At 64.2% G+C, this 57,671-nt stretch carries 40 protein-coding genes and 1 tRNA gene (1 of these 41 cut by a window edge); 15 read left to right on the top strand and 26 right to left on the bottom strand.

Going from position 1 to position 57,671, the window contains the following annotated elements; genetic code table 11:
• The first annotated feature begins 33 nt into the window (after window positions 1-33).
• The 8 genes from amaB (at window position 34) to ABQU90_RS05505 (ending at window position 8,308) form a co-directional block, all read left to right on the top strand.
• Window positions 34-1,566: an L-piperidine-6-carboxylate dehydrogenase gene (gene amaB / locus ABQU90_RS05540; protein WP_323523419.1), complete on the top strand. Its 1,533-nt coding sequence runs from the start codon at window positions 34-36 to the stop codon at window positions 1,564-1,566.
• Between the two features lie 330 nt (window positions 1,567-1,896).
• The gene (locus ABQU90_RS05535) at window positions 1,897-2,181 is read left to right on the top strand and encodes a DUF4190 domain-containing protein (protein ID WP_055854845.1); all 285 of its coding nucleotides are present in this window, start codon (window positions 1,897-1,899) and stop codon (window positions 2,179-2,181) included.
• A gap of 2 nt (window positions 2,182-2,183) precedes the next feature.
• A complete protein-coding gene (locus ABQU90_RS05530; protein ID WP_055854842.1) occupies window positions 2,184-2,951 on the top strand; it encodes a class I SAM-dependent methyltransferase in 768 nt (255 codons plus the stop codon).
• A 4-nt stretch (window positions 2,952-2,955) separates the two neighbouring features.
• Window positions 2,956-4,011, top strand: coding sequence for a quinone-dependent dihydroorotate dehydrogenase (locus tag ABQU90_RS05525; RefSeq protein WP_115553608.1), 1,056 nt, complete (start codon window positions 2,956-2,958; stop codon window positions 4,009-4,011).
• Window positions 4,008-5,060, top strand: a complete 1,053-nt coding sequence (gene murB, locus ABQU90_RS05520; RefSeq protein ID WP_323523418.1) for a UDP-N-acetylmuramate dehydrogenase — start codon at window positions 4,008-4,010, stop codon at window positions 5,058-5,060. The genes ABQU90_RS05525 and murB overlap by 4 nt, the downstream gene beginning before the upstream one ends.
• Entirely contained in the window at window positions 5,054-5,965 is a 912-nt protein-coding gene (locus ABQU90_RS05515; RefSeq protein ID WP_055854833.1) for a DMT family transporter, read from the top strand. The genes murB and ABQU90_RS05515 overlap by 7 nt, the downstream gene beginning before the upstream one ends.
• A gap of 198 nt (window positions 5,966-6,163) precedes the next feature.
• Window positions 6,164-6,841, top strand: coding sequence for an aspartate/glutamate racemase family protein (locus ABQU90_RS05510; protein WP_323523438.1), 678 nt, complete (start codon window positions 6,164-6,166; stop codon window positions 6,839-6,841).
• Window positions 6,842-7,003: 162 nt separating this feature from the next.
• Complete coding sequence (locus ABQU90_RS05505) at window positions 7,004-8,308, top strand: MFS transporter (RefSeq protein ID WP_407078744.1); 1,305 nt, start codon at window positions 7,004-7,006, stop codon at window positions 8,306-8,308.
• Between the two features lie 133 nt (window positions 8,309-8,441).
• Here the strand turns inward: ABQU90_RS05505 and ABQU90_RS05500 are convergent, their stop codons facing one another.
• Window positions 8,442-9,140 carry a phosphatase PAP2 family protein gene (locus tag ABQU90_RS05500; protein WP_323523417.1) on the bottom strand — a complete coding sequence of 233 codons (699 nt, stop codon included), beginning with the start codon at window positions 9,138-9,140 and terminating at the stop codon, window positions 8,442-8,444.
• The gene (gene ispG / locus ABQU90_RS05495; RefSeq protein WP_055854823.1) at window positions 9,121-10,386 is read right to left on the bottom strand and encodes a flavodoxin-dependent (E)-4-hydroxy-3-methylbut-2-enyl-diphosphate synthase; all 1,266 of its coding nucleotides are present in this window, start codon (window positions 10,384-10,386) and stop codon (window positions 9,121-9,123) included. Before ispG ends, ABQU90_RS05500 begins: the two co-directional genes overlap by 20 nt.
• A 120-nt stretch (window positions 10,387-10,506) precedes the next feature.
• Here ispG and ABQU90_RS05490 point away from each other — a divergent pair, with 120 nt between their 5' ends.
• Window positions 10,507-11,733 carry an ATP-binding protein gene (locus ABQU90_RS05490; protein WP_115511910.1) on the top strand — a complete coding sequence of 409 codons (1,227 nt, stop codon included), beginning with the start codon at window positions 10,507-10,509 and terminating at the stop codon, window positions 11,731-11,733.
• Window positions 11,730-12,296 carry a response regulator transcription factor gene (locus ABQU90_RS05485; RefSeq protein ID WP_055854817.1) on the top strand — a complete coding sequence of 189 codons (567 nt, stop codon included), beginning with the start codon at window positions 11,730-11,732 and terminating at the stop codon, window positions 12,294-12,296. Before ABQU90_RS05490 ends, ABQU90_RS05485 begins: the two co-directional genes overlap by 4 nt.
• A gap of 53 nt (window positions 12,297-12,349) precedes the next feature.
• Here the strand turns inward: ABQU90_RS05485 and ABQU90_RS05480 are convergent, their stop codons facing one another.
• Window positions 12,350-13,342, bottom strand: coding sequence for a glycoside hydrolase family 5 protein (locus ABQU90_RS05480; RefSeq protein ID WP_323523416.1), 993 nt, complete (start codon window positions 13,340-13,342; stop codon window positions 12,350-12,352).
• Between the two features lie 426 nt (window positions 13,343-13,768).
• On the opposite strand from ABQU90_RS05480, the gene ABQU90_RS05475 reads away from it, so the two are divergent.
• On the top strand, window positions 13,769-15,622 hold the full coding sequence (locus tag ABQU90_RS05475) for a putative bifunctional diguanylate cyclase/phosphodiesterase (RefSeq protein ID WP_323523415.1): 1,854 nt from the start codon (window positions 13,769-13,771) through the stop codon (window positions 15,620-15,622).
• 205 nt (window positions 15,623-15,827) lie between these two features.
• Here the strand turns inward: ABQU90_RS05475 and ABQU90_RS05470 are convergent, their stop codons facing one another.
• Window positions 15,828-17,390 carry a sodium/sugar symporter gene (locus ABQU90_RS05470; protein WP_055854870.1) on the bottom strand — a complete coding sequence of 521 codons (1,563 nt, stop codon included), beginning with the start codon at window positions 17,388-17,390 and terminating at the stop codon, window positions 15,828-15,830.
• 259 nt (window positions 17,391-17,649) lie between these two features.
• Window positions 17,650-20,262 carry a glycoside hydrolase family 3 protein gene (locus tag ABQU90_RS05465; RefSeq protein ID WP_323523414.1) on the bottom strand — a complete coding sequence of 871 codons (2,613 nt, stop codon included), beginning with the start codon at window positions 20,260-20,262 and terminating at the stop codon, window positions 17,650-17,652.
• Between the two features lie 435 nt (window positions 20,263-20,697).
• On the opposite strand from ABQU90_RS05465, the gene ABQU90_RS05460 reads away from it, so the two are divergent.
• Entirely contained in the window at window positions 20,698-22,653 is a 1,956-nt protein-coding gene (locus ABQU90_RS05460; RefSeq protein WP_323523413.1) for a PhoX family protein, read from the top strand.
• 1,057 nt (window positions 22,654-23,710) lie between these two features.
• Here the strand turns inward: ABQU90_RS05460 and ABQU90_RS05455 are convergent.
• From ABQU90_RS05455 to pcnB, 8 genes are all read right to left on the bottom strand, one after another.
• Entirely contained in the window at window positions 23,711-24,337 is a 627-nt protein-coding gene (locus tag ABQU90_RS05455) for an ATPase (protein WP_323523412.1), read from the bottom strand.
• A 3-nt stretch (window positions 24,338-24,340) separates the two neighbouring features.
• Complete coding sequence (locus ABQU90_RS05450) at window positions 24,341-24,685, bottom strand: type II toxin-antitoxin system prevent-host-death family antitoxin (RefSeq protein WP_323523411.1); 345 nt, start codon at window positions 24,683-24,685, stop codon at window positions 24,341-24,343.
• A 293-nt stretch (window positions 24,686-24,978) separates the two neighbouring features.
• Window positions 24,979-26,493 carry a glucose-6-phosphate isomerase gene (gene pgi, locus ABQU90_RS05445; RefSeq protein ID WP_323523409.1) on the bottom strand — a complete coding sequence of 505 codons (1,515 nt, stop codon included), beginning with the start codon at window positions 26,491-26,493 and terminating at the stop codon, window positions 24,979-24,981.
• On the bottom strand, window positions 26,490-26,870 hold the full coding sequence (gene panD / locus ABQU90_RS05440; protein ID WP_055854797.1) for an aspartate 1-decarboxylase: 381 nt from the start codon (window positions 26,868-26,870) through the stop codon (window positions 26,490-26,492). Before panD ends, pgi begins: the two co-directional genes overlap by 4 nt.
• Window positions 26,871-27,060: 190 nt before the next feature.
• Window positions 27,061-27,903 carry a pantoate--beta-alanine ligase gene (panC, locus tag ABQU90_RS05435; protein WP_323519117.1) on the bottom strand — a complete coding sequence of 281 codons (843 nt, stop codon included), beginning with the start codon at window positions 27,901-27,903 and terminating at the stop codon, window positions 27,061-27,063.
• Entirely contained in the window at window positions 27,900-28,715 is an 816-nt protein-coding gene (gene panB, locus ABQU90_RS05430) for a 3-methyl-2-oxobutanoate hydroxymethyltransferase (RefSeq protein ID WP_323523408.1), read from the bottom strand. Before panB ends, panC begins: the two co-directional genes overlap by 4 nt.
• A 35-nt stretch (window positions 28,716-28,750) precedes the next feature.
• A complete protein-coding gene (gene folK / locus ABQU90_RS05425) occupies window positions 28,751-29,236 on the bottom strand; it encodes a 2-amino-4-hydroxy-6-hydroxymethyldihydropteridine diphosphokinase (RefSeq protein WP_323523407.1) in 486 nt (161 codons plus the stop codon).
• 3 nt (window positions 29,237-29,239) lie between these two features.
• Complete coding sequence (gene pcnB, locus ABQU90_RS05420; RefSeq protein WP_115511921.1) at window positions 29,240-30,607, bottom strand: polynucleotide adenylyltransferase PcnB; 1,368 nt, start codon at window positions 30,605-30,607, stop codon at window positions 29,240-29,242.
• Between the two features lie 49 nt (window positions 30,608-30,656).
• On the opposite strand from pcnB, the gene ABQU90_RS05415 reads away from it, so the two are divergent.
• Window positions 30,657-30,731: transfer RNA gene (locus ABQU90_RS05415), tRNA-Glu, on the top strand.
• A 440-nt stretch (window positions 30,732-31,171) separates the two neighbouring features.
• On the opposite strand, the gene folE2 is transcribed toward ABQU90_RS05415, so the two are convergent.
• Window positions 31,172-32,095 (bottom strand): GTP cyclohydrolase FolE2, encoded by a 924-nt coding sequence (folE2, locus tag ABQU90_RS05410; RefSeq protein WP_323523406.1) that lies wholly within the window; start codon window positions 32,093-32,095, stop codon window positions 31,172-31,174.
• 36 nt (window positions 32,096-32,131) lie between these two features.
• Entirely contained in the window at window positions 32,132-33,283 is a 1,152-nt protein-coding gene (locus ABQU90_RS05405; RefSeq protein ID WP_323523405.1) for an N-acetylmuramoyl-L-alanine amidase, read from the bottom strand.
• Between the two features lie 231 nt (window positions 33,284-33,514).
• On the opposite strand from ABQU90_RS05405, the gene ABQU90_RS05400 reads away from it, so the two are divergent.
• Together ABQU90_RS05400 and ABQU90_RS05395 are read left to right on the top strand one after the other, a co-directional pair.
• Window positions 33,515-33,736: a hypothetical protein gene (locus ABQU90_RS05400; protein ID WP_055854778.1), complete on the top strand. Its 222-nt coding sequence runs from the start codon at window positions 33,515-33,517 to the stop codon at window positions 33,734-33,736.
• Between the two features lie 178 nt (window positions 33,737-33,914).
• Window positions 33,915-34,406, top strand: a complete 492-nt coding sequence (locus ABQU90_RS05395; protein ID WP_161963040.1) for a hypothetical protein — start codon at window positions 33,915-33,917, stop codon at window positions 34,404-34,406.
• Here ABQU90_RS05395 and ABQU90_RS05390 read toward each other — a convergent pair.
• The 11 genes from ABQU90_RS05390 to ABQU90_RS05340 form a co-directional block, all read right to left on the bottom strand.
• Window positions 34,351-35,898, bottom strand: coding sequence for an MASE1 domain-containing protein (locus ABQU90_RS05390; protein WP_323523404.1), 1,548 nt, complete (start codon window positions 35,896-35,898; stop codon window positions 34,351-34,353). The genes ABQU90_RS05395 and ABQU90_RS05390 overlap by 56 nt on opposite strands.
• A 267-nt stretch (window positions 35,899-36,165) precedes the next feature.
• Window positions 36,166-37,593: a sugar porter family MFS transporter gene (locus ABQU90_RS05385; RefSeq protein ID WP_055854773.1), complete on the bottom strand. Its 1,428-nt coding sequence runs from the start codon at window positions 37,591-37,593 to the stop codon at window positions 36,166-36,168.
• A gap of 85 nt (window positions 37,594-37,678) precedes the next feature.
• Complete coding sequence (gene xylA, locus ABQU90_RS05380) at window positions 37,679-39,016, bottom strand: xylose isomerase (protein WP_323523403.1); 1,338 nt, start codon at window positions 39,014-39,016, stop codon at window positions 37,679-37,681.
• A gap of 36 nt (window positions 39,017-39,052) precedes the next feature.
• Entirely contained in the window at window positions 39,053-40,546 is a 1,494-nt protein-coding gene (xylB, locus tag ABQU90_RS05375) for a xylulokinase (protein WP_323523402.1), read from the bottom strand.
• On the bottom strand, window positions 40,543-42,873 hold the full coding sequence (locus tag ABQU90_RS05370) for a glycoside hydrolase family 95 protein (protein WP_323523436.1): 2,331 nt from the start codon (window positions 42,871-42,873) through the stop codon (window positions 40,543-40,545). Before ABQU90_RS05370 ends, xylB begins: the two co-directional genes overlap by 4 nt.
• Window positions 42,874-43,006: 133 nt before the next feature.
• Window positions 43,007-45,910 (bottom strand): TIM-barrel domain-containing protein, encoded by a 2,904-nt coding sequence (locus tag ABQU90_RS05365; RefSeq protein WP_323523401.1) that lies wholly within the window; start codon window positions 45,908-45,910, stop codon window positions 43,007-43,009.
• A 59-nt stretch (window positions 45,911-45,969) separates the two neighbouring features.
• A complete protein-coding gene (gene galD, locus ABQU90_RS05360; RefSeq protein ID WP_407078743.1) occupies window positions 45,970-47,712 on the bottom strand; it encodes a GH35 family beta-galactosidase GalD in 1,743 nt (580 codons plus the stop codon).
• Between the two features lie 11 nt (window positions 47,713-47,723).
• Window positions 47,724-49,640 (bottom strand): sialate O-acetylesterase, encoded by a 1,917-nt coding sequence (locus ABQU90_RS05355; protein WP_323523400.1) that lies wholly within the window; start codon window positions 49,638-49,640, stop codon window positions 47,724-47,726.
• A gap of 106 nt (window positions 49,641-49,746) precedes the next feature.
• Window positions 49,747-52,005 (bottom strand): sialidase family protein, encoded by a 2,259-nt coding sequence (locus ABQU90_RS05350; RefSeq protein WP_323523399.1) that lies wholly within the window; start codon window positions 52,003-52,005, stop codon window positions 49,747-49,749.
• A 111-nt stretch (window positions 52,006-52,116) separates the two neighbouring features.
• Window positions 52,117-54,837, bottom strand: coding sequence for a TonB-dependent receptor (locus ABQU90_RS05345; RefSeq protein WP_323523397.1), 2,721 nt, complete (start codon window positions 54,835-54,837; stop codon window positions 52,117-52,119).
• 334 nt (window positions 54,838-55,171) lie between these two features.
• On the bottom strand, window positions 55,172-57,671 hold the 3' portion of the coding sequence (locus tag ABQU90_RS05340; RefSeq protein WP_323523396.1) for a TonB-dependent receptor. It continues 434 nt past the right edge of the window; only the last 2,500 of its 2,934 coding nucleotides appear in the window; its start codon lies off the right edge, out of view; the stop codon is at window positions 55,172-55,174.

Below are 57,671 nucleotides of genomic sequence, written 5' to 3'. Positions count from 1 at the left end.
GCCGCGCGACCGCCACTGTTTCCAGGAGATTCCATGTCCGCTGACCTGCTCAAGGCGCTCGACCTCGCTGCGTCCAATTCCGGCACTTACCTCGGCGAGGCGACCTGGTCGCAGGCCACCGGCGCCGGCGTGCTGCAGCCGCTCAATCCGACCACCAACGTGGTCATCGCCGATGTGCAGGCGACCACGCCGGACGACTACGAGCTGATCGTGGCGCGCGCGCAGGCGGCCTTCAAGGTGTGGCGCACCACCCCGGCGCCGCGTCGCGGTGAGGCAGTGCGGTTGTGTGGCGAGGCGCTGCGCAAGCACAAGGATGCACTCGGTTCGCTGGTGGCCTTGGAAATGGGCAAGAGCAAACCCGAAGGCGATGGCGAAGTGCAGGAGATGATCGACATCGCCGACTTTGCCGTGGGCCAGAGCCGCATGCTCTACGGCTACACCATGCATTCGGAGCGTCCCGGTCACCGCATGTATGAGCAGTACCAGCCGCTGGGGCTGGTGGGCATCATCAGCGCGTTCAACTTCCCGGTGGCGGTGTGGGCGTGGAATGCGTTTTTGGCGGCGATTTGCGGCGATATCTGCATCTGGAAGCCGTCCAACAAGACCCCGCTGACCGCGATCGCCACGATGAAGATCTGCAATGCGGCATTGAAAGACGCCGGCTTTCCGGACATCTTCTTCCTGATCAACGATGCCGGCACTTCCTTGTCGGAAAAGCTGGTCGAAGACACCCGCATCCCGCTGATCAGCTTCACCGGCTCGACCCAGATCGGTCGTGTGGTGGCCGAGAAGGTTGCGCACCGCCTGGGCCGTTGCCTGCTGGAGCTGGGCGGCAACAACGCCATCATCCTGGACGACACCGCCGACCTGAAGCTGGCGATCCCCGGCATCGTATTCGGCGCGGTCGGCACCGCCGGGCAGCGCTGCACCACCACGCGCCGCTTGATCGTGCATGCGTCCATCTACGACAACGTGCTGGCGACGCTGGTCAAGGCGTACAAGCAGCTCGACAGCAAGATCGGCGACCCCACCGACCCGGCAAACCTGATGGGCCCACTCAACAGCCGCGGTGCGGTGGAGCAGTTCCTGGCCTCGATCGCCAAGGCCAAGGCGGCCGGCGGCACGGTGGAAGTGGGCGGCACCGCGATCGATCGCCCGGGCAACTTCGTGCTGCCGGCGATTGTCACCGGGCTGCAGAACAGCGACGCGGTGGTGCAGCACGAGACCTTCGCACCCATCCTGTACGTGATGAAGTACAGCACGCTGGATGAGGCGATCGACCTGCAGAACGGCGTGCCGCAGGGCCTGTCGTCGTCGATCTTTACCCAGGACCTGAAAGCGGCCGAGAAGTTCCTGTCTGCTGCGGGCAGCGATTGCGGCATTGCCAACGTCAACATCGGTACCTCCGGTGCGGAGATCGGCGGCGCGTTCGGTGGCGAGAAGGAAACCGGCGGCGGTCGCGAGTCCGGCTCGGATGCGTGGAAGGTCTACATGCGTCGCCAGACCAACACCATCAATTACTCCGACTCGCTGCCGCTGGCACAGGGCATCAAGTTCGATCTGTAATCGATGGCATCGCAGCGCGCCCGGCCATGGCCGGCGCGCTGTAGGTGTCGCATGGCCACCCTGCTACGGGCGGCCTGCAATCGCGATAGAGACAACGGCACGCGCCACCCCGCAGCGGTTCGCCAAGGGCCGATGACGTCTCGGCCGGGACCGGAGACCGTCGGTAACGCCTCCCTGCCCCACGCAATCAGACAGTTCAGGCCCCTCTCCCCGGCCACTGAGGGCCCGGCGATCGCGTTTCCGCCGCAGACGGCACGCCATTCGGGCGGCCGCTCTGGGATAATCGGGCCACGCCAGCCCTCTGCTGCCGCCAATCTCTAGGAGTTCATGATGAACGTTGTCGTTCGACAGACCAGTGCCATGGCGATCGTCAGCCTGGTCGCAGGCATTCTCGGCTGGACGCTGATCCCATTCCTCGGCAGCGTGTGCGCCATCATCACCGGCCACCTGGCGCGCGCAGAAATCCGCCGCAACCCGCAGGGGCTGGAAGGCGACGGCTTGGCGATCGGCGGGCTGATCCTCGGCTGGTTGGCAGCCGCCATGTGGCTGATCGGCATTGCGATCTTCGTGCTGTTCTTTGGCGGCATGGCCTGGCTTGCGGCCGCAAACAGTTGAGCATGGCCGCGCCCTCCTCGGCCCAGCGTTTCAACGACCGCGTGGCGGCCTATGTGCGCTACCGGCCCAGTTATCCGCCGCAGCTGCTGCGCTGGTTGCATGACGAACTTGGCATCACCCCAGCGACCGCGGTGGCCGATATCGGCGCCGGCACCGGCATTTCCAGCCGGCTGTTTCTGGAAGCCGGCTATGCGGTCACGGCAGTGGAGCCGAATCCAGCCATGCGTGAGGCCGCGCAGCAATGGCTGGCGGGTTTCCCCAAGTTTCAGGCCATCGATGGCACGGCCGAAGCCACCGGGCTGGCCGATGCCAGCATGGGTCTGGTGTCTGCCGCGCAGGCCTTTCATTGGTTCGACACCCAGGCCATCCGTGCCGAATGGGCGCGCGTGCTGCGGCCCGACGGGCTGGCGGTGATCTACTGGAACTCGCGCGAGCTGGATACCACCGCCTTCTTGCGCGGCTATGAGCAACTATTGCTGGACTACGGCACCGACTACTCGGCAGTGGCAGAGCGCTACCAGGACGATGCGACCATGCAGGCCTGGTTCGGTGATGGGTTCCGTGCGATGGCGCGCTTTCCCAATGTGCAGCGACTGGATTTCGACGCACTGCGCGGCCGCCTGTTGTCGTCTTCGTACGCGCCGCTCGCACACGACCCACGCCATGCGCCGATGCTCGCCGCGCTGCGTACGCTGTTCGACGCGCACGCACAAGACGGGCAGATCGACTTCCAATACCAGACCCGCGTGTTCGCAGGAAAATTGAACTGACCCCATGTATTCGCTTGCCCGCCCCCTGCTGTTCACCCTCGATGCCGAGCGCGCGCATGCGCTGGCGCTGCGCTCCATCGACATCGCCTACCGCACCGGCACCACGTCGCTGCTGGCCAAGCAACCGGTCCCGCTGCCGACGCCGGCATTCGGCCTGATGTTCCCCAACCCGGTCGGCCTTGGCGCCGGCCTGGACAAGAACGGCGAACACATCGATGCACTGCTGGCGCTGGGCTTCGGCTTTATCGAGATCGGCACGGTGACCCCGCGGCCACAGGAAGGCAATCCCAAGCCGCGCATGTTCCGGTTGCCGGAGTACCAGGCGGTGATCAACCGCATGGGCTTCAACAATCTGGGCGTGGATGCGCTGGTGGCCAATGTGCAGCGTGCGCGCCGACGCGGCGGGCTGCTCGGCATCAACATCGGCAAGAACAAGGACACGCCTAACGAGGACGCGACCAGCGACTACCGCTATTGCATGGAGCGCGTGTATCCGCTGGCCGACTACATCACCGTCAACATTTCCTCGCCCAATACCGCCGGCTTGCGCGAGCTGCAGGAAGAACAGGCGCTGCGTCGACTGATTTCCGATCTGCGCGAAACCCAGGAAGCCTTGGCTGCGCAACATGGCAAGCGCGTGCCGATGCTGGTGAAGGTGGCGCCGGATCTCAACGACCGCGACATCGATGCCGCCGCACGCGTGTTGGCCGACTTGGCCGTAGATGGCGTGATCGCTACCAACACCACGGTGACGCGCACCTTGATCGCCAATCATCCGCTGGCTGGCGAGGCCGGCGGCTTGTCCGGCGCGCCGTTGCTGGGGCAATCCACCCTGGTGCTACGACGCCTGCGCGCACGCCTGCCCGAGTCGATTCCTTTGATCGGTGTGGGTGGCATCAATTCTGGCGCCGATGCGTTGGCCAAGATGGCGGCCGGTGCGAGCCTGGTGCAGTGCTATAGCGGCCTGGTGTATCGCGGTCCGCCACTGATCGGCGAGTGCGTCGACGCCATCCGTCGTCGTCGCGAAGCGCCCAGCGGTGGCGCGGTCTCGCCGCTATGAGCGATGCAGTGCAGACCGGCTGGAGCTTGAGCGCGCATGCGCCGCTGCGTGCGCTCAACACATTTCATGTAGACGCGACGGCTCGCTGGTTGCTCAGCATCCACACGCCCGAGGCATTGCCGCAGGCGCTGGCCGCGCCGGAGATCGCCGAGCTTCCATTGCTGGTGCTTGGCAGCGGCAGCAATGTGCTGTTGGCCGGCGACCCGCAAGGTTACGTGCTGTGTTTCGAAAACCGCGAGATCGCCATCATCGCGCACCATGCCGACCACGCCATCGTGCGCGCCGGGGCCGGTGTGAACTGGCATGCGTTGGTGCTGTATTCGTTGCAGCAAGGCTTGTCGGGTCTGGAAAATCTGGCATTGATCCCCGGCACTGTCGGCGCCAGCCCGATCCAGAACATCGGTGCCTACGGCGCGCAGGTGGGCGACTTCATCCACGTGGTGGAGGCGTTCGATCGGCTTAGCCAGCAGTTTGTGCGGATGACCCCACCTGAGTGTGCATTCGCCTACCGCGACAGCGTGTTCAAGCAGCAGCCAGAGCGTTATCTGATTGTGGCGGTGGAATTCAATCTGCCGTTGCTGCATGAGCTACGCCTGGATTACGCCGGCATTCGCGAAGAATTGGCCAGCATGGGCGCCGAACTGGCAGGCGCCGCCGACGTGGCGCAGGCGGTCATCAACATCCGTCGACGCAAGCTGCCGGACCCCGATGTGCTGGGCAATGCCGGCAGTTTCTTCAAGAACCCATTGCTGCCCAGCGAACAGATCGCCGCGTTGCAGGCCACCTTCGCCGACATGCCGGTGTATCCCGGCGAGCAGCCAGGCCAGGGCAAGTTATCGGCCGCGTGGTTGATCGAGCAATGCGGCTGGAAGGGCCAGCGCGAAGGCGATGCCGGCGTGTCCCCCGACCACGCGTTGGTGCTGGTCAACTACGGCACTGCCAGCGGCGCGCAGTTGCTCGACTTTGCGCGGCGCATCGCCGAATCGGTGCGCGAGCGTTACTCGGTGATCCTGGAACCGGAGCCGCGCATCATCGGAGCGCATTGGTGACTGCTGCATCGGCGCCCGTGCGCGCCGCCGTCTGGATGCTGATCAGCACACTCGCGTTCGGCCTGATGGCCATCACCATCCGGCTGGCATCGAAGAATATCGCCACTACCGAGATTGCATTCTTCCGCAATGCATTCGGGTTGCTGGCATTGCTGCCGTTGCTCATCGGCCCCGGCAAGACGCTGCCGCGTACACGCCAGCTGCCGCAGTATCTGGCACGCACGTTGATTGGCCTGGCCTCGATGCTGTGCGGGTTCTGGGCCATCGGACATCTACCGCTATCGCAGGCGATTTCGCTGTCCTATTCCACGCCCTTGTTCGTCACCGTGCTGGCGGTGGTGTGGCTGCACGAGCAGGTGCGCATGCGGCGCTGGCTGGCGGTGGCGGCCGGATTCATCGGTGTGCTGGTGATTTTGCGCCCGGGCTCATCCACCTTCAGTCCGGGGCTATTGATTGCATTGCTGGCGGCAGTGATCAGCGCCATCGTCGCGATCCAGATCAAGCAACTGTCGCGTAGCGACGACTCGGATACGGTGGTGTTCTACACCTATGTGTTCTGGGTGCCGATGTCGCTGATTCCGGCGCTATTTCAGTGGACCTTGCCGCACGGCATCGACTGGTTGTGGCTGGTGGCGACCGGCATCTTCGGCACTGTCGGGCAGTTGTTCTGGACGCGTGCGCTGAAGATGGGCGAAGTGTCCGCGCTGCAGCCGATCAGCTTCATGCAGCTACCGCTGGTGGCCTTGCTGGGCTGGTGGTTGTTTGGCGAGGCCATCGAGCGTCACACCTTGATTGGCGCGGCCATCATCATCGGTGCCAACGTCTACATCGCCCATCGCGAAGCGGTGCTGGCACGTCGTGCTGCCACGCATGCCCCGGTGGAGGGCGCAAAGCCGGGCGAGTGACGCGACAGCGATGGGCAGTACGCGCGCAGTGCGCTTGGTCTCACGCGTCATCATGTGCACCACACCCAAGGCAGTGACGTCGCGGCACACGAGCAGGTCCCGGCGGCCATCTGGCATTGCTGTCACGCGACTGAGGTCGTATGCGACCATGCAGGCGAACACGGTTGCGCCAGGACACTGCACGTGAAAACCATCGGGATGATCGGCGGCATGAGCTGGGAGTCCACCCTGCCCTACTACCGACATATCAATCAGGCCATTCGCCGCGAACGTGGCGGGCTGCATTCGGCCCGATTGTTGCTGTACAGCGTCGACTTCCACGACATCGAACGCCTGCAGCACGCCGGCGACTGGGAAGGCGCAGGACGCGAGATGGCGGCTGCCGCGCGTTCACTGCATGCTGGCGGCGCAGACTTCATCGTGCTGTGCACCAACACCATGCACTGCGTTGCCGATGCGATCACCACCGCAACGCCACTGCCGTTGTTGCACATCGCCGATGCCACCGCCGATGCCTTGCTCGCGGCAGGCATCACCCAGGTCGGCCTGCTCGGCACGCGCTTCACCATGGAACAACCGTTCTATCGTCAGCGTCTGGAAGCACGTGGGCTGACAGTGTCGACACCGCCTGCCGATGCACGTGCGGAACTGCATCGGGTGATTTACGAGGAGCTGTGCCAGGGCGTGATTAATGCCGGGTCGCGCACGTATTTTCGTCAGGTCATGGCCGACCTCGACCGGCAAGGCGCGCAAGCGATCGTGCTTGGCTGCACCGAGATTTCATTGCTGGTGGATGCCGACGATGCAGCGCGGCCGCTGTTCGATACCACCGTGCTGCATGCCGAAGCAGCGGCGTTGGCAAGTCTGCGCGCTTGATGCGTTACCACGGGCGCAGGCACCACGCGTTTACCGAAACTCGCATACGTGCCATCCACTACAAGCATGCAAGCTGGACTCTCTTGCCGCGCTAGCATTGCTACCTGCACTTGTACTGCTGCCCACACGCATGCGCCATCACCCGCTACAGGATGTCACGCCTTGAAGACCCAGCCATCCACAGGCATTGCACCGAAGCCGCACCTGAAACGCGGCGACTACAAAACGCTGGCCTTGTCTGCGCTGGGCGGCGCGCTGGAACTGTACGACTTCATCATCTTCATCTTTTTTGCCGCGGTGCTGGGCGAACTGTTCTTCCCTCCCGGCATCCCGGAGTGGATGCGCCAGTTGCAGACCTTCGGCATCTTTGCCGCCGGTTACCTGGTGCGTCCGCTCGGCGGCATGGTGATGGCCCATTTCGGCGACTTGCTCGGTCGCAAACGCATGTTCGGCCTGAGCCTGCTGCTGATGGCGCTGCCAACGCTGTGCATCGGCCTGTTGCCGACCTACGCGCAGATCGGCATCGCTGCGCCGCTGCTGCTGTTGGGCGCGCGCCTTTTGCAGGGCGCCGCGATCGGCGGTGAAGTGCCCAGCGCCTGGGTGTTCGTCGCCGAGCATGTCCCCGCGCACCGCACCGGACTCGCCTGCGGCACCCTGACCGCCGGCCTGGCCGGTGGCGTGTTGCTCGGCTCGCTGGGCGCCGGCGCCCTCAACCGCCACTTCAGCCCTGCCGAGATCGCCGACTATGCCTGGCGGCTGCCGTTCCTGGCGGGCGGCGTATTCGGGCTGGTATCGGTCTACTTGCGGCGCTGGCTGCACGAGACGCCGGTGTTCGCAGAACTGGTGGCCATGCGCGCGCTGGCACGCGAAACCCCGCTCAAGCTGGTGCTGCGCGATCATCGGCCTGGTGTGCTGCTGTCGTTGGCATTGACCTGGATGGTGGCAGGCGGCGTACTGGTGGTGTCGTTGATGACACCCGGCCTGTTGCAGAGCAGTTACCACTACCCGGCGGCAGTGGCGCTGCAGGCCAATAGTCTGGCGATCGTGCTGCAGGCTGCGGGGTCTGTGGTGGCCGGTGCGTTGGCCGACCGTTACGGCAATGGGCGCGTCCTGCTCATCGGCAGCGTCCTGCTGGGCGTTTCGGCATGGTTGTTCTACCGCCTGGCCGGCGATCCACAGCTGGTGTTTCCGTTGTATGCGCTGCTGGGCGCCGCACTGGGCGTGCTTGGGGTGATCCCGCGCATCATGGTCGGGGTGTTCCCGCCGGAAGTGCGCCTGTCCGGCGTGTCGTTCGCCTACAACCTGGGCTATGCCGTGTTTGGTGGGCTGACACCGCTGCTGGTGGTGATGCTGGCCAAGCAACATCCCATGGGACCGGGCTATTACATGGTGTTACTGGCAGTGATCGGTACGACGGTTGGATTGCTGCTATCGCGACGGGAACGTGCCGGCCATCCGTCTGCGTAGAACGGCATCTGACAGAACGAGCAATCGTTGACCGGGGCGGCCAGCGCGGAGCAACCGAATACAACGTGCACATGCCGCACCGAACATCAGCCGCGCATGCCTGCCCATTGCGCAGTCGCCTGGTTACCCTGGCTTAGCCCGACACGACCGGACGACGCCAATGCGGCCGCCGTGCGCCGCGGAACATCACCAGATACAGCCCCACCACCCATACCAGTGCGGCCGACCAGCCGCCGAGGATGTCGGAGGGGTAATGCACGCCTAGATAGATGCGCGAAATGCCCACCAACGCGGCGAACAGACTGGCGGCGATGGTCACCGGCCAACGCCAGCGCGTGCGCCATGCCAGCGCGATGACCACTGCGGCGAGCGTCATCGAGCCCATTGCGTGGCCACTGGGAAAGCTGAACGTGCTTTCCGGCGCGATCGACTCCCACAAACTGGGCCGATCGCGTTGGAAGAACTGCTTGGCGCCCATGTTCAACAACGCCGAACCAGCAAATCCCAGCGCCGCAAAGGTGCCCTCGCGCCAGCGCCGTAGCGCCAACAACACAAGCACGATCGCGATATCGATCGGGATCACGCCGTACTGGTAGCCCACCTTGGAAATCACGCCGAAAAACGCATCCAGCCCGGGCGTTGCGATGCTACGCATGCTCCACAGCAAGGGTTCGTCGAAATAGAAGTTTTCCAGCTCATGCACTTCATCGGCCAGGTCCACGAACAGACCCAGCGGCAGCAGGACCCCGGCAAACAACAGCGCCATGCGCCATGCATTGTTGCGCAGCCAGACGCTGAAACCGGCCGGCGATTCAGCCGGCGCGGCGGACATACGTGCGTTCGACGTACTGATCGATCAGATCGATGAATTCATACGCGATATTTTCACCACGCAAGGTGACGCTTTTTTCGCCATCGATAAACACCGGCGCCGACGGCGCTTCGCCCGTGCCCGGCAACGAGATGCCGATATTGGCGTGGCGCGATTCGCCCGGGCCGTTGACCACGCAGCCCATCACCGCCAGGGTCATGTTCTCGGCGCCGGGGTTGGAAATCTTCCACTCCGGCATCTTGGCGCGTACATGGTTCTGCACCACGCCGGCCAGCTCCTGGAAGAACTCGGAGGTGGTACGGCCGCAACCCGGGCACGCAGTGACCATCGGAGTGAAGGCGCGTTGGCCGGTGGTCTGCAGCAGCTCCTGTGCGACCACCACTTCCTGGGTGCGCGACTGGCCCGGCTCCGGCGTCAGCGAAATGCGGATGGTGTCGCCGATGCCTTCCTGCAGCAGCACGCTCAACGCCGCGGCCGAGGCCACGATGCCCTTGCTGCCGATGCCTGCCTCGGTCAGGCCCAGGTGCAGCGCAAAATCGCAGCGCGTCGCCATGTCCCGATACACCGCGATCAGTTCCTGCACGCCAGACACCTTGGCCGACAAGATAATGCGCTCGCGCGACAAGCCCAGCTCCACCGCACGCTCGGCCGAATCCACCGCAGACCGGATCAGCGCCTCACGCAATACGCGGCTGGCGTCCCACGGCGTGTCGCGCTTGGAATTTTCGTCCATCAGCTGCGCGGCCAGCGACTGGTCCAGCGAGCCCCAGTTGGCGCCGATGCGCACTGGCTTGTCGTATTTGATTGCGAATTCGATCAGCTGCGCGAATTGCAGATCCTTCTTCTTGCCGAACCCGACGTTGCCCGGATTGATGCGGTACTTGGCCAACGCTTCGGCACAGGCCGGCTCGGCAGCGAGCAGCTGGTGGCCGTTGTAATGGAAGTCGCCGATCAGCGGCACTTCGATCCCCATCATGCGCAGCTTGTCGACGATGCGCGGGATGGCGGCGGCGGACTCGGCGTTGTTGACGGTCAGACGCACCATCTCCGAGCCGGCGCGCCACAGTTCGGACACCTGTTTGACGCTACCGGCGATGTCGGCGGTATCGGTGTTGGTCATCGACTGGACGACCACCGGGTGGCCGCCGCCCACGATCACGCTGCCGATCTTGACGGCCTGGGTGATGCGGCGCGGCCAGGCGGTGGCGTCGGCGGGAGGGGTTGGGCGGGTCACGGCGTCATACATGGCGCTATTTTAGCCTGTCCGCCGTCCGCTCACAGCTGAAGCGTCGTGCGGGCCGCCATCCCGGCCGATGCGACGGTTTGTCGCAGGCCATCACGTCCCTGAGCGCATAGCATTGCCGAGATGAACAGCTCCGACGCTTCCTTCCTGCGGACCCTGTGCAGCCTGCGCTGGCTCGCCACCGCCGGCCAGGCCGCCACCATCCTGGTCGCCTCCGGCCTGATGGGCTTGCACCTGCCGCAACAACCGCTGTGGGCCGGCGTCGCCGCGCTGGCGGTGTTCAACCTGTATGCGCAGCTGCGCGTGGCGCATCGCGGCGCGGTGAGCCCGGCCACCGAGTTCGGCCACATCCTGGTCGATGTGACGGTGCTGACCTGGATGGTGGGCTGGAGCGGCGGCATCGCCAACCCGTTCGGCTCGCTGTTCCTGGTGCTGATCGCGCTGGCCGCGCTGGCCTTGCCGCTGAGCTGGGCGATGGCCGTGGCGGCGTCGTGCGTGGCCGGCTATGTGATCAGCGCCGCGTTCGGCCTGCCGTTGCCTTACGGCAGCTTCGACCCGCTCAGCCTGCACATGTGGGGCATGGCGGCCAACTTCCTGCTGTCCACGGTGGTGGTGCTGGCCTTCGCCACCCGGCTGGCGTTGTCGATGCGCGAGCGCGAGCGCGAAATCTCCACCCTGCGCGAGCGCTTCGCCCGTAATGAGGGCATCGTCGCGCTGGCCACGCATGCGGCGTCGGTGGCGCACGAACTCAACACGCCGCTGGCCACGATGACCCTGCTGGTCGACGACATTGCCGACCAATGCGATCAGAACGAACTGCGCGAAGATCTGGACACCTTGCGCGAGCTGTTGGTGCAATGCCACGAGCGCGTATTGGCGCTGGCCGCGCCGGCCGACAACGGCCATTTGAGCCGCGAAGTGGCAGTGAAGGATGTGCTGGAGCAGTGGCGGCTGGTGCGCCCTACCATCGAACTGCGTCGCAACGACGACGCACCGATGCGGCTGATGCTGCAGCCCGGCGTCAGCCATCTGCTGATGGTGCTGCTCAACAACGCTGCCGATGCCGGCGAACGCGCCGGGCGCCCGCAGATCGATCTAACCTTGCGGGTGGAACATGACCATCTCAGTGGCGAAGTCCGCGATTACGGGCCCGGCTTCGACACCGCGCAAGCCATGTTGCCGGGTACCTTGTTCAATAGTGGCAAGCACGATGGCATGGGTGTCGGTCTGGCGCTGTCGCACGCCACCGTCGAGCGTCTGCAGGGCGAGTTGTGGATGCTGCCCGCCGAAGGCAGCGGCGCCCGCGTCGGTTTCCGCCTGCCGCTTTCCGAACACGAGGCTTTGGCATGACAAGCACTCCGATCCGCACCGGTCTGTTGATCGACGACGACACCTTGTACCTGCGCACCTTGCAACGCAGCCTGGCGCGACGCGGCGTGGAAACCCTGACCGCCACCGATGCGGCAAGCGCGCTATCGATCGCGCGTAGCGCCTTGCCCGATTTCGCGCTGGTCGATCTCAAGCTCGGCCACGATTCCGGCCTGAGCCTGATCCAGCCGCTGCGCGAGATCCGCGCCGACATGCGCATCCTGCTGGTGACCGGCTACGCCAGCATTGCCACCGCAGTGGAAGCGATCAAACTCGGTGCCGACGACTACCTGCCCAAGCCGGCCAATATCCCCACCATCATGCGAGCGCTGGGCGAAGAAGACGACGACCTGCCCGAGCCGAACGAAGAAGAAACCGCGCAGGAAATGATGACCCCGCTCAGCCGCCTGCAGTGGGAACACATCCAGCAGGCGCTGCACGAAACCGGCGGCAACGTCTCCGCTGCCGCACGCTTGCTGGGCATGCATCGGCGCTCGCTGCAGCGCAAGCTGACCAAGCGGCCCAGCCCGGGACCATTACGCTGACCGGGCGCTGATGGCGCCCGGTCAAAGCGCACCCAGTCGCCGCGACCGGTGAGTCAGCGCTGCCTCGCGCCGAACACGCTGGCCCTGCGCGACGTTGCACGGATGCCGTCGGGGCCTTGAATGAGCGTGCGACCCCAGCTGCTAAGCCGCGTCGGGTCCCAGCCCAGCACGATATCCAGCGATTGCGTGCTGCTGTCGTTGCCCGACCACGACCAACCCATGTAGCCGACGTTGTACTCGCGCGCACGGCGCATGATCGCGGCTTCATCGACTTGCGCGCCGCGATGGTCGGCGCCGAATTCACCGACCACCAAGGCCAGTCCATTGCTGCGAAACGCACGCAGATAGCTGTCCACGGTCGCATCGTTAGCGAACACTTCGTACATGTGCACGCTGAAGACCAGATTGCGGCGGCTGTCGAGCGCCAGCAACGCCGCAGCGTTGTCGCGCATGTAGAACTGCCAGTCCTGGCCCCAGTTGGGGGCATCCACCATCAACGCGTGGGTGAGGCCGGCATTGCGCAGCGTGGCGATCGCACGCGCATGGCCGGTGACCCATTCGCTGGCACTGAGGCGGTTGCCGAACGGTTCGTTGCCGATATTGAGGATGACGTAGTTCTCCTGCCCCACCAGCGCGCCACGCACGCTGGTCCAGTAGTTGGCGGCATCGGCCAGGGTGCCTGCCGCGCCGTCTTCGCCGTAGCCGGTGGTGTCGTGCACTTCCAGGACGGCAATCAGGCCCAGTGCCTTGCAGCGCGCGATGATGCGCGCCACCTCCGCCTCCGGCGTGCGGTTCCAGCGGTGGCCGCTGCTGAGCACCACGCGCACGCTGTTGGCACCGGTGGCGGCAATCTGCGCCAGCGCAGCATCGGTGCGATCGGCAAACCAGGCATGCGGCAGGTTGATGCCACGCAGGACCAGCGTGTTGCCGTTGGTCTCTCGCAACTGTGTACCGGACACGGACAGGCCGGCGTGCGCGGCCGAGGCTAGCGCAAGACCGGCGACCAGCAGCACTAGGCGCTGCGCCAGACGATTGAAGATCTTCATGATCGGCTCCAGGAGTGGGTAGCGCGGGCACGCCGACACGCACTCGCATGCCCGGCCCACGTGCGCCCAACCGTGCCGGTGGCCAGCGGGCGCGATCTGCGGCTGGTTCACAGATCCGAAAAAATTGCGGGATGCAGACCGAGCGCGCAGACCAGGCACCAGCCCGCTGGTAACGTTAACTTCCGTGTGTTCAAGCACGTTGCGGTGTCGGCATGACGACGCGCCCAGCCTGACAGCGCAACGCACAGGTGACACGCGGCAGTGCGCACTCGCGTGCTGCAGCGCGAAAACCGGATCTGCCGCGTGAGCAGCAACAACACCGCGCGCGCTCCATCCGCCGCGCTGCAACATGCCGTTGCGCTGCTGGCAGCTGAATAAGCCAGCACGGTCACGTCAAGTGGATACGGCCGAGGCCGATAGAGCCACATGCAATCCGTGCCCACCTCCGATACTGAAGCGACCTCCATGTCCGACGAAGCCACCCGTCTGGCCGTTCTACGCGGCCTGTGCCTGCTGGATTCGCCGCCGGACCCGATGTTCGAAACCATTGCCGCGATGGCGGCGCGCAGCCTGGGCGCGGAGATCGCGCTGGTGTCGCTGGTGGACGAACATCGCCAGTGGTTCAAGGCGCGTGTCGGTCTGGACGCACCGGAAACTCCGCGCGACCAGGCGTTTTGCGCGCATGCGATCCGCTCGGACGAGGTGATGGTGGTACCGGATGCGCAGCTGGATCCGCGTTTCTGCGACAACCCGCTGGTGCTGGGCCCGCCCTTCATCCGCTTCTACGCAGGCGCGCCGTTGCGGCTGCGCGATGGTCACCGCATCGGCACCCTGTGCGTGATCGGCACCAGCCCGCGCGAAGGTCTGGATGCGGACGCCTTGACGCATCTGCAGGACTTGCGCGATCTGGCCGTGCTGCGGGTGGAAAATCTACGCAGCACCACCTATCGCGACGGGCCGACCGGGCTGCCGAATCGTTCGCGCTTTGGCGAAGATCTGGATGCCTGGCTGTTGCAGCGCGATACCGCATCGACCACGACTGCGGTGGCGGTGGACATCTGCGGCAGCGACTATTTCCGCGACATGGTCAAGGCGCTGGGCTGGGACTACGCCGACGGGTATGTCGCGCTGGCGCAGCGCCGCCTGGCCGCGTATCTGCCTGCCACCACGGTGCTGTACCGGCTGGACCCGACCACCTTCGGCTTCCTCACCCAGGCCGAAACCCAACGCCTGTCCAGCCTGTGCAACAAGGTGTCCAAGGCGTTTGCCGAGCCGCTGGATCACCAGGGAATCCCGCATACCGCGGTAGCCTCGATCGGCGCGGTGTCGTTGCAGACCAGCTACGGCGCGGCCGACACCATCCGCTCGCTGACCACCGCGGTGGACGTGTCGCGCGAACGCTGCTTGGCGTGGAGCATGTACGAGCGCAAGCACGATGTGGCACAGCGCAACACCTTTCGCCTGCTTGCCGCCCTGCCCGCCGCGCTGGACAGCGCCAGCCAGCTGCGCCTGCATTACCAGCCGCGCGTGGACTTGAACGATCACCGCTGCGTGGCGGTGGAAGCGCTGCTGCGCTGGCAGCACCCGATGATCGGCCCGGTGATGCCATCGGACTTCATACCGATGGCCGAAAAGACCGCGCTGATCAACCGCATCACCGCCTGGGTCATCGATAACGGCATCGCCCAGGCCGCGCGCTGGCAGCAGCAGGGCCTGGACTTCAACCTGGCCTTGAATGTGTCGGCGGCCGATCTGGACCGTCCTGGCTTTGCCGGCATGCTGCGACGCGGGCTGGAACGTCACAAGCTCGACCCGCGCCGGCTGGAAATCGAATTCACCGAAAGCGCGATGATCCGCCACCCCGACCATCTGGCCGAACAGCTGGCCGATGTGGCCGCGTTGGGCGTGCACATCGCCATTGACGATTTCGGCACCGGCTACAGCAATTTCAGCTATCTCAAGCAGCTGCCGGCCAGCTCGCTGAAGATCGATCAATCCTTCATCCGCTCGCTGCCGGACAACCGCACCGACCGCACCTTGGTGCCGGCGATGATCCAGCTCGGCCACAGCCTGGGCCAGCGCGTGGTGGCCGAAGGCATCGAGTCGGCCGAGGCGTATGCGCAGTTGCGCGCCTGGGGCTGCGACGAAGGCCAGGGTTACTGGATCGCCAAGCCGATGCCGGCCGCCGCCCTGGAAACCTGGCTGCAGACGCCGTGGCACGCGCAATTCAACGCGCCGGCAACGTTACTTGCAGCAAGCCTGGCCGCGGCGCGGGTGTAAGCAAGCGCAGCTGATGCCTGCACCATCGCGCGCTGCCGCTACGCAGCCGCTCGCCCTGCAAGCAACGTGACTGTCATTGGTTGCTACCCCGGCGACGAACGCTATAACGCAACGCGGCGCGACACCGAAGTGTCGCGCCGCGTTGTTTTTCAGTCCTGGAGCAGCCGACAGACGATGCGTCGGCAACTCCATACAACTCTCTGACTTACCAGAACACCGTGTACAGCACGATCAGGATCGCGATCACGCCGGCTGCGCCGATCTTGAAGCCCAGCGTGGTGCCGTAGGCCACATCGTCGGTACGGATCAGGTCGCGCGCCTGCGTGGGCGCGGTCATCAGCGACACCACCACCGCCAGCACCAGTGCGGCCAGGAACACCACGCCAATACGGTCCATGAACGGCAGTTCCGGCCAGGCGAATTTCAGCGCGAACGACAGCACCACCGAGCCGATCGCTGCGGTCAACGCGCCGGCTTCGTTGGCGCGCTTCCAGAACAGGCCGAGCATGAAGATCACCACCACGCCCGGCGTAAAGAAGCCGGTGAATTCCTGGATGAACTGAAAGCCCTGATCGAAGTTGCCCAGCAATGGACGCGCGGTGAGGATGCCGATCAGCACCGACACTGCGGCCACGATCCGGCCCACGCGTACCAGCTGCTTCTGCTCGGTCTGCGGGCGGAACTTGGCGTAGAAATCCAGGGTGAAGATGGTCGCCACCGAATTGATCTTCGATGCCAGCGACGCCACGATCGCTGCAACCAACGCCGCAAACACCAGACCCAGGATGCCGGTCGGCAGCAACTGCATCATGGTCGGATAGGCCTGATCGGGCTTGGCCAGATCCGGCGCCAGCACCACCGCGGCAATGCCCGGCACCACGATCACCAACGGCATCAACAGCTTCAAAAACGCCGCAAACACCATGCCCTTCTGCGCTTCGCCGATGTTCTTGGCGGCCAGCGCGCGCTGGATGATGTACTGGTTGAAGCCCCAGTAGCTGATGTTCATCACCCACAGCCCGCCGAGCAGCACGCTCAGGCCCGGCAGATCCTTGTAGAACGGGTTGTCCTTGGTCAGGATCATGTGGAAGTGCTCGGGGTGCGCGGCCCACAACTGCTTGAAGCCAGCCAGCACGCCGGCGCCATCGCCGATCCGCGCCAGCGTCAGCCCGGCCACCAGCAGCCCGCCCAGCACCAGCAGGGTGACCTGCACGATATCGGTCAGGGCAACCGCCTTCAGCCCGCCATACAGCTGATAGACCAGCGCAAACACGCCGATCAGCGTCAGCGCCAGGGTCTGGTCCATGCCGGTGACCTGGCTGACGGCGATCGAGCCCAGCCACAGGATCGAGGTCAGGTTGACGAACACGTACAGCAGCAGCCAGAACACCGCCATCAGCGTGCGTATCCACTTGCCGTAACGCTGCTCCAGGAACTGCGGCATGGTGTAGATGCCGTTGCGCAGGAAGATCGGCAGGAAGAACTTGCCGACGATCAGCAGCGTCAACGCCGCCATCCATTCGTAGGACGCAATCGCCAAGCCGATCGCATAGCCGGAGCCGGCCATGCCGATGATCTGTTCGGCAGAAATATTCGCAGCAATCAGCGAGGCGCCGATCGCCCACCACGGCAACGACTTGCTGGCCAGGAAGTAATCCTCGGCGCTCTTGCTGTGGCCTGCCTTCTCGCGCGACACCCACTGCGCGAGCACGAAGATGCCGGTCAGGTAGACCAGCACAATCACGATATCCAACGTCGCCAAACCCACTGCACTCTCCTGTCTGGCTCTGGGGTATGCGCCGACGATCAGGCAGGGCTGCAGAATGCCGCCGCCGCGCACCAGGTGCGCAATGGCAGCGCGGCGAACCGCGTCTGCAGGCCATCCCGGCCGATCGACAACACCGCCCCCGCGGCGGCTGATGGCACCACCGCGATCGGTGGCCGCTTTGAGACGTCGCCGGAAGCGGCGACGCACCTGTTTCGCTTGACCTGCACCGTGCCCGGAAGCGTGCCTCCGGGCATGGGGATTACTTGACCGCGCAGTCCACCGCGACGTCGGCTTCGTTGAGCGCGCCCAGCGCGATCTTCGACACCGCCAGATCCAGTGCCGCACCGCTTTCGATGCTGGCGACCTGGGTCAGTTTGGTGACGTCGGCACCTGCCTTGGCAAAGCACTTGAGCGGGATTCCGACCACCTTCCACTGGCCTTGCGGCAGTGCGGCCAGGGTCTTCTGCGCATCGACGCGACCGCCGCACTTGTCGCCACAGCCCACGCCCAGCCACACCGGCGCGGTCACTGCGCTGTCTCGGCGCATGGTCAGCTGCAGCTGCACATCGCCGTTGCTCTCACGCGAGACATCCACCGGCTTGCCGGACACCAGCAGCACGCTGGCGGTCTTGGCACCGGACCACACCAGACGCCGCGCATCTTCCTGCGCCTTGTGGTCGACCGCGCTCATCTTCAGGCTGCCATCGGACAGGCCCACCGGCAGCGTGGTCGCCGGCATGTTGGCCTGGCCCGCGTTGGACAGCTGCATCGCAATGCCGAGCGCCGGCTTGCCGCGCACGAAGTACACCCCGCCCACCGACTGCTCGCCGGACACGCCGGAGTCTTCCGGCAGTGCGGCCAGGTCGCCCTTGTCGGCATAGGTCAGGCCGAAACCGAACTTGAACTGCGGGTCGTAATCCTTCTGGCCCACGTTGTTGGCGAACTGCACTGCGGTCTTGGGCCAGGAGAAGCTCAGCTTGCCCTTGAAGTCGTTCTGCACGCTGCCATCGGCCTTGCGCAGCACCACGTCAGCCAGGCCTTCGCCTTCCGAACCCGGTAGCCACGCAGCGACGAACGCATCGGCCACGTTGATGTACTGGTTCATCCACAGCGGACGGCCGCTCAGGAACACCGCCACCACCGGAATGCCGTCGGCCTTGAACTTCTTCAGCAAGGCCAGCTCGCTGTCGTCGCCCGGCTTGTACAGCAACGTGGCGATGTCGCCCTGGAATTCGGCGTACGGATTCTCGCCGAACACCACCACCGCCACATCCGGCTTGGTCTTGTAGGCGCCATCCACGGCCAGCTCGGCGGTGCCGCCGGCGGCCTTGATCTGCTTGTCCAGACCTTCCCAGATGGTGTTGCCGTTGGGGTAGTCGCTGCGCTTGGTGCCGGTGCCCTGCCAGTTCAGCGTCCAACCACCGGACTGCTTGCCCATGTCGTTGGCGCCATCGCCGACCACCAGCACACGCTTTTTCGGATCCAGCGGCAGGATGCCGGCCTGGTTCTTCAGCAGCACCAGCGACTCGCGCACCGCCTGACGGGCGATGGCGCGATGTTCCGGCGCGCCCAGCAATTCGTACTTGCCGCCGAGCGGGCGCTTGGACGGCTTGCCGGCTTCGAACAGGCCCAGGCGCAGCTTGACGCGCAGGATGCGGCGCACCGCATCGTCCAGGCGCTCGGCCGAAATCTGGCCGGACTTCACTGCCGCCAGTTCGGTTTCGTAGATGCCCTTCCAGCTGTCGGCAGCCATCGCCATGTCGACACCGGCAATGAACGAGGCCGGGCAGTTGTCGTTGGTGCAGCCCTTGACCTGGCCCTGGCCGTTCCAGTCGCCAACCACGAAGCCACCGAAGTTCATGCGGCCCTTCAGCACGTCGGTCAGCATGACCTTGTTGCCGTGCATCTTTTCGCCGTTGAAGCTGTTGAACGAGGCCATCACCGTCTGCGCGCCGGCCGCAATCGCCGGCGGGTAACCGGCGGCGTGGATGTCGCGCATGGTGGCTTCGGACACCTTGGTGTCGCCCTGATCCTTGCCATCGGTGGTGCCGCCGTCGCCGACGAAGTGCTTCACCGACGAAATCACGTGGCTGCCGTCCAGAAACTGCGGAGTGCCCGGAATGCCCTGCACGCCTTCGGCCATCTTGCCGGCGAAGCTGGCCACCACATCCGGCGACTCGGAATAGCCTTCGTAACTGCGGCCCCAGCGGTCGTCCTGCGGTACTGCGACGGTGGGCGCGAAGGTCCACTCCATGCCGGTGACGCGGGTTTCGGCAGCGGTGACTTCGCCAATCTTCTTGATCAGCTCCGGGTTGCGCGTGGCCCCTAAGCCGATGTTGTGCGGGAACAGCGTGGCGCCGACGATGTTGCTCTGGCCGTGCACCGCATCGATCCCGAAGATGATCGGAATCGCGTTGCCGCCCTTGGAGGTGTCCATCGACGCCTCATAAAAGGCGTCGGCCAGCTTTAGCCACTCGGCCGGGCTGGCGTTGTACTTGCCGCCGGGATCGGAGTTGCCGCCGGCCAGCACCGAGCCGAGGCGGTACTTGCGCACATCGTCCGGGGTCAGGCTGGCGATGTCGCCCTGAATGGTCTGGGCGACCTTCTCTTCCACGCTCATCTTGGCCATCACGTCGGTGACGCGCTGCTCCAGCGCCGCATCCTGCGCGAACGGCCACTTCGGCGACGGCCACTGGTCCGGATGGATGGTGGTAGACGCTTCGGCAGGCGCTGCGGCCGGCGCGGTCTTGCTGGCCTCGGCGGTGGAATCCTTGCCTTGGCAGGCGGCCAGCATCAGCACCGCCGCAGCGGTAGCCAGAGAGAGGGCGCGGCGCGCGACGGGCGCGGCGGTACGGCGAAGCAGCATGTCCAAGATCCGGGTCTCCAGGGTGGTTCTCCCACGGCGATGCGTTACGCCGCAGGCCATTAGGCGGCGTACGCTTGCGTGATTCCCCTACCCTGTCAACAACGCTCTCCCGTATGCCGAATGACGGCCAACTTATTGGCCGGGGCTATAGCCTTGGAATACCGACAGCACCTGTCAAACCACGGAAAATCGCCAAATCCGGCGCGCCGCTTGGCCTTGGCCCATCTCGCACTTTGCTGCATCGCACCACCAGACTCAGCCCGCACTGCGCAGGCGCCACGCCTCTCAGCGGAATGGTCGCGCCCGCTTTGCGCGCGGCATCCGAACCGACGCCAACGGGTGAGCTCGCCGTCAAACAACTGTCATATCCCGGGCCTAGCGTGACCCGCTTGCCGATGCGCCACCGGCCATCGTTGATCGTTGTCTTTGCCTGGAGTTCCGATGTCTGCCTCCCCCGACCCCTCCCGTCGCCGCCTCATGCAACTGCTGGCGGCCGTTCCCCTGTTGCCGCTCGGCAGCGCCAGCGCCGCCGCGCTCCAGCAACTTGGCGGAGCCGCCATGGCCGCGCGTGGTTTGCGGCCATCGGAAAACCCCACCCGTCTGGTCTCGGCCACCTTCGATGGCATGCCTGCGCCCAGCCTGGCCAACCCGGCCGCGATGGCCACCACCACGGTGGGCTCGGCACTGACCGTGGCCCGCAGCGACGGCAGCACCCAGCGCTATGCATTGGCCTACCACCCGTTCTTCATCACCGGCGATCAAGTGCCCGACGGCAAGGGCGGCACCGTGCTGGCCGGCGGCTATTACGACATCCAGCATCGCCCCATCATCGACCGCTCCAAGCCCGGCGCCGAGCGCCCGTTTTTTTCCGACTGCCCGGACGGCTCGTCGCTGCTGACCCTGCCCAATGCCAAGGTGACCGGAGTCAAGGGCAATCACGTGTTTGCGGTGGTGCAGTTCGAATACACCACCCGCGACCAGGCCGGCAACGACACCAATCGCCATCTGCCTGCGCCGATCGCGGTGCTGACGCTGGACCAGGACCCAGCCACCGGCAAGCTGTCGCTGGTGAAGTACCACAACGTCGACACTGCGCCGGTGCACGGGCTATGGACTACCTGCGGCGCCAGCCTGTCGCCGTGGAATACCCACCTGTCCAGCGAAGAGTACGAACCCGACGCCACCGCGCTGGCCGGCAATACCCAGTTCCGCAGCTACAGCACGCATCTCTACGGCGACCCGACCAAGGCCAACCCGTATCACTACGGCCACCTGCCGGAGATCACCGTGCACCCGGATGGCACCGGGAGCGTGCGCAAGCACTACTGCCTGGGCCGCATCTCGCACGAACTGGTACAGGTGATGCCAGACCAACGCACCGTGCTGATGGGCGACGACGCCACCAACGGCGGGCTTTTCATGTTCATCGCCGACCGCAAGGCCGACCTGTCGGCTGGCACCTTGTATGTCGGCAAGTGGCACCAGACCTCGGGCATCGGCCCGGGTGCGGCCACACTGAGCTGGATCAAGTTGGGTCACGCTACCAGTGCCGAGATCCAGGCGATGGCCGACCGCCTCACCGCCGACGACATTCTCGACGTGCATCTGAGCGACCCAGGCGATGCCAGCTTCACCAAGATCCCGTTCAACGGCACCTTCAACTGGATCCGCATCAAGCCCGGCATGGAAAAGGCCGCCACGTATCTGGAAACCCACCGCTACGCGGCATTGGCCGGCGGCAGCCTGGGCTTTACCAAGCTCGAAGGCACCACCGTCAATGCAAAGGACAAGGTCGCCTACATGGCGATGTCCTACATCGTCACCAGCATGCTCAACGGCTCGGGCGACGTGAAAGTGCAAGGCCCGGAATCCGGCGCGGTGTACGCATTGAATCTACGCGGCGGGCAGCGCGACAGCCACGGTGCGACGATCCACAGCGACTGGGTGCCAATCGATATGGCCGCCCCGGCCGCGCTCACCGGCCATGACCTGGCCAGCGCCGATGCACTGGGCAATCTCGCCGACCCGGAACGCCTGGCCAACCCGGACAATCTCAAGTTTTCCGAAGCGCTGCGCACCTTGTTCATCGGCGAAGACAGCAGCCTGCACGTCAATAACTTCCTGTGGGCCTACAACGTGGACAGCGGCGCACTGACACGCGTGCTGTCGGTGCCGGCAGGCGCCGAATCCACCGGCCTGCATGCGGTCGACCAGATCCACGGCTGGACCTACGTGATGAGCAACTTCCAGCACCCCGGCGATTGGGAAACCCCGCTGCACGACACCGTCAAGGCCACCCTGGACCCGCTGGTGCGCGCCAATTACAAGAACCGCTTTGGCGCTGCAGTGGGGTATCTCACCGGCGACCCGGTGGCAGTGCAATTGAGCAAGGCGTAAGCGCAGGTTGTCGTCGCTCGCAGTGCTGGCAAAGCGCTGCGAGCGGCACCGTCTTTCTGTCGTTTCAACTGGGCGATGGACGACGGACGCTTGCGCGAGGGCGCGCTGGTGTACGGCTATCGCTGGTGTACGGCTATCTCATGCGGACAACTCAGTGCGTTGAATCCGATCCATCTGCATTTTTGTAATTCGGCAACCTGCATTTCTGCAATTCGGCAACGCGTTTGTTCTGCAACACCGATGCCTGCCGAGGCTCGGAGATCGGCGCCCGCCTGTGCAATCGCGGCCTGCCTGCGGCACAGATGTTGAGCGACTGACACAACGTAGCGAGCACTCGCCTAGTAATGAATGCAGTGGTGTTGCACGCTGCAGATCATTCGCTCTGTTTTTTGATCCATCCGACTGTCTCATTCCATCCAGACACAAGATGAAAAAGCAGCCACGGATCTAAGTGGTAGAGGCGTCTAGATACAGTCAAAAGCTGAGTGAGTCGAGGGCACGGTGCCCTCACCGCTCGCGAGACACGCCGTGAATCCGTCCGTGGAGGCTCGGTGGCGGCATCCATGCCGCCACACGGTCCCGCAAGCGGTGAGGACACCGCACCAGAAAATTAGTCGGTTGCTTCTTTAAAAGCTTATTGGTGGCTCGGCTTGCGTTGGAAAGCTAACCGAAACCACGGTGATCCAAACAACATACATCGCGCATTGCTTGCACCATGCGGACCGACATTCCCGACTGGTCCTTGCCCGCCCACCGTCGCGGGACCTTACGCGGCATGGATGCCGCGTAAGAGCCTCCAGGGACGGATTCACGGCGTGTCCCGCGATGGTGGGCGGGCAAGGGCCCTGCAGCCAGGCTGTAAATCATTCGCTCTGCATCTGATCTATCCGAAATATCTAATTCCATCCAGACACAAGATGCAAAAGCAGCAAAGGATTTGAGTCGTAAAGGCGTTTGGATACAGTCAGAAGCTGAGTGAGTCGGGCGCGCGGCGCCATAACCGCTCGCTGGACCGAGTGCACGCTTCAAGAACTACTCGCAGGACCGGATGCACGCTTCAAGACACGTGGCGCGTTTCCAGTGCTGCCATCACGATGGGCTTGGCCCATTCCGGTACCTGTGCCAGCTCTGCAGGCGTCTGCGGGTAATGCAGACCGCCCCGATCCAGTTCCAGTACCAGCAGCGGCTCGGCCTGCCCCGATGCATCGGCAGCGGCGCTGTTGTCGTAGACGTGCAGCACCGACAGATGCGGCAGCAAGGCGATCAGATTGGCGCGTGAGGCATCGAAGCGCTCGCGGATCTTGTGCTCGGCGATCGCATGGCCGCCGCCGGCAACCCGTGCTGCAACGCGTTCGATATGCAACTCCACCGTCGACAAGCCACAGAACCAGACTGCCACTGTGTGCCGTTCGCAGGCCTCGCGCAGCAAGCGCGGGATGGTGGTTGCGCCCAATGTTGTTTCGAAGGCGTAATCGCTGCCGTCGGCCATTGCCTGGCGCAGCCGTCGCACACCTTCCTGCCAAGCCTGGGCATTGGCCTCTTCCAGCGTCCAGCCCTGCTCCACCAGTTGCCGGGTGAAGGCATCCGGGTTGAACCAGGTGGCGCCGTCTTCCTGCAGCAAGGTGCCCAGCAGCGAACTCTTGCCGGCGCCGTTGACGCCGGCCAGTACCAGAATATGTCCCATCGATCAGAGCGACGGACCCAAGGGAATCTTGCGGCCACGGCGTGCGGGCTTGGCGATCACCTGTCCCAGCACCGCGCCATCGGTGACCGCGGCAAGATGCGCGTCGAATCTGGCCTGCAAGGCCTGCAGCGACTGCGCGCGCGTGGCCGCATCGGCAAGCGCGCTGGCCTGCCGCACCAGATGCCGGTATTCCTCCGCATCCACCACCACCGCTTCGGGGTGATTGTGATTGGTGATGACCACCGCGCCGTGGGTGCGCACCTTGCGCATCAGGCTGGGCCAGCCCTTGATCTTGATGTCGGCCGCTGGCGCTTTTTCGAGCTCGGGCAAGTCCTGATGACGGGACATGGGGCAGTCCTGCGATATGAGTGACCCCAAGCTACGCCAAAATACCCATTTTGGGAAATTTGTCCATTTTGGACTATTCCATGCCAAACCCTACACGAGAGCGGCTAAAAACCGTAGTGGACAGTCATCAGGTGGGTACAAACGGCGCACTCAGCACTAAGACATACGAGTAAATACGCTGCACCCAGCAGCGGCCGCGCCCACCTGGCGGCGAGCGCCGTCGTCTTGTTAGCCGCCCAAACTGAAACGGGGCCCGTAGGCCCCGTCGTTTGACGCTACAGCTGCGCAGTCGCTCAGCCGCGCAACTTGCTCAGCAGCTCGCGCGTCACCGGGTCGGCGACGTCGGCCGACTCGCCCTTCAGTGCCGGCAGCAACTGGCTAGCCAGCTGCTTGCCCAGCTCCACACCGAACTGGTCGAACGCGTTGATGCCCCACATCACCGATTGCACGTAGACGCTGTGCTCGTACATCGAGATCAATGCGCCCAGCGCCTGCGGAGTGAGCGCATCGAGCAGGATCACCGTGCTCGGACGGCCTCCCGGATAGCTACGGTGCGGGTCGCTGCTGTCCTGACCATTGGCCAACGCCTCGGTCTGCGCCAACACATTGGCCATCAGGGCCACGTGGTTCTCGGCATACGGGTCGTCGTTGTGCACGGTGCCGATGAAATCGGCCGGCACCACGCTGGTGCCCTGATGCAGCGCCTGGAAAAAGCTGTGCTGCACATCGGTGCCCGCGCCGCCCCACCACACCGCCACGGTGTCGCTGTCTACCGCCGAGCCATCGAGCTTGACGCGCTTGCCCAGGCTCTCCATCACCAGCTGTTGCAGATACGCCGGCAGCAGGGCCAGGCGCTGGTCGTAGGTCATCACCGCATGCGTGGCGGTGCCGAGCAGATTGCGGTTCCACACTGCAGTCAGGCCGTGCAGCACCGCGACGTTTTCTTCCAGCGGCGTGTTGAGCGCATGCGCATCGAACTGCGCGGCGCCTTCGAGCAGCTGTTCGAAACGTTCGAAGCCAATCGCCAGCGCAATCGGGAAACCGACCGCCGACCACAACGAATAGCGCCCGCCAACCCAATCCCACATCGGCAGCACGCGGCTCGGTGCGATGTCGAATGCCTTGGCCGCACGCTCGGGGTTGGCGCTCACTGCAAACAGGCGCTCACTGCCGCCCAACCAGGCATGCAGGATGCCGCCGTTGAGCAGGGTTTCCTGGGTGCCGAAGGTCTTGGAAATCAGGATGCCGGCGGTGCGTGCCGGGTCCAGCGTGGCCAGCGTGCGCTGCATGGCGGCGCCATCGACGTTGGACACGAAATGCACGCGGAAGCGTGCACCGGTCACCGGACGCAATGCATCGGCCACCAGACGCGGGCCCAAGTCCGACCCACCGATGCCGACACTGACGATATCGGTGACGTCGGTGGCTTCGAGTTGCTCGATCAACGCACCCATGCGCTGGCGCACTTCTGCAGCGGTGGCATAAGCCTCAGAGGCCACCGGCGCGTCGGTCAGATCGCCACGCAACGCGGTGTGCAATGCAGCGCGCTGTTCGGTGACATTGACCTGCTCGCCACGGAACAGGCGCTGGAATGCACCGGCCAGATCGCGCTCGCGCGCGATGGCGAACAGTGCGTCGAGCGCTGCGCGGTCGTACTTCTGGCGCGCGAAATTGAAGTACAACGGACCGACTTGCCTGGCGTACTGCGTCGGCCGTTCCGGCTCGGCGGCAAGCAATGCGGGGATGGCAGCGCCGCGCAGGCGCTGGGCGTGGGCGTGAAGCGCGTCGAATCCGTTGGTCTGTGTCATGCGGCCTGCGTGGGGATGCTGTGGTTGGTGTGGGAGATTGCGTTGTGCGCGTCCACATATACCAGATTGGGCTTGAAGGTCTTGGCTTCGTCTTCGCTCATGCTGGCGAACGCAGCCACGATGATCAGATCGCCCACTTGCACGTGACGCGCAGCACCGCCGTTGAGCGACAGGATGCCGCTACCCTCTTCGGCACGGATGGCGTAGGTGCTGAAGCGCGCACCGTTGGTGACGTCCCAGATGTGGACCTGTTCGAATTCGCGGATGCCGGTCGCTTCCAGCAGCAGGCCGTCGATGGCGATCGAGCCTTCGTAATTGAGCTCGGAGTGAGTGACGGTGGCGCGGTGGATCTTGGCTTTGAGCAGGGACAGGTGCATGGACGCAGGCAACAACGAAAGGAAAGATGGCATTTTAGCGGAAAGCGCCCGCGCTCACCCGGGTGCCGCGCGGCCGCTGGTGAGGGCTTCAGGCGGCGGTGAGGCAAGGTCTTTGGCCCTGACCTTTGGCCCTGGATCGCGCGCGTGCCGCCACCGCTCAGCGCGGCAGCACACGGCGATCCGGGCAGTCTCAGAATTCCAGGTTGTCGATCAGCCGCGTCGCGCCCAGACGCGCGGCGACCAAGGCCACACGCGCACCGGCATTGCTGTCGTCCGGCTCGTTCAGATCGGGCAGGCGCACCACCGCGTAATCGACCCGGAAACCGGCCTGTTCCAGCGCCTGCACGGCGCTTTCTTCAACCTGCGCGCGTGGCGTGCCGGCGGTGTACCTGTCGCGCATCTGCAGCAGCACCTTGCGGATCTGTGCCGACACGGGCCGATCCTCGGCCGACAGATACTGGTTACGCGAACTCATCGCCAGGCCGTCGGCTTCACGCACGATGCTGCCGCCCAGGATCTCGATCGGAAATGCCAGGTCGGCCGCCATCTGCCGGATCACCGCCAGCTGTTGGTAGTCCTTCTTGCCGAATGCGGCTACATCCGGCTGCACCTGGTTGAACAGACGCGCCACCACCGTGCAGACGCCATCGAAATGCCCCGGCCGGCACACGCCTTCCAGCACATCGCTGACGCCCGGTGCGTGGACCGGTGTGGCCAACGCGGTGCCGAGCGGATACATGGTGTCCACGTCCGGCAGCCACAGCGCATCGCAACCGGCGTCTTCCAACCCACGCAGGTCGGCTTCGGGCGTGCGCGGGTAGCGGGCGAAGTCTTCATTGGGCCCGAACTGGGTCGGGTTGACGAACACGCTCGACACCACGCGGTCGGCATACTGGCGCGCCAGCATCACCAGCGAATAATGCCCGGCGTGCAGGTTGCCCATGGTCGGCACCAGCGCCACGCGCAGGCCCTCGCGCTTCCAGCCGGTGACCAGAGCGCGCAAGGTGGAAAGATCGGTAATGGTCTGGATCATGCGGCGTACGCGTGCTCTGAATCGGGGAAGCTGCCATCGCGCACGGCCTGCGCATAGGCACGCACCGCGCCGGCCACCGAGCCGCCTTCGGCCAGGAAATCCTTGACGAACTTCGGCCGGCGATGGCCGCTGTCCAGGCCCAGCATGTCGTGCATCACCAGCACCTGGCCATCGCAGCCCGGGCCGGCACCGATGCCGATGGTGGGCACGCTGAGGTCGGCGCTGATCTGCGCGGCGATCGGCGTGGGCACGCATTCCAGCACCACCAGGCTGGCTCCTGCGTCGACCACCGCCTGCGCATCGCGGCGCAATTGCTCGCCGGCTTCGCCGCGGCCCTGCACCTTGTAGCCGCCAAACCGCAGCACCGATTGCGGGGTGAGCCCCAGGTGCGAACACACCGGAATCTCGCGCTCCACCAGGTAACGGATGACGTCGAGCTTGTGCCCGGCGCCTTCGATCTTGACCATCTCCGCACCGGCTTGCAGCAGTTGGGTGGCGGCATCGAGCGCACGCTCGGGCGTGGCATCGGCCTGGAACGACAGATCGGCCACCAGCAAGGCCCGCTCCAGCACGCGCGCGACCGCGGCGGTGTGGTAGACCATATCGGCGGTGGTCACCGGCAAGGTGGAATCGTGCCCCTGCACCACCATGCCGAGCGAGTCGCCGACCAGGATCAGGTCCACGCCATTGGCGTCGAAGCTGCGCGCAAACCCGGCGTCGTAGGCGGTCAACATCACCAGTTTTCGACCCGCCCGCTTGGCCTCGGCCAGGGCGGGCACGGTCCAGGGCTTGCTGTCGGCGTGGCTGCTCATGAAGTCATTACGTGGGGTGATAAGCCGGCCATTATCTACCCAATCGGCTCCAGCCCGCAGACATCGATGGCCTGCAATGCGTGCCGCACTGTTCCATGGCCTGGAATGATCGCCTCCGGCGCCAGCTCGGACAACGGCAGCAGCGCGAAGCCGCGCGCGTGCAGATGCGGGTGCGGCACCTGCAGCTGCGGCAGATCGATCACTTGATCGGCGTAGAGCAGCAGGTCCAGATCCAGCGTGCGCGGACCCCAGCGCTCGCCGGCGCGGCGCTCGCGGCCGAACGACTGCTCAATGCCCAGCAAGCCCTCCAGCAGCGGCAGCGGCGCCAGCTCGGTGCGCAGCTGCGCCACGGCATTGATGAAGTCGGGCTGGTCCTCGCGGCCCCAGGCCGGCGTGCGGTACAGGCGCGAAGCCGCAATCAGCGCGGACTGCGGCAGCGCGCCAAGCGCAGCGATGGCCTCGCGCACGCTGGCCTCGGCCGGGCCCAGGTTGGCACCCAGGCCGACAAAGGCGACATGCATGCCTTACTCGCCTGCCGACGCGCCGGTGCGACGACGACGACGGCGACGTTTGCGCGGTGCACCCTCGTCGCCGTCGTGATCGGCCTGCGCCGATTCGATCGCATCGACCAGCTCCTGGCCGGACGACTTTTGCGCCTCGCGCCAGAACTCCACATCGGCCGCATGATCGGCCGACGCGAACTGACGCAACACCAGAAAATCGAACGCCGCGCGGAAGCGCGGATGCGACAAGGTACGGAACACGCGCTTGCGTTGACGCGACGAGAAGCGCGTCTGCAGCAGCCAGATTTCCTGCATCGGCAGCGAGAAACGGCGCGGCAACGCCACCCGCTCAAGCTGGTGCAAGGTGACCCGGTCGGCGGCGCGCCGCTGCGCATCTTCCGGCTGCACGCCCTGCGCCTGCAGCCCCATCAAGGTGCGGCAGAACGCCGGCCACAGCAGCAACGCGAACAGGAAGGCCGGCGACACCGGCTCGTCGTTGGCCACGCGCGCATCGGTATTGCGCAAACCTTCCAGCACCATCGCGCGCAACGCGCCGCTACGGTTGGATTTGAGCGCCGCCGCACTCTCGGGGAACAACGCGCCGAGCAGGCCGTAACGCTCCAGGCCTTCGAAACTGGCCACGCCGTGCCCGGACAGGAACAGCTTGAGAATTTCTTCGAACAGGCGTGCCGGCGCAGCTTCGGACAACAGCCCGGCCAGGCGCGGGATCGGTTCGGCGCTGCCGGCTTCGATCTCGAAGTTCAACTTGGCCGCCAGGCGCACTGCACGCAGCATACGCACCGGATCTTCCTGGTAACGCAGCTCCGGGTCGCCGATCAACTTCATCAGGCGTGCCTGCACGTCTTCGAAGCCGCCGCAGTAATCGCGCACCGAAAAATCTTCGATCGCGTAGTACAAGGCGTTGCAGGTGAAGTCGCGACGGATCGCGTCGTCTTCGATGCTGCCGTAGACGTTGTCGCGCACCAGGCGGCCGTTATCCAGCTCGCGGTCGCCGCTGCCATCGTCGATGTTGGCGCGGAACGTGGCCACTTCGATGATCTCGCGGCCGAACACCACGTGCGCCAGACGAAAGCGACGGCCGATCAACCGGCAATTGCGGAACAGCGCCTTGACTTCTTCCGGCGTGGCGCTGGTCGCAACGTCGAAATCCTTGGGGTGGCCACCGACCAGCAGGTCGCGGACTGCGCCGCCGACCAGATAGGCACCAAAGCCGGACTCGCGCAGGCGATACAGCACGCGCAGCGCGTTGGGGCTGATGTCCTTACGCGAAATGGTGTGCTGATCGCGTGGGATGACGCGCAGCGTGAACGGGGATGTAACTGAGGGTTCGATGATGGCGCTTCCGTCTTGTGTTGCAGGATTGCCCAACGGCTATTACCTCACTATACTAGCGCGCTGCACAAGACGCGACAAAAACGCTCCCTTCGTCTAATGGTTAGGACGTGGCCCTCTCAAGGCTAAAACAGGGGTTCGAGTCCCCTAGGGAGCACCACGTTCGTCCTGCTGCAGACCACGCCAAAGCCCCGCATTGCGGGGTTTTTGCATTGTGGCGCAGGTAGTTTTAATGGGCAGTGCCGCTGCAGCGGCGGGCAGCGAGACCGCACAGGCCGTGACGTTCGGCAGTCCCCGTCCAGCACTCTTAGGCCAATCGAGTCATTTGGCCGAGTCCGGTTGAGCGCCACACCATTGGCCGACCTGGAAGCAATCGAGATCGCACCCCGCCGAGCGATCTGCTGCACTGCCCCGCGTGCGCGGCGTGATCCGCAGCCTTGTCGATCACAGCAACACGATGAGTGCCAGCAGCACAGACAGATCGATCCCTGGCGCGCAGCGTATGTTGTATCGCCCCTGCCCCATCGCGATAGCCGATATGCCGTACTTGCGCGCCATCCGCGCGACACGCCTTGGATATTTGCAGTGCATGGCCTCTCCTCAACTGGCAAACGGGGGTGTGCGATCTTCATCGCTGCCGGTTTCGGCAACGGCGTCATGGGCATGCAAACTTTCCAGGTGGCGCACTGCCACGTCGAAGGACGTGTAGCGCTCGGCCAACGCCATGCGCAAACGCCGCGCGGCATCTTCCACGTACATCAGGTTGGCGCCGTTCAAACGTGCGAATGCCTGCTCGTCGATCCGCCGCACCGCCGCCTGCACCGGCGTCGCCAATGCCTGTTCGCAGACGCCGATCAATGCACGGATATCCAGCCGCTGCAGGCAGGCCAACAGATCCACGCGCACCCGTGCCAGGCTGCGCTGACTGTGCGGTGTGGCGTACGAACCGTGCACCTGCAGCCACTGCGCAATGTCGTCCAACGGCACCGAAGCGCGACCGGCGTGCTGCTGCACAAATGCCTCGCTCAACAACTGCCGCGACAATGCCGCCGAACACGGGCAGGTCGAGGCATACAGCACGTCGATCTGCAGCTGGACCTGGCTGCGCCCTGCCCTGCACTGCGCATCGATGCGCACGGGGTATGCGCGCCAACCGGCCAGGCCTTCGCTGAGCAAAGCCGGCGTGCGCAGCATCACCTCGAACGACAGCGTCACCCGCGCCGCCCGGCTGCCGCAGTCGGCATGGCTGTCGATCAAGGCCTGCAGCAACTGCGACAACATCGCTGGCGAGACCGGCTGCTCCAGATATCGGTCCAAGAGGCGGTACAGCCGCGACATATGGATGCCCTTGATCTCGGGGCGCGGCAGATCGACCTGCACGCTGGCGCGAGCCGAGACGGTACCGCTGGGCTCGGCCTCATCCAGGCGTACGGGGATGGCAATATCGTGCATGCCCACCCAGCGCAGCGGTGCGCTCAACGCGGGCGGTTCGGTAACGGCAACATCGGGAAGCGTGGCGGACATCGGGAACTCGTTGATGATGAAGATGACAGCCGCGTATCAGGCGCGGCCAGGAAATGCCTGGAAGTAGTCGTCGATGCCCGCATGCAGGGTCTGCGCGAGCTCGTCCTGATGCGCATCGCCGCATAAGCGATAGCAATCGTCGCGGTTGCTCATGAAGCCGGTTTCCACCAGCAGCGAGGGAATGTCAGGCGACTTCAGCACCGCAAAACCGGCCTGCCCCACCTGAGGCTGATGCAGCCGGCTCACGTGCTGCAGGCGGCCCAGCATCAAGTTACCGAACGCAACGCTGCTGGCGATGGTTCCGCTCAGCGACAGATCGGCGAGTACCTGCGACAGCACCGGATTGCTCGGCACGCGTAGCCGGCGTGCGTTGTCGCCCATGTCGTCTGCGGCGTTCTCGCTGTCGGCAATCCAACGCGCCAACGCCGAGCTTGCACCATTTTCGGACAAGGCAAACACCGACGCGCCGCTGGCCTGCGTGTTGGGCGCGGCGTCGGCATGGATGGACACGAACAGATCGGCGTTGTGGCGATGGGCGATCAACACCCGTTCGTGCAACGGTACGAAACGGTCGTCGCTACGGATCATGGTCGGTCGATAGCGCGTGTCGGCAACGAGCCGCTGATGCAGACGCCCAGCCACCGCCATGGCGACATACTTCTCATAACGCGCATCGGCACTAACCGCACCGGGATCCTTGCCGCCATGGCCGGCGTCGATGGCGATCACGTACGGATGCAGGCGCGAGCGCATCGCGATGACCGGCGCGTCTGCAGCAACGACTGTCGGCAGCGGCACCGCGCTGGATGCGGCAACCAGGTCCAGTAACAAAACATTGCCGTCCCAGTGCTTAGTGACTGCGACCGGCTGGGCCAGATCGAGCACCACACGCATCCCATCGGCGTGTGGCCCGCTGCGGATGCGTGTGACCGCAACATCGTCAGCTGGCGGCACGATGTGGGGCGATTGTGCCGACACACCGGATAAATCGATCACCAAACGCTCAGGACCCGACAAGCCGAAACTGCGATAACCAGCCTGTCCACTCAAGGCCAGCCGAAGACGCAGTACATCGCCTTGCTGCTGCACGCTGCACTCAAGCAGGGAAGGAAGACCTTGCGTATAGCCGGCAACGGGCGACAGCAGCAACGCAGCGCTCGCGCCTTGCAACAGATGTCGCCGGTTCATCGTTGGCACCCGCGCCTGCCCGAGCCATCAGCTCGCCCGGACAGGGGAATCCGTGGAGGGTGACGCACGATCGAACAGCATTTAGACAGAGATAGGGGGTAAGACACGAGAGGCAGGAAGCGCGCGAAGATCCGTAATTGTTATAATATAACACAACGCTGTCGCAGCACTAGGGAACGTCCAACCCTGTGCCTCGACGTTCATCTAACAACCCGCCCTGGAGCCCGCCCGATGCCTGCCCACCTTCCTGATAGCTACTCTGCCTGGCGTCACTGCATCGAGATCGCCTGTGCCCAGCCGCTGACGCCGGTCTTCATTGCGCAGCGCCTCATCGAGCTGCGCGACACCGCCAACCACCACACCCAACAATTTCTGCGTCTTTGGGGTCTGGCACACCATCGGCAAGTGATTGATTGGTTCGAGCGTGCCGGCAGCGAGTGCTCGGCTAAGTAAGCACCTCTCAAAGCCGCGACGCTTGGTGAAGAAGATGGGTCTGGGATGCGTACCGTGGTTGACTACGCTTATTTATCACCTGTGATATCTGGCCGCGTTTTTATGCGACAAACAATCAACAAAACGTCTCTGTCAACACGTAACGTATAAGCGCCTGAATTGCAGGCGGAGTTGCCCCATGCAGGGGGAAGGCAAGATTATGAAAAACGCGAAAAACTGGCTTCAGATTCTTTGCGTAGTCGCTGGATTTTTGGCATCAGGCGCCACGATGGCTCAATGTTGTGGAAATGGCGGCGTCGGCATACATGCAACGACAGGACTTGGCGACAGCAATCCCAAGGCTGTCAATCTCGCCATGGATGCTTCGTTTGCTATCTATGAACTGCATCGCGACGGAGTAACCTATCTCCAGATCAATGACATAACTGGAGAAGTCCGCGCGGTCGTTGCCAGGGTAGACAATGCGCTTTGGACGTTACCAATGGGCAAAGACGTGGATAGGGTATCACTACCCTCAGTCAATAAAATCTCTTCAAGTGCGAACTCAGATAGCACGATCGCAGCTGATGCAGCCTACCGTGATCAAGCACGACTCGTTTATAAGACAAAGAACTTTACGGTATTGACCCGGCGGCAAGCAGCTGGGCAGCAGTGGATAGTCTCGCCCTGACTGCCACGGAGTTAGGTTCGGCCACCAGGAATGTCACAACCAACGCATGGCGGCGGCGAAAGATGCCGCCATGCGCTTTCAACCTTGATTTCAACTCCGCTTCCACATCGCTGAAATCGCGCTGAGCAAGCTCCGCGGACAAGGAGTCAGCGATCACCCGTACAGCAATACCCCTGGTCTCTGTTCCTCGCCATGCACGGGCTTGTATGAAATGCTTGCAGGACGAAGGTAAAACCTCCACACAATCAAGCACACTGCGATAAGCACTCAACTGAAGCTCCAATGACAAGCTCCTGCAGTCACCGCGAAGCACAAATTGAAACTGAGATTCGCAGAAACGCTCAAGTGCCGGCGAGCGCAACGCTTGATATAAACCATGCGTCTCAATTTCCAGTGGATATAGCGCGGCTACGTATTGCTGCAACAACTGCGATTCGAGGACACCAACGCGCGTCATCTCCATTGCAACTGAATGATGCCCCTTTGCTCTCAAATCAGCTATCACATCTTTGCGCATCTTGTTGATTTGCACATTGATATCGGAATATTCAAGCACACGATTGCGCAACATCCGCTCGGCGCTTGAATAGCTCGCTCGAGCAAACACAAAAGCATCTTCCTCCAACTTGGTCAAAAAACCATCGCCAACGGGTGCGCGCAGACGAGCATTGAAGACAAAAATAGCTGTCGTCGTGGCCGCATAAAGCAGCTGAATGTTGAAAACATCACGATCAAAGAACCCGATTTGGTAAACACGGGGCAGAGAGAACTCTAGCGCAAAACTTGCCAAAAGCGAGCCTAAAGCCGCCCCCTTCCATCCCTGCCTGAATGTCAATACCACCATCGGCATCAGCATTGCGATCATCAAAGGATTTCGGATTGACGAATCTCTTGAAATACTCAAAATGAAAAACAGACTTAAGATCACCACCACGGCGACGGCAACGTCTCGCGGAAGACTGGGATGGGTTGGATCATCGTTCCAGTTGGACCACAGCATTGCTGGAAGCAGTACGACCAGTACACCGAGGTAGCTGCCCGACCAATAGCGCAACAACAGATCAAGCACAGGATCGGCCGGTGGTCCACCAAGCATCCAATTCAATAAAAGGCTACATGCGCCATTCCAGAGCCCTATGGCCAAAGCAGCGGGTATAAGCCATTGCTGGCTTTTGACGATACGAGGAACATGGTGGCGCAGCAGGCCGATGGAGCAGGCAATCAGAGGCGCATGCAAAAATGGGCTCAGGTACGACCAGAGGGGACTAAATCCTTGCAGTTCGCCCAGGGGAATGCGCAGGAACAGCATGGCCCCAGCATCCCCTATCAACAGGAAAGGCCACTCTCGATACGGCCGAAATAGCAGCGTGACTACACGCAAGCCGACCGGGAGATACCACTGATCAATCGATAAGCGCCAGAGAATCAGAAACACCAAGCAGTAGGACACGCTGATAAGCGCGCCTCTGATGAGTTCCTTTGCTGCTGTCATGGACTACCACTCCCTGGCTTCACGATTCGCTCTAGTTTGTAGGGAACGGCGAAGCCAAGTCTAGTCGGAGCGCACAGATCGCAAGAGCAAAGGCTTGGAGAGATGTGCTGCTGTCCGCAACTATGCGGGAGTGGCACTGTTTTGGTGCTTTGGCAATGTAGTGGATCGGAATGTATGCATCTTTAGCTTTCTCAAGGCGAAATGCAGAAAGCCGCGCATTGCGCGGCTTTCTGCATTTCCCATGCTGATTTCAGCACAACGCGCTGGTCAACCCTCCATCTGCTCCAACTCCTTGCCCTTGGTCTCGTAGACGTACTTGAGCACGAAGAACACCGAGATGAAGGCGGCAACCGTGTAGATGCCGTAGGCGCCGGCGAGACCGATGCTGCCGAGCAGGATCGGGAAGCTGACGGTGATGGCGAAGTTGGAGGTCCACTGCGCGGCACCGGCAATGGCCAGGCCCGAGCCGCGGATCTGGTTGGGGAACATCTCGCCCAGCATCACCCACATCACCGGGCCCCACGAGGCGTTGAAGAACACCACGTAGACGTTGGCGGCCACCAGCGCCAGCATGCCCATGGCATCGGACATCGCCAGCTTGCCTGTGGCGTCCAGCGACGCGGTGGCGAACGCATAAGTCACCAAGGCCAGCGACACTGCCATGCCGACCGAGCCGATCCACAGCAGCGGCTTGCGGCCGATCTTGTCGACCAGCATCACCGTGACCAGGCAGGCGCCGATGCTCAGGCCGCCGGAGAGCACGTTGATCAGCAGTGCATCCTGTTCGGAGAAGCCCACCGCCTGCCACAACACTGCGCCGTAATAGAACACCACGTTGATGCCGACCAATTGCTGGAACACCGCCAGGCCGACGCCGATCCAGACGATGGGGCGAACCTTGCCGGTGGCCTTGCTGATCAGGTCGGAGAACTTGGGCTTGTGCTGGTCGGCCGACATGGACGCGGAGATTTCGGTCAGCTTGGTCTGCGCGGCAGCATTGCCGTACAGCCGCTTGAGCACCACCAGCGCCTGCTCGCGACGGCCCTTGACCACCAGGTAGCGCGGGCTTTCGGGGATGACCAGCAGCAACAGCAGGAACGCCAGCGACGGAATCGCCTGCATCCAGAACATCCAGCGCCAGGCGGCCTGCCCGGCCCACAACGGTTCGGTGGAGGCACCCGCCGCATTGGCGAGCAGATAGTTGCTCAGGAAGGCGCAAAACAGCCCGCTGATGATGGCGATCTGCTGCATGGTGGCGAGCCGGCCGCGATAGCGCGCGGAGGCGACCTCGGCGATGTAGGCCGGTGAAATGACGCTCGCCGCACCGACGGCAAAGCCGCCCATGACACGCGCGAAGATGAAAAAGCCGGAGCTGTGCGAGGCACCGGCACCGATGGCCGAGAGCAGGAACAGCGCCGCAGAAATGATCAGGACCGCGCGGCGGCCCCAACGGTCGGCCAGGCGGCCGGCGAAGAAGGCGCCGATGGCGCAACCCAGCAGCATCGAGGCGACTTCGAACCCGGTCTCGGCGGCGCTGGAATGGAAGGTCTGCTTCAGGCCATCGACAGTGCCGTTGATCACGCCGCTATCGAAACCGAACAAAAAACCGCCGATCGTTGCAACGCAACTGATCAGGACGATGAAACGGGTGTTCTCACCGGCATCGGGGGCGCCGTTTACGGAGACACTGGACATGGGTTCACCTGGAAACATGCAAGGGAGCGGTCACTGGTGTGGCCGCCGTCGGCCGGCGACGCGATGCGCCGCCGGCCACGGGACATCAACGCGTCAGGTACTGATTGATCAGGTTTTCGTAGGCTTCCTGGCGGCCGCTGATCTGGGTCGGCACATTGCCGGCGGCATGCTTGGCCACGTCCACCAGCGTGCTGGACCCATTGGCGAACGCCGCACCGGCGCCGCTGTCGAAGCTGGCGTAACGCTCGGCGCGCCAGGTTTCCAGCGGCGAGGACGTCAGCAGCGCATTGGCCACTTCCAGACCGCGTGCGAACGCGTCCATGCCGCCGATATGCGCCATGAACAGGTCCTGCGGATCGGACGATTCGCGACGCACCTTGGCATCGAAGTTCAAGCCGCCCGGTGCCAGCCCGCCCTGCCGCAGCACCACCAGCATCGCGCCGACGGTGTCGTACAGGTCGGTCGGGAACTGGTCGGTATCCCAGCCGTTCTGCGGGTTGCCGCGGTTGGCATCGATGCTGCCCAGCAGGCCGGCATCGGATGCCACCTGCAGGTCATGCTCGAAGCTGTGGCCCGACAACGTCGCGTGGTTGGCTTCGATATTGAGCTTGAAATCCTGGTCCAGGCCATGCTGACGCAGGAAGCCGATCACCGTGGCGCTGTCGAAGTCGTACTGGTGCTTCATCGGCTCCATGGGCTTGGGCTCGATCAGGAAATTGCCTTTGAAGCCGATCGCGCGGCCGTAGTCGCGTGCCAGGGTGAGGAAGCGCGCCATGTTGTCCTGCTCACGCTTCATCTGCGTGTTGTGCAGGCAGGCATAGCCTTCGCGGCCGCCCCAGAACACGTAGTTTTCGCCGCCCAATTCCACGGTGGCATCGATCGCAGCCTTGACCTGCACCGCCGCACGCGCGACCACATTGAAGTCCGGATTGGTGGATGCGCCATTCATGTAGCGCGGGTGCGAGAACAGGTTGGCAGTGCCCCACAGCAACTTGATGCCGGTGTCGGCCTGGCGCTGCTTGGCGATGCCGACCATGTGGGCGAGGTTGCTTTCGTATTCGCCGATGTCGTCGGCATCCGGCGACAGGTCGATGTCGTGGAAGCAGTAATACGGCACGCCGAGCTTGGTGAAGAATTCGAACGCGGCGTCGGCCTTGGCTTCGGCGCGACCCAGTGCGGTGTTGCCCGCATCCCACGGATACGCGCGCGTGCCCGGGCCGAACGGATCGGCGCCGTTGCCGCAGAAGCTGTGCCAGTAGGCCACGGCAAAGCGCAGATGCTCGGCCATGGTCTTGTCGCCGATTTTCTTGTTGGCGTCATAGACCTTGAACGCGAGCGGGTTGTCGGAGTCGCGGCCTTCGAAGCCGATCTTGCCGATGCCGGGGAAATATTCCTTCGCGCCGATGAAAACGGTGTTGCTCATGGGGTGTGATGTCCTTGGTTCTGGGGGAGTGGTGAATCAGTCAGCGTAAAGCGGGCTGACGACGTGCAGGTGCTTGAGGAAGGCTTGGTAGTGCTGCTGATACTGGGCTACGCGCTGCGGGTCGGGCTGTGCGGCGAGTGCGTCGTCTACCTGCAGGTGCTCCAGCACCACCTCCGACAACGCGGCATCGCCACCATCGTCGCGGTCGCAGGCCCACAACGCTTGCAGCGCGGCACCGAAGGCGGCGCCTTCGGGTTGGGTTGGCACCACGACGGGCAGATTGAAAACGTCGGCCACCATCTGCCGCCACTGCGCGCTCTTGCTGCCGCCGCCGGTGAGCAGGATGGTATCGAACTGCAGACCGGCAGCGACGAAGGCGTCGAAGCCATTGCGCAGACTGTAGGTCGCCCCTTCCATCGCGGCGCGATAGAAATGCGCAGCGGTGGTGTTGTGCAGATCCATGCCGAACAAACAGCCGCGTGCATCGGGCAAATTGGGTGTGCGCTCGCCGTTGAAGAACGGCAACAACACCAAGCCGTCGGCACCGGGTGCGGTGTCGGCAATCATCGCCTCGGTCTGCTCGCGGGTGATGGAGAACATGCGCATCACCGCTTCGGTGGCGACGGTGCAGTTCATGGTGCAGATCAGCGGCAACCAGCCGCCGCTGGACGAGCAGAACGCGGCCCAGCGTGCGTCGTCGTCCACCACCGGATGATCGGCGTAGGCGAACAAGGTGCCGCTGGTGCCCAGGCTCATCGTCAGCCGACCCGGCACCACATTGCCGGTGCCGATGGCCGCCATCATGTTGTCGCCACCACCGGTGGTGACGCGCACGCCGGCCGGTAATTTCAATGCATCGGCGGCCGCATCGGACAACGCATACACCGCGCCGGTTTCCACCAGCGGCGGCAACGCCGCGCGCAGGTCGCGCTGCGCATCGACGGCGCCGAGCATGCGCTCGGACCACTGACGCGTACGTACATCCAGCCAGCCGGTGCCGGAGGCATCGCCCACTTCGGCAAAGCGTTCGCCGGTGAGCCAGAAATTGATGTAATCGTGCGGCAGCATCACCGTGGTCATCGCCGCATACGCCTCAGGGCGATGCTTGCGCGTCCACGGCAGTTTGGATGCGGTGTAGCCGGCCAGGATCGGGTTGCCTGCGGCAGCCACGCTGCCCGCTGCGCCGCCCACCGCGTCCATGATTTCGTCGCATTCCAGCGCCGTGCTGGTATCGCACCACAGCTTGACCGGTGCGGTGACGCTGCCATCGGCGGCCACCGGCACGAAGCCGTGCTGCTGGCCCGACACCGAGATGCCGCGCACGCGCGCACGTTGTTCGCCATCGAGCTGCGCGAAGCAATGCGCGATGCCGTCGACCCACCACTGCGCCTGCTGCTCGCGGGTGCCGTCATCGCGGCTGATCAGCTCCATCGGTGCGGCGATGGTGGCGATCACGGCGCGCTCCTGCGCGTCGTAGGCCACCAGCTTGACGCTCTGCGTGCCCACGTCCAGTCCTACGTACAAGCTCATTGCTTCACCAATCGGTTGTTGTTGAGTCCCACCTGCTGGGTGCGGCCCGCGCCCAGTTCCAGGTCCAGGGTCTGCCCTGCATAGGACAGTTGATAGCGCCCGCCACGATCGCTGTGCAGGCATGCCTGCTGCAAGCGACCGCCATCCCATTCCAGATCGATGCTGGCGCCGCCACGTACGCGCACGCCGCGCAGGCTGCCGCGCGCCCAGGCAGCGGGCAAGGCGGGTAGCAAAAACACACTGCCGCCCCAGCTTTGCAACAGCATTTCGGTGATGCCGGCGGTGCCGCCGAAGTTGCCGTCGATCTGGAACGGCGGATGTGCGTCGAACAGGTTCGGGTAGGTGCGATCGGGCGAAATCAGCAGTTGCAGGATGCGATACGCATGCTCGCCATCGGCCAGCCGTGCCCACAGATTCAGCCGCCAACCGATCCCCCAGCCGGTGGCGTTGTCGCCACGGATTTCCAGCGAACGCCTGGCGGCAGCGGCCAGCTCCGGCGTATCGCGCAGATTGATCTGGCTCGACGGATGCAGCGCGTAGAGATGCGAGACGTGACGGTGGTGGATCTCCGGCGCGTCCATATCCCAATCCTGCTGCCACTCCTGCAACTGCCCCGCCTTGCCGATGCGGTTGGGCGGCAGTTGCTCGCGCAGCGTGGCCAGCTGTTGCGCCAGCGCTGCATCCACGTTGAGCAACTTGCTCATCGCGATGCACTGCGCAAACAGGTCGCGCAACAGCTGTGCATCCATGGTCGGCCCGGCGCACACGGCAGCGCCGAACGGATGCTGGTTTTCCGGCGACATCGATGGATTGGTCACCATGGCGCCCGTTTGCGGGTCGCGCATCAAGGTGGCAACGAAGAACTCCGCCGCACCCTTGAACAACGGGTAGATCTTGCTCAGATACGCACGGTCGCGCCCGTAGTCCCAGCGGTCCCACAGCTGCTGCAACAACCACACCCCGCCCATCGGCCACAGGCTCCACTTGGCGCCATCGATCGGCCCGGCCTGACGCCAGAGATCGGTGTTGTTGTGCACCACCCAGCCGGGCGCGTCGTAGAGCGTACGTGCGGTATGCGCGCCGGTGGTGGCCAGGTCGAACAGCATGGATTCCAGCGGTTCCACGCACTCGTGCAATGCATTGGCCTCGCTGGGCCAGTAGTTCATCTCGGTGTTGATGTTGATGGTGTACTTGCTTTCCCACGGCGGCTGCATCAGGTCGTTCCAGATGCCCTGCAGGTTGGCCGGCTGGGAGCCGGGCCGCGAGCTGCAGATCAGCAGATAGCGGCCGTACTGATGGTAGAGCGCGGCCAATGCCGGGTCGTTGCCGCCGGCAAACCGCTGTACGCGTTGGTCGGTGGGTAGCGCTGCTGCGTCGCTGGTGCCCAGGTCGATCGCCACACGCCGGAACAGGCGTTGGTGATCGGCCAGATGCGCGCGCAGCAATGCGGCATAGTCCAACGTTTCGGCCTTGCGCAGGCTCGCTGCGGTGCGTGCGAGCGGGTCGCCATCCACCGCGTCGAAGCGTTGGTAACTGGTGGCTGCGGTGAGCAGCAAGACCACTTCATCGGCGCCTTCGATACGCAAGCGATCGCGCAACGCGGTCACCTTGCCGCCTTTCACCTGCGGCAGCACGCGCAACGCAAACCGCAACTTGCCGTCGATGCCGGCAAAGCTGCCGTTGCGGCCGGTGAACAGCAAACTGCCCTGCTCTGCCGTGACCTCGCCGTGTTGCGGGCTGTCGATGCCCACGCGCAAGGAAATCGCGCGCGGCCGCTCGCACGACAGACGCACCACGATGCACTGCGACTGCGCAGAGACGAACACCTCGCGCCGATGCAGCACGCCGCCAGAGCGGAAGCTGGTGGTGGCCACTGCGGTGTCCAGATCCAGCTGACGGCGATACTCACTGATGCCGTCGACACGATCGAAATCCAGCAACAGATCGCCCAGCGGTTGATACGGCATCTGCTTGAGCGGACGCGAGAGCAGCTTGGCATCGGCCAGTTGTTCGGCCTCGGCATAACGGCCGGCAAAGATCAGCGCACGTACCTGCGTCAACGCGGCCAATCCGTCCGGGCTGGTGGAATCGTAGGGCCCGCCAGCGTAGAGCGTGTCTTCATTGAGTTGCAGGCGCTCGTGGGCAATACCGCCCCACACCATCGCGCCGAGTCGGCCATTGCCGACCGGCAAGGCCTCCACCCATTCGTTGGCCGGTTCGCGGTACCACAGCTGCAATGCGTCAGCGGCCGCCACGGGCGGCAACGCGGCGTGTTTGGAAGACGCTGCGGCCTGTGCGGCAACCGGTGCGGCGCCCAGGACCGCCATCGCGGCCCCGGTTGCCTTGCACAGTTCCCGACGGGTCAGCACGGCCACCGCCGTGCTGCATCACCGGAACCGCCCGCGACTGCCTTGCGGCGTTCCGGCATCTGCTTGCTCATCGACTGAAGACAGCCTGCGATCATCGACGACGCGCTTTGCCGGACGCAATCTTGCGCTGCAACACGCTGACCGCCTTGCCGTCGTACTGGAGGCTGGTGTCGGTCTTGGGCTCGAGCGCACCGGCATCGTCGCGGGGTCCATCGACGAAGCGCACATTGATGGTGCGTTTGGCCTGCATGCCAGTCCAGCTGCCTTCGCGCTTGCCGATGCTCAGCTCACCCTTGGCCTGGTTCCACACCAGCGGAATGCGGCTGAACTCGCCCTTCTCGTAGCCATAGCCCTTGCCATCGTCTTCGTACAGCGAGAACTGGCCGTCGGCGCCGGTGTAGACCACCACGGTGAGCGGCGCGTCGGGTTTTTGGTCCACATATTCCTGCACCGGGCCGGTCGGCACGATGGAGCCGGCACGCACGAACAGCGGCATGCGTTCGATCGGCGCGGCCGCCTCGATGGTCTGGCCGCCGTCGTAACGCTTGCCGGTGGCGAAATCGAGCCAGCTGGTGCCGGCCGGCAGATACACCTGACGCGAGGTGGCGCCGAAGCGGGTCACCGGTGCGACCAGAAACGCCGGGCCGAACAGATACTGGTCGTTGATGTCGCGCGTTTTCGCATCATCCGGGAAGTCCATCATCATGCCGCGCATGATCACGCCATCGCGCTGATAGGTATCGCCGGCCAGGCTGTAGATATACGGCAGCAACGCGTAACGCAGGCGGTTGTAGTAGGCCATGCTGTCGTAGAACGGCGTGCCTTCCGGGGCGATGTTCCAGATTTCGCGGTACGGGAACTGGCCGTGCGAGCGGAAGATCGGCACGAACGCACCGAACTGGAACCAGCGCGTGTTGAGCTCGCGCCATTCCGGCAGATGCGCCGGGTCCTGGTTCTCGTAGCGCTTCTCCACCGCAAACCCGCCGATGTCGAAGGTCCAGTTGGGCAGGCCCGACAGCGCCATGTTGACGCCGGCGGAAATCTGGTCGTGCATGTCGTCCCAACGCGACACGATATCGCCGCTCCACACCGCCACCGCATTGCGCTGGGTGCCGGCATAGCCCTTGCGCGAGAGGATGAACACGCGCTTGTCGTCAGCTGCACGGTCGCCTTCGTAGACGCCATGGGTGTGCGGCAGCGGGTAGGAATTGAAGTACTCGGTGGACGAGCCCAGCGCGGTCGGCGTGGTGCGTGCCTTGCGCTCGCCGATGTCCAGGTTGGAGTGCACGTCCGGCTCGTCGGCGTCCATCCACCACGCATCGAAGCCCTTGCTGTTGAGCTTCTCGTTGACCTGGCGCCAATAGATCGCCTGCGCCTTCTCCGAGTACGGGTCGTAGAACGAGTTCTTGTAGCCCTTGGCGATCCAGTCCAGCTCACCCACTTCCACGTTGCGCTTGTACATGAAACCGGCAGCATCCAGTTCCTTGTAGTTGGCGGTGGTGGGATAGAACTTGGGCCAGATCGAAATCATGATCTGCGCGTGCATGTCGTGCACGGACTTGACCATGCCATCCGGATCCGGGAAGTGCTTCGGGTCGAAATCATGCGAACCCCAGGCATTTTCCGGCCAGTACGACCAGTCGAGCACGATGTTGTCCAGCGACAGCTTGCGCTTGCGGTACTCGGCCAGCACGCCGACCAACTCATCCTGGCTTTTGTAACGCTCGCGGCTCTGCCAGAAACCATAGGCCCACTTGGGCAGCATCACCGACTTGCCGGTGAGTTCGCGGTAGCCGGCCACGGCCTGGTCGTAGGAATCGGCCGAGACGAAGTAGTAGTCGATCATCTGGCCGGCTTCGGACCACAGCGAGAGATCTTTCGCTTCCGCTGCCGGCAGCGGGTCGCGATGCAGCAGCGCGATGTAGCTGGGGTCGATCAGATCCCATTCGACCTTGACGGTGTGGCGCTTGCCCGGCTCCAGGTCCAGCTTGAACTCGTGATTCCACGGGTTCCAGTTCTGGCGCCAGCGATCGATCACCAGCTTGCCGTCGACGTACAACTTGGCGTATTCGCTCGAATACAGCGAGAAGGTGTGCTCGCCACCGGTGAGCGCTTCGATCTCGCCCTCCCAGGTGACCTGCATGCGGCTGTCCTTGTCCTTGGTGATGGCCTTCTTCGGGAACTTGGTCAGGTCGCTGAGGTACTGGTAGTTCACCTCGCTCTCGCGACGCTCCAGCACCTGCTTGCCGTTGATGGCATAGCGTGCGGTCAGTGCGCCGGCCTTGCCCTTGGCGTCGTACAACTTGAGCGTCTTGGGCAGCGGCTGCAGACCGCGCGGGTCGCCCAGGCGGCTGATCGAGTTGTTGTCCCACAGCAGGCCGTAGTTGCGGCTAGACACCAGGTACGGCACCGCCATGTCGATGTTGTTCTGCTGCAATTCGACGTTGCGGCCCTTTTGATTCATCCAGCCCTGCTGGTGCTGGCCGAAGCCGTACAACGCTTCGTCATCGGGCGACTGGAAGCGCTGGCGCACGCTCAGGTACTGCTTGCCTTCGACCTTGAGCGGGGCAAAGCTGCGCCCGCCGGCCACTTCGGACAGCACCGGCTTGCCATTGGCATCGGCGAAGCTGACATGGCCGTCGACGGTAGACACCGTGGCGGTCACCTTGCCGGTCTTCAGCTGCACGCTGTCGGCCTGCTCGGCCACCTGGAAGGCGCTATCGCCCTGCACCGGCACGCGCATCAGGCTGGGACTGCGTGCGAAGTCGCCGTCCGGATCGGCACTGACGCGGATGATGCCGGCATCGACCACCTGCAGGCGCACCGGTGCGGCGCCCTTGGCGCTCGGCACCACGGTGACGCCATCGGCGGCCTTGCGCACTTCCTGCGCATGCGCGGCATTGGCCAGCAGGGCCAGCGACAACGCCAGGCAATGGGCAAGCGGTGTACGTCGGTTGGCAGGCGCGGTGCCGGCGGAACGGTTGGTGGTTTGCATGGTCACTCCCTTTGAATTTCGAAACGCTGCCGCGGGGGCGGCAGCGCATGGGTTGCTGATTATTTGTAGGTGGCGAGCTTGATCTTGAGCAGCTGTGGCACGCTGGAAAAATTGACGCCGTAATCGGTCTGGTCGCCGTTCCAGTTGCGCTGGAACTTCCACTGGGTGTCTTCGTACACGCCTTCCTCGACACGGTCGTAGAACATGTTTGCGGTGGCGTCGCTGGCCGGGTGCAAGGTCACGCGCACGTGGTAACCGGTGACCAGAAATTCATCCGGGCCCAACTCGGCGATCAACGCCGCGCCGATCGGCTCCGGGTTGCCCGGCGGCTCGCCCTTGAACCAGAACTGTGGCACGCCGTAGGTGATGGTGGCGCTCCAGCGGTCGTTGAGCTTGAGCTCCTGCACGGCCTGGCCGGGCTCTTCGGCGGTGCCGTGCAGCTTGCCTTCGGAGGCGGCCTTGGCGAACGGGCGCATGCCCATGCTGACCGCCTGGAAGCCGAGCGCGAACGGTGCCAGCGTTTCTTCGTTGACGTGCTTGGCGCCCAGCGGATAGTTGGAATAGCGCGTGTAGTCCATGCCGAACGCCGACCAGCCGATGCCGTTGTGGCCCAGCGTGGGATACAGGTAACGCGCGTATTCCTGTCGGTTGCCGGTTTCGGCCACGAACAAGGCATTGTCCGGGCGCGCGTAACGCTCCAGCACGGTGGTGTACATGCGGTATTCGGGCATGTAGATATCCGGCGCCAGCAGATCGATATGCGGGCCGGCCGCCTTCCAGACATCGAGCACGTTGTCGGTGGGGCCACCGCTGGCGTACTGGCCGGGCTGTCCTGGATTGAACGGGCCACGCAGCGCGGCATTGACGTACATCGGCAACGGATACTCGGCCTTGCCGGCTTCGGCGACCTGATCGATGTAACGACCGATCGACCACGCATGGAAGATTTCATCGGCATCGGCGCCGAACACCTGCGCCCAGCTGCCCGGCTGCTTGTTCAAGCGCTTGAGCAGTGGGTCCGGTACCGGACCGTCGAAGAGTTTTTGCGCCATCGGCGAAAAGTCGCGCACGCTGCCGTAGGTGCCCGGCTCGTTTTCCGGCTGGATCATGATCACGGTGTGTTGCGGGTCGACCTTTTTCAGGTGCTGCATGAAGGCGACAAACGCCTTGCGATCGGCATCCAGCGTGGCCTGCGCATGCGGCGACAGAGACCCGATCGCCTTGCCCTCGCGAGTGATCACACGCGGGAAGCGCTGGTTGTCGGCCTTGACCCACAACGGTGCATAGGCCGGGCCATTGTTCTTCCAGGTCGCAAACCACAGCAGCACCAGCCGCACCTTGTGCTCGCGCGCTTGGCTCAGCAGCGTGTCGACGAAGGAGAAATCGAACTTGCCTTCTTCCGGCTCGACCTGCTCCCAGGCGATCGGCACCTGCACGGTGTTGGGGCCCAGCACCTGCATGGCCGGCCACACCTTGTCCATCACGCCGGGATAGTTGCTGGAGTTGTTGACCTGCGCGCCCAGGATCAGGAACGGCGCGCCATCGACCATCAAGGCATGCTTGCCGTCCTTGCTGACGAACTGCGGCATCGCTGTCTGCGCTGCCGGGGTCTGTGCGCTGGCCGGCGTTGCCGCTGCGGTGCTTGCAGCCGGCGTGGAGGCGGCAGGCTTAGCTGCATCGCCCTGCTCGCCGGACTGGCACGCGGCCAAGGCCAGCGTCAGCGCGGACAGCAGCAGCGGACGCAGGCAACGCCGCGCGTTGGAATACGTGATGGCATGTGCAACGGGGGAATACATGGACATAAGGCTCCGTGTCACCAGGTATCGGTGCGGAAGGGGGAAACAGGAAGGGCGTCGCGATTGATCAGGTTGGCGTCGTCGGGGTTCTCGCTCCAGCCGTAGCGCACTGCAACCGGTGCAGGCACCGCATCGCTCTGCACGCTCACCTGATCGCCGTCGATGCGCGCGGTGGCCGGATGGAACTGCTTGTCGGCACCAGCGACACGCAAGCCCTGCACTGCACCGCCGCCCCGTACCTGCAGCGCACTGCCCTGCAGGTCGAATGTCAGCACCGCCTTGCCACCTTCAAACCTTGCCCGCTTGAACACCGGCGCGCTGTACACCAGCGTTTCGCCGTACGCCACGTGCCGCGCCGCCAGCGCCAGACGATGGCCGACATCGCGCTTGTTGGTGGGATGGATGTCGGTGGGGTTGCCGATATCGATGATCACCGCCTGCCCGGTCGCCGGCAGCGCCAGCGTCTTGGACTGCGACTCGCGCAACAGCGCCCACGGGCTCAGCTCGCCCTTGTCGTCACCCGCTTTGAAGTTGGCCAATTGCACCCACAAAAACGGCAGCGTCTTGGCACCGCGTTCGGCACGCCATTGCTGGATCATCGCGGCGAACTGCTCGCGATACGCCACTGCTCCGCTGCCGGTGGCGTTGGTTTCACCCTGGTACCAGATCACGCCCTTGACCGGGAACGGCTGCAGCGGGTGGATCATCTGGTTGTAGAGCAGCGTGGGCAGTTGGTTCTTGTTGTCGACCAACGACACGCGCACTGCGGCGGGGCGGAATTTCCAGCCGCTCAGCGCGCGCTTGGCGCCATCGTTGGTCTGCACGAAGCGTTGCTCGTCCGGGCCATGCATGCCGCCACCGCCGCTGAGGTCTTCCACCCGCACGGCGATATGATTGACGCCGGCATGCAGTGCCGCCGCCGGCACGCTGTAGACGCGCGGCAGATTCCATTGCTTTTCGGTCGTGCCTACCTGCTGGCCGTTGACGTAAGTGATGTCCGAATCGTCGACCTGGCCTACGCCCAGGGTGATGCCGGCCTTGGCCTCGGCAGCGCTCAAGGTCAACGTAGTGCGGTACCAGGCAATGCCGTCCATGCCGTTGTAACCGTTGGACTCCCATTGCTGGGTGGTGGGGATGCTGTCCCAATCGCTGTCGTTGAAGTTGGAGTCGCGCCACTGCGGCATGTCGCCGTCGACCTTGGGCCAGCGCGCAATGCGCTTGCCGGTGGCGGCCTGTGCGGCAGCGTCGCGTTGCTTGATCGCCTCGATCGCGCCCTGGTTCTGCTCGGCATTCAAGCCCAGCGATGCGGCATCCATCCACGCCTCGATCGCACTGCCGCCCCAGGTGCTGTTGACGATGCCGATCGGCACGCCGGTGCTGGCGCGCAGCTCTTTGGCGAAGAAATACCCCACTGCGGTGAACTCGCCGGCAGTGGCCGGCGTGGCGGCCTTCCACTCGCCACCGGTCAGGCGCGCTTCCGGCTGCACCGACCACGACTTGGGCACCTTGAAATGGCGTAACTGCGGGTCGTTGGCGGCAGCGACCGCCTGCGGGCCATCGCTGGCCTGCGCCAGCGGCCATTCCATATTCGATTGCCCGCTGGCCAGCCATACATCGCCGACCAGCACGTCGCGCACCTGCAGCTGCCCACCATCGCCCTGCACGCTCAACACGTACGGGCCGCCCGCCTTGTGCGCGGGCAAGCTCACCTTCCAGGCGCCCTTTGCGTCGGCTTTGGCGGTGGCGCGCTTGCCATCGAAGCTGACCGTGATCGCGGCATTGGGCGATGCCCACCCCCACACCGGCATGGGCTGGTCGCGCTGCAACACCGCGCCATCGGCAAACAACAGCGGCAGGGTCGGCTGGGCCAGCGCGAGCGGGCTGGCCAGCACCAGACCCAGCAGGCAGGCGCGGCGAACGAGAGGTGCGGTCATGCGGTGATCTCCAGGAACAGCGCGGCCGGTCGGCGCGCAACGAGGCGATAGGGAATGCAGCGGGTCAAGGTACGGCAGCGCGATGCCGCGCGCAGGCACGCAGCGCTCATCGTGGATCACCGTAAAAAATGCCACGGCCACCGGTGGCGAAGTAGACGCGGCCAGGTCGTCGTGGGTCGCCGGTGACGCTGTAAGGCTTGCCGAAACGGTGCGCGTCGTCGTTGATGCGCAGCCACTGCGTGCCTTCATCGTCAGAGCGGAATACGCCATCTACACCGGCCACGCGCCCGGCCAGATACAGCGTTGGCGGTGCGCCATCGCGCAGTGGCTTGCCGATGCCCAGCGAGCGCGCTTCGTCCGGCCTGGAGAGGGTCTGCAAGCGTCCGTTCTGCCAGCGCATCACGCCCAGCGAAGGGCTGGCCAGATACACCACGCCGGCACGCCAGGGGTCGGGCCGCAGCTGCGGACGCACACGCTCATCGCGCGCAGGGTTGCCGACCTGGTGCCCGGTATCGCGGAAGCTGGCCGCGCCATCAGTACTTTCGTAAAAGTGTCCGCTGACGGTGTCGGCGGCATACCAGCGCTGCGCATCGACGCGGTCTGCCACCACCACTGCCGTGTCGGGCAGCCCCTGCACGCGCTGCCACTGCTTGCCGAAATCGCCCGTGCGCCAGTTGCCGCCGTTGTTGGGCGTCCAGACCACCTGCGATGCATCGGCCGCGATGGCAATGGTGCCCGCGCCCTGCCCGGCCGGTGGTTCACTGGCAAACGCGCTCCAGTGCGCGCCACCATCGCGCGACAGCAGCGCGCGGATCTCGTTGTTGCGACGGTCGCGCACAGTGCCGCTACGCACCACCGTCAGCGGCGCCTGTCCTGCAGCATCGATGCTCTCGCCGTTGGTCAGACGCGGGCCGACATACTGCAGCTGCGCGGTATCCAGAGTGTCATGGCGAAACCCATCGATATCGCCCAGCGCGCTGAGCAGAGGCGCGCCGGCCATCGGGCTGAGCAAGTCCAACGGCACGGTCTCTTCCAGCCCCCGGTCCTGGAACCACCACTGCAACGGCTGCCGCGTGTCGGCGAAATCGCGCAGATTGCGCGAGGCCCAGATGCCGTAGCCGGTGACGAACAGCGCATGGTTGCTGTCGAACGGATCGATCGCCAGCGCGCCGATCCAGTGCGGTGTCGCCTGCGCGGTCCACGGCGCGGCGCTGTGATCGAACACCGCATCGGCCAACAACGGCGTCCAGTGCTTGCCGCCGTCGACGCTGCGAAACAGCTCATCGCGCGGCGTCCGCCGGCGAAAGGTACTGGCCAGCAGCACCTGTGGATCGTGCGGGTCCACCGCCACCGCGCCCCAGCCAAAACCATCGCCAGTGGCCGGCTGCGGAATCGGGCTGATCTCGCTCCAGCGCCCCTGCGCCGGGCTGTACTTCCACAGCGCACCACCGGCCATCAAGTCCGGGCCGGGCTGATCGCCGTAGCTGAGATACCACTGCCCATCGCGGCCGCCGTCCATATGGTTGGGGCGCAAGCCGTGCGGCTGCCCGGCCACCGCCGACCACGTGCGACCGGCGTCGTCGGACACATACAGGCTGGTGTGTGCGGTGGAAACGCCAACGTAGATCCGTGGCGTGGGACTGCCAGCGTGGCCGCTGGCGGCGTCGAACACGACAAAGGCAATCCCCACCGCCTGGTCGCGTCCGACATGGTTGCGCGCGGTGGCACCGGCCAATACCTCGGCAGGAAATCCGTCCACCCGCGCCCAGTGCGCGCCGCGATCGTCGCTGCGCCAAAGGCCTGCATCGCGTGCGCCCAGCAACAGCACACGACCATCGTGCGGGTCCACCGCCAGCCGTTCGCCGTTGGCGCGGCCCAGTTGATTGCTGCCCAGTTTGAACGGCAGATCGGCGCGCTCGAAGCTGCGGCCGCGATCGAACGAACGCAGCACCGCGGCATTGCCGGCGCGCGCGTGCATATAGGTCCCGGCCGCCAGATAGATGGCGGCGGGATTGGCAGGGTCGATGGCAAACGCATCGATGCCCATCAGATTCCAGTCGTCGGCGCCCAACCAATCGGTCAGTGCCACCCACTGTTGCGCACGCGCATCCCAGCGATACGCGCCACCGACATCGGTGCGCGCATAGGCAAGATCGCGTTCGGCGGGATGAAACAGCACACCGGTGACAAAGCCGCCACCGCCAATGGCCACGCTGCGCCACTGGTAAGGCCCCTGCGTGACGGGCTCGGCCGCGTGCACGTGAGACGTCATGAAGAGCAACACCAGCGTCAGGCAAACAGCAGTCAGCCACGCATGTGCTGCGAAAAGGCGGCGCTTAGTAGGCGGATCGATCATGGCGATCATTCCTCCGGCTCCCTTCGCGATCGACGGCAGCGCCATCGATAGGAAAAACACCGGTCCAACGAGCTGCCTGCACAGCTCGCCGGACCGGAGACGCACTTCCTACGGCGCGTTCTACAGGCTGGCCCGCAATGTCAGGCCATACCGACGATCGTTGATCACAAAGTCGCGGTAGCGCGACTCGTTACCCAGGTAGCTTTCGCGACGGGTATCGAGCAGATTCACGCCGTCCAGCGAAATCGACCACACAGCATTGATGTTGAAACGCAGCGAGGCATCCAGCTGGCCGAAGCCCTTGTTGTAGACCGGCAGATTGCCGGTGCCATTGCCTGCGGTGGTCACCAGCCAGTCGCTGCGCCAGTTGTAGGCCACACGGCCCTGGAAACGCGAGGTTTCGTAGCTGAGGATCGCGTTGTAGCTGTTCTTGGACAAGCCTTCCAGCGGCACCGTCAACGACTGGCCGTTGGTGTCGGTGGCAGTCGGGCTCGGGGCCTCGCTGTCGACGTAGGTGTAGTTGGTCTGCACGCCGAAGCCGCTCAACCAGCCCGGCAGGAAGTCGAAGAACTGCGTGTAGCCCAGTTCCGCGCCGCGGATCTTGCCCGAGTCGCCATTGACCGGACGGGTGATCTGCCACACCTGGCCGTCGTACACCTCGTTGAAGACGGCGTTGGCGATGAAGCCTTCCACCTTCTTGTAGAACAAGGTGCCGTACATCATCGAGCCCTGGCCGAAGTACCACTCCAGCGCGGTGTCGAACTGGTCGGCCTTGACCGCTTCCAGACTCGGATTACCTGCGGCACCGGTGAAGGTCGACGCACCATTGGAGGTACCGGTGCTCAGGCTCAGGTTCGGATTGAGGCGATCGAAGGTCGGGCGCGAAATGCCGCGCGAGGCCGCAAAACGCCACTGCAGCTGATCGCTCAGCATCCAACGCAGGTTCAAGCTCGGCAGCACGTCGGTGTAGGTCTGCTGTGCATCGACCGGAATCAGACCGCCGCCTTCAGCGTCGGTGCCGGTCCGCACGCCCTGCGAGCCGACTTCGGTCCGCACCACGCGCACACCGATGTTGCCGTCGAACGGGATGTCGCCATCCACGCCGAAGCGCAGCACGCCGTAGGCGGCGTAGGTCTTCTCGTTCTGCGTGTTGATGTTGTTGGGCGCAAATACCAGCGGGGTGCCGCCAAAGGTCGCAAGCGTCTGCTCGTAGTTACCCACGGCAACATCGGATGCGGTCAAGGTCGGGCCGAAGGTGCTGCTCTTGCCACGGAAGAAGTCGGTGATCGGGTTGGTCACGACGCCCACGGTGGGGAACTGCGAGAACGGTGTGCCGGCGCATCCGTTGATGCACATGAAACGGAACACGTTGCCCTTGGTCTCGGCATCGCGGTCGGTGTAACGCACGCCGGCCTTGAAGCTGCGCACGAAATCGCTGTCGAACGCCAGATCCATATCCGAACGCCAGGCGAATTCGGTGCCCTTGTTGTCGTCCTTGTTATCCAGGTGCCAGCGCCAGCCGTTGTAGTTGTCCTGGTTGGCCAGGAAACCTTCGGCACCGCTTGCATCGGTCACCGACAACTTGGGCAGGTCGCCGCGGAAATCGATATTGAAGAACGGCGTGTTGTTCAAGCCGGTCGCCACGATGTAACGCGTGCCGGTGGTGGTGGCATCGACATACTGGAAGTCGGTGCTCAGGGTCAGCTTTTCGTTGACCGTCCACTTGGCGCCCAGCGAGTAATCGGTGGTCACCGAATGCCGCTCGGTCAGGCTGGTGTTGGAGTCGGCCGGCACGTTCTGGAAGGTGCCGTTGACGAACTCGTTGCGGTCGTTGATCTGGATGCCCGGCGTGCCCTGCATCGGGTTGGCACCGGTCAACGCGAAGAACGAATAGTCGTGCCAGCTGAAGTCGTAGTCCGAACGCAGCACCTGCGTATAGACCTCGACCGCATCGTTGGGACGCCACTGCATCGCAAACGCGCCGGTCTTGCGCTCGCGCTCGCCGACGGTGGTGTTGATACCGGCGCCGTGCGGCACCGAGATCTGCTGACCTTCATAGCCCGGCAGATCGGTTTGGGTGTACCAGGGCTCGATAGAAATGGTGTCCTGGCGGAACGGGCTCTTCTGCTGCGAGTAGTTCACCAGGATACCGATCTCGCCGATCCCGGTCTGCCAGCGATCGCTGAACAGTCCAGAGAACGCCGGCTTGCCGTCGTCGGCCAGGTCGTAATGGTTGTACTGCACGCTACCGGCGATCTTGCGGCCGTCGTAATCGAACGGCAGACGCGTGCGCAGGTCGACGGTGCCGCCCAGGCCACCTTCGATCATGTCGGCAGACGGGTTCTTGTACACGTTGACGCCGCCAAGCAGCTCGGCCGACACGTCTTCGAAGCTCAGGCCGCGACCATCGTTGGCGGTGAAGATGTCACGGCCATTGAGTTCGGTGCGCACCTGGGTCAGACCACGGATGGCGATCGAGCTGCCTTCGCCGTAGTTGCGCGAAATCTGGATACCGGAGATGCGCTGCAACGCCTCGGCGACGTTGTTGTCGGGCAGCTTGCCGATGTCTTCGGCGACGATCGAATCGACGATCTGCTCGGCGTTCTGCTTGACCAGCTGCGCCTTGGTGACGCTGCTGCGCGTGCCGGTGACCTGCACGGTGTCCAGCTGCTGGGTGGTGGCGTCCGATGCGGGCGCGGCAGTGGTGGTCGCATCCTGCGCGTAGGCCTGCGCGCTCAGCAGCGTGGCCACACTGATGGCCATCACGGAGCGGCGGAAATCACGGATCGAACGCTGGCCCACAGTCCGGCCTGCCGGAATGTGGCGATATTGCACTGACATGGTGCTCCCTCCCAGGACGCATGTACTACTCGTTTTAGCGGGCCGGTGCGCGAACGCCCTGCCCGTCGTTGTTGCTGGCCCGCATCTGCTACCCGGACAAGACCGGAGGCGCGGATGCGTGGTCGCCCTGGCGGGCAGACCTGCGGCTGCGGCGGGAGCATAGGGCGCGGCCGTCATGCCACACCAATGAAATATTCCTGGAAAGGTATTCGTTAAAACTATAGCAAGCCCGGCAAACCCGATTGCTCCGGCATCGGCAGGCAGGGTAAGTGGCTCGGCAGAAGCGGACTCGACTCTGCGAGTCCGCTCACAGTGGATCCGTGATCGACGTCGCTTACCAGTTCATGCGCAGCACCAGCGAGTAGCGCCGGTCGTTAACGAAGGACGAGCGCGTGTACAGGCGCGGGTCCACTTCGCCGTCCGCATACGAGGTCGGGCCCATCAGCACCTTGGTCACGGTGTTGGTCAGGTTGTTGGCCTGCACGCCCAGCTGCAGATGGTCGTTGAAGCGGTAGAAGAACGAGCCGTCGAGCTGGCCGTAGTCGTCGGCCCAGGTCGGCAGGCGCGTGGCCGCATCGCTGGTGGTCAACAGATAACGCGAGCGCCAGTTGTAGGCCAGGCGCAGCGACAGCGGGCCCTTCTCGTAGATGCCGGCCAGGTTGTAGCTGCGCCGCGACAAGCCTTCCAGCGGCAGCTCGACACCGGTCACCGTGGTGCGGGTGTACGGGTCGATGGCGGTATTGGCGCCGCCCTTGCTGTCGACGAAGGTGAAGTTGGCGTTGATGCCGAACCCGCTCATCCAGCCCGGCAGTTCGTCGAAGAACTGCGTGTAGCCCACTTCGGCGCCACGGATGGTGCCTTCGTCGGTGTTGTACGGCCGGGTCACCAGCCACTCGCGGTTGTCGTAGGTCTCGCTGCGGGTCTGGGTGGAGAAGTAATCCTTGACCTTCTTGTAGAACAGCGTGGTGTACAGCATGTCGCTGCTGTCGAAGTACCACTCCAGCGCGGTGTCGAACTGGTTGGCGGTCATCGGCTTGAGGGTCGGGTTGCCCGCAGTGCCGACGAAGTTGGTCGCATTGCCGGCGTCGTCGGTTTCCACGTTGAGCAGCACGTACGGCTGCAACTGGGTGTAATCCGGGCGCGCCATCGCCTTGGACGCAGCGATACGCCACTGCAAGGTGTCGGTGAAGCGGAAGCGCATGTTCAAGCTCGGCAGCACATTGGTGTAGCTGCCCTGCGCGTTGTTGTCGAAGTACTGGCCGGTGTAACGGGCCTGCAGCTCCGGCGACACGTTCAACCCGGACAGGTCCTGAAACTGACCGAAGCCTTCGGCCTGGGTCTTGGTCTGCACGATGCGTACGCCGATATTGCCGTCCACCGGAACACCCCATGCCTCGTCGTTGCCGAAGTACAGCGCCGCGTACGCGGCCTGAGTCCGCTCGAACTGGCGATTGGTGTCCTGCGGCTGATAGGTATCCGGCGCCCAGCCGTAGCCACGCAATGCCACGATCTGCTGTTGCAGCAGGTCCGACGCGCGCCGGTAGTTCTTGACCAGCCCACCGTTGGGTACCACAAGGGTGGTGGGCACGTTCACACCGCCACGGAAGAAATTGGAGAAGGTGAACCGCGACGACTCGTCGGGCAGGTATTGCGACATGTCCGCCAGGCCGGTCGCGCTGCCGGGGATCGCCGCCCAGTTGTCCGACAACACGCCCCAGTTGTACCCGGAGTTCTTGTTGGTCTGGTTACGGTCGGTGGCGCGCATGCCAAAGCGCATGAAACGCAGCCAGCTGCTGTCCTGGAAGGTGTATTCCAGGTCCACGCGGGTGGACAGCTGCCGTCCGCGATTCTTGCCCAGGTGATCCATCGCCGCCGCCCAGAAATAATTGGACGGGTCCTGGGTGAAGCCCTGGTTGGCGATCTGCACGGTCGGATACTTGCCCGACACGTCATAGGTCAAGCCAGGCAGATAGGTCGCGCTGAACACGGTGAAGTCCAGCTGGTCGTTCTCCGACTGCACCAGCTGCACATCGCCCTTGATCTGCAGGTTGTCGTTGAAATAGTGGCTGAAGCCCACCGACAGGTCCGAGGTGGTGGTGCGCTGCTCGGAATAGCGGTTGTCGGTATTGAAGCGCACGCCGTCGCCGGTCAGCACGCCGCGCCAGGAGTTGGACACCGGCGAGCCGCGCTGGAAGACGCCGTCCTGGTCGTACTCGAAGGTGGTGCCGGGCGCCGGGCTGATGCTGTTGTTGCTGTCGTTGAAGAACGCCGCGCGCTCCTGCCAGTTCATGTCGTAACGCGAGCGCAGGTATTGCGCGTAGATCTCGGTCTGGTCGCTGGGCTTCCACTGGAACGCTGCGGCAATCCCGTCGCGCTTGCGTTCGAAATCCAGCTGACGCCAATTGACGCCACCGGGCACGTACACCTCGCTGCGCCCGCTGCCGGCCAGTACCGCGTCGTCGGTGCGCCGCACATACGGCTCCACCTGGATGCCGTCCGAGCGTGTCGCCAGTTCCGAATGGGCGATATCGATCATGAAGCCCATTTCGCCGACACCGGTGTCCCAGCGATCGCTAAACAGGAACGACGCCGACGGCTTGTACTTCTTGCTCATGTCGCCGTAATTGACGTCGATATTGCCGCCAACGATGCGCCCCGGGTTGTCGAACGGCATGCGCGTGCGCAGGTTGACCGTGCCGCCCAGACCGCCTTCGATGATTTCTGCCGAGGGGTTTTTGTACACGTCCACGCCGGCCATCAACTCAGCCGGTACGTCTTCAAAGCTCAAGCCACGGCCGCTGGCGGCACTGAAGATGTCGCGGCCATTGAGTTCG

It is taken from the genome of Xanthomonas sp. WHRI 10207, from assembly GCF_040202975.1.
GTDB lineage: Bacteria > Pseudomonadota > Gammaproteobacteria > Xanthomonadales > Xanthomonadaceae > Xanthomonas.
The sequence above is the reverse complement of the archived record's forward strand: the minus strand, read 5'-3'. Positions and strand labels throughout refer to the sequence as shown.

What these genes read in the sequence shown, in the direction of transcription:
- ABQU90_RS05530 (WP_055854842.1), top strand. Translation starts at nt 2,184, where the DNA reads ATGGCCGCGCCCTCCTCGGCCCAGCGTTTCAACGACCGCGTGGCGGCC.
- ABQU90_RS05395 (WP_161963040.1), top strand. Translation starts at nt 33,915, where the DNA reads ATGCAGGGGGAAGGCAAGATTATGAAAAACGCGAAAAACTGGCTTCAG.
- xylA (WP_323523403.1), bottom strand. Translation starts at nt 39,016, where the DNA reads ATGAGCAACACCGTTTTCATCGGCGCGAAGGAATATTTCCCCGGCATC.
- ABQU90_RS05535 (WP_055854845.1), top strand. Translation starts at nt 1,897, where the DNA reads ATGAACGTTGTCGTTCGACAGACCAGTGCCATGGCGATCGTCAGCCTG.
- ABQU90_RS05455 (WP_323523412.1), bottom strand. Translation starts at nt 24,337, where the DNA reads ATGGGACATATTCTGGTACTGGCCGGCGTCAACGGCGCCGGCAAGAGT.
- ABQU90_RS05485 (WP_055854817.1), top strand. Translation starts at nt 11,730, where the DNA reads ATGACAAGCACTCCGATCCGCACCGGTCTGTTGATCGACGACGACACC.
- ABQU90_RS05510 (WP_323523438.1), top strand. Translation starts at nt 6,164, where the DNA reads ATGATCGGCGGCATGAGCTGGGAGTCCACCCTGCCCTACTACCGACAT.
- folE2 (WP_323523406.1), bottom strand. Translation starts at nt 32,095, where the DNA reads ATGTCCGCCACGCTTCCCGATGTTGCCGTTACCGAACCGCCCGCGTTG.
- ABQU90_RS05460 (WP_323523413.1), top strand. Translation starts at nt 20,698, where the DNA reads ATGTCTGCCTCCCCCGACCCCTCCCGTCGCCGCCTCATGCAACTGCTG.
- ABQU90_RS05405 (WP_323523405.1), bottom strand. Translation starts at nt 33,283, where the DNA reads ATGAACCGGCGACATCTGTTGCAAGGCGCGAGCGCTGCGTTGCTGCTG.
- ABQU90_RS05350 (WP_323523399.1), bottom strand. Translation starts at nt 52,005, where the DNA reads ATGATCGCCATGATCGATCCGCCTACTAAGCGCCGCCTTTTCGCAGCA.
- panB (WP_323523408.1), bottom strand. Translation starts at nt 28,715, where the DNA reads ATGAGCAGCCACGCCGACAGCAAGCCCTGGACCGTGCCCGCCCTGGCC.
- folK (WP_323523407.1), bottom strand. Translation starts at nt 29,236, where the DNA reads ATGCATGTCGCCTTTGTCGGCCTGGGTGCCAACCTGGGCCCGGCCGAG.
- ABQU90_RS05385 (WP_055854773.1), bottom strand. Translation starts at nt 37,593, where the DNA reads ATGTCCAGTGTCTCCGTAAACGGCGCCCCCGATGCCGGTGAGAACACC.
- panC (WP_323519117.1), bottom strand. Translation starts at nt 27,903, where the DNA reads ATGATCCAGACCATTACCGATCTTTCCACCTTGCGCGCTCTGGTCACC.
- ABQU90_RS05365 (WP_323523401.1), bottom strand. Translation starts at nt 45,910, where the DNA reads ATGCAAACCACCAACCGTTCCGCCGGCACCGCGCCTGCCAACCGACGT.
- ABQU90_RS05475 (WP_323523415.1), top strand. Translation starts at nt 13,769, where the DNA reads ATGCAATCCGTGCCCACCTCCGATACTGAAGCGACCTCCATGTCCGAC.
- panD (WP_055854797.1), bottom strand. Translation starts at nt 26,870, where the DNA reads ATGCACCTGTCCCTGCTCAAAGCCAAGATCCACCGCGCCACCGTCACT.
- amaB (WP_323523419.1), top strand. Translation starts at nt 34, where the DNA reads ATGTCCGCTGACCTGCTCAAGGCGCTCGACCTCGCTGCGTCCAATTCC.
- ABQU90_RS05525 (WP_115553608.1), top strand. Translation starts at nt 2,956, where the DNA reads ATGTATTCGCTTGCCCGCCCCCTGCTGTTCACCCTCGATGCCGAGCGC.
- ABQU90_RS05345 (WP_323523397.1), bottom strand. Translation starts at nt 54,837, where the DNA reads ATGTCAGTGCAATATCGCCACATTCCGGCAGGCCGGACTGTGGGCCAG.
- murB (WP_323523418.1), top strand. Translation starts at nt 4,008, where the DNA reads ATGAGCGATGCAGTGCAGACCGGCTGGAGCTTGAGCGCGCATGCGCCG.
- xylB (WP_323523402.1), bottom strand. Translation starts at nt 40,546, where the DNA reads ATGAGCTTGTACGTAGGACTGGACGTGGGCACGCAGAGCGTCAAGCTG.
- ispG (WP_055854823.1), bottom strand. Translation starts at nt 10,386, where the DNA reads ATGTATGACGCCGTGACCCGCCCAACCCCTCCCGCCGACGCCACCGCC.
- galD (WP_407078743.1), bottom strand. Translation starts at nt 47,712, where the DNA reads ATGTCCATGTATTCCCCCGTTGCACATGCCATCACGTATTCCAACGCG.
- ABQU90_RS05450 (WP_323523411.1), bottom strand. Translation starts at nt 24,685, where the DNA reads ATGTCCCGTCATCAGGACTTGCCCGAGCTCGAAAAAGCGCCAGCGGCC.
- ABQU90_RS05490 (WP_115511910.1), top strand. Translation starts at nt 10,507, where the DNA reads ATGAACAGCTCCGACGCTTCCTTCCTGCGGACCCTGTGCAGCCTGCGC.
- pgi (WP_323523409.1), bottom strand. Translation starts at nt 26,493, where the DNA reads ATGACACAGACCAACGGATTCGACGCGCTTCACGCCCACGCCCAGCGC.
- ABQU90_RS05370 (WP_323523436.1), bottom strand. Translation starts at nt 42,873, where the DNA reads ATGGCGGTCCTGGGCGCCGCACCGGTTGCCGCACAGGCCGCAGCGTCT.
- ABQU90_RS05390 (WP_323523404.1), bottom strand. Translation starts at nt 35,898, where the DNA reads ATGACAGCAGCAAAGGAACTCATCAGAGGCGCGCTTATCAGCGTGTCC.
- ABQU90_RS05480 (WP_323523416.1), bottom strand. Translation starts at nt 13,342, where the DNA reads ATGAAGATCTTCAATCGTCTGGCGCAGCGCCTAGTGCTGCTGGTCGCC.
- ABQU90_RS05400 (WP_055854778.1), top strand. Translation starts at nt 33,515, where the DNA reads ATGCCTGCCCACCTTCCTGATAGCTACTCTGCCTGGCGTCACTGCATC.
- ABQU90_RS05500 (WP_323523417.1), bottom strand. Translation starts at nt 9,140, where the DNA reads ATGTCCGCCGCGCCGGCTGAATCGCCGGCCGGTTTCAGCGTCTGGCTG.
- ABQU90_RS05355 (WP_323523400.1), bottom strand. Translation starts at nt 49,640, where the DNA reads ATGACCGCACCTCTCGTTCGCCGCGCCTGCCTGCTGGGTCTGGTGCTG.